This is a genomic window from Paenibacillus yanchengensis, assembly GCF_042684845.1.
Taxonomy (GTDB): Bacteria; Bacillota; Bacilli; order Paenibacillales; family Paenibacillaceae; genus Pristimantibacillus; species Pristimantibacillus yanchengensis.
Genome location: NZ_JBHUMH010000013.1, coordinates 115,343 through 173,013 on the forward strand (window position 1 = coordinate 115,343; position 57,671 = coordinate 173,013).

The 57,671-nt window shown below is 37.9% G+C and carries 35 protein-coding genes and 1 pseudogene (2 of these 36 running past the window's edge); 29 read left to right on the forward strand and 7 right to left on the reverse strand.

The genetic code is table 11. The annotated features are described in order from the left end of the window. The 4 genes from ACFSTH_RS05965 to ACFSTH_RS05980 form a co-directional block, all read left to right on the forward strand. Window positions 1-1,653: the 3' portion of a sensor histidine kinase gene (locus ACFSTH_RS05965; RefSeq protein ID WP_377770142.1), read on the forward strand. Its footprint begins 93 nt before the window's first position; the window shows 1,653 of its 1,746 coding nt (coding positions 94-1,746); its start codon lies off the left edge, out of view; the stop codon is at window positions 1,651-1,653. Then, complete coding sequence (locus tag ACFSTH_RS05970) at window positions 1,646-3,226, forward strand: response regulator transcription factor (RefSeq protein WP_377770141.1); 1,581 nt, start codon at window positions 1,646-1,648, stop codon at window positions 3,224-3,226. Before ACFSTH_RS05965 ends, ACFSTH_RS05970 begins: the two co-directional genes overlap by 8 nt. Before the next feature lie 179 nt (window positions 3,227-3,405). Continuing rightward, window positions 3,406-6,540: a polysaccharide lyase family 8 super-sandwich domain-containing protein gene (locus ACFSTH_RS05975; RefSeq protein WP_377770140.1), complete on the forward strand. Its 3,135-nt coding sequence runs from the start codon at window positions 3,406-3,408 to the stop codon at window positions 6,538-6,540. Beyond that, entirely contained in the window at window positions 6,537-11,333 is a 4,797-nt protein-coding gene (locus ACFSTH_RS05980; protein WP_377770139.1) for a polysaccharide lyase family 8 super-sandwich domain-containing protein, read from the forward strand. Before ACFSTH_RS05975 ends, ACFSTH_RS05980 begins: the two co-directional genes overlap by 4 nt. Before the next feature lie 56 nt (window positions 11,334-11,389). On the opposite strand, the gene ACFSTH_RS05985 is transcribed toward ACFSTH_RS05980, so the two are convergent. Then, entirely contained in the window at window positions 11,390-12,256 is an 867-nt protein-coding gene (locus ACFSTH_RS05985) for a helix-turn-helix transcriptional regulator (RefSeq protein ID WP_377770138.1), read from the reverse strand. Window positions 12,257-12,431: 175 nt separating this feature from the next. On the opposite strand from ACFSTH_RS05985, the gene ACFSTH_RS05990 reads away from it, so the two are divergent. Next, complete coding sequence (locus tag ACFSTH_RS05990) at window positions 12,432-14,117, forward strand: DUF4091 domain-containing protein (protein WP_377770137.1); 1,686 nt, start codon at window positions 12,432-12,434, stop codon at window positions 14,115-14,117. Between the two features lie 217 nt (window positions 14,118-14,334). Here ACFSTH_RS05990 and ACFSTH_RS05995 read toward each other — a convergent pair whose 3' ends face one another. The 5 genes from ACFSTH_RS05995 to ACFSTH_RS06015 form a co-directional block, all read right to left on the reverse strand. Beyond that, a complete protein-coding gene (locus tag ACFSTH_RS05995) occupies window positions 14,335-17,418 on the reverse strand; it encodes an S-layer homology domain-containing protein (RefSeq protein WP_377770136.1) in 3,084 nt (1,027 codons plus the stop codon). Between the two features lie 209 nt (window positions 17,419-17,627). Then, window positions 17,628-19,121, reverse strand: coding sequence for an S-layer homology domain-containing protein (locus ACFSTH_RS06000; protein ID WP_377770135.1), 1,494 nt, complete (start codon window positions 19,119-19,121; stop codon window positions 17,628-17,630). Between the two features lie 127 nt (window positions 19,122-19,248). Further along, window positions 19,249-19,941 carry a response regulator transcription factor gene (locus tag ACFSTH_RS06005; protein WP_377770265.1) on the reverse strand — a complete coding sequence of 231 codons (693 nt, stop codon included), beginning with the start codon at window positions 19,939-19,941 and terminating at the stop codon, window positions 19,249-19,251. 5 nt (window positions 19,942-19,946) lie between these two features. Next, window positions 19,947-21,422, reverse strand: coding sequence for a sensor histidine kinase (locus ACFSTH_RS06010; protein ID WP_377770134.1), 1,476 nt, complete (start codon window positions 21,420-21,422; stop codon window positions 19,947-19,949). Between the two features lie 48 nt (window positions 21,423-21,470). After that, window positions 21,471-22,124 carry an ankyrin repeat domain-containing protein gene (locus tag ACFSTH_RS06015; protein ID WP_377770133.1) on the reverse strand — a complete coding sequence of 218 codons (654 nt, stop codon included), beginning with the start codon at window positions 22,122-22,124 and terminating at the stop codon, window positions 21,471-21,473. A 169-nt stretch (window positions 22,125-22,293) separates the two neighbouring features. Between ACFSTH_RS06015 and ACFSTH_RS06020 the strand changes: the two genes are divergently transcribed. From ACFSTH_RS06020 to ACFSTH_RS06125, 21 genes and pseudogenes are all read left to right on the forward strand, one after another. After that, on the forward strand, window positions 22,294-22,812 hold the full coding sequence (locus ACFSTH_RS06020; RefSeq protein WP_377770132.1) for a hypothetical protein: 519 nt from the start codon (window positions 22,294-22,296) through the stop codon (window positions 22,810-22,812). A 162-nt stretch (window positions 22,813-22,974) separates the two neighbouring features. Beyond that, the gene (locus ACFSTH_RS06025) at window positions 22,975-24,816 is read left to right on the forward strand and encodes an ABC transporter ATP-binding protein (RefSeq protein ID WP_377770131.1); all 1,842 of its coding nucleotides are present in this window, start codon (window positions 22,975-22,977) and stop codon (window positions 24,814-24,816) included. After that, window positions 24,804-26,609: an ABC transporter ATP-binding protein gene (locus tag ACFSTH_RS06030; RefSeq protein ID WP_377770130.1), complete on the forward strand. Its 1,806-nt coding sequence runs from the start codon at window positions 24,804-24,806 to the stop codon at window positions 26,607-26,609. Before ACFSTH_RS06025 ends, ACFSTH_RS06030 begins: the two co-directional genes overlap by 13 nt. 289 nt (window positions 26,610-26,898) lie before the next feature. Next, the gene (locus ACFSTH_RS06035; RefSeq protein WP_377770129.1) at window positions 26,899-28,242 is read left to right on the forward strand and encodes an MFS transporter; all 1,344 of its coding nucleotides are present in this window, start codon (window positions 26,899-26,901) and stop codon (window positions 28,240-28,242) included. Window positions 28,243-28,257: 15 nt separating this feature from the next. After that, window positions 28,258-28,419, forward strand: coding sequence for a hypothetical protein (locus ACFSTH_RS06040; RefSeq protein ID WP_377770128.1), 162 nt, complete (start codon window positions 28,258-28,260; stop codon window positions 28,417-28,419). 260 nt (window positions 28,420-28,679) lie between these two features. Next, entirely contained in the window at window positions 28,680-29,693 is a 1,014-nt protein-coding gene (locus tag ACFSTH_RS06045) for a glycoside hydrolase family 130 protein (RefSeq protein ID WP_377770127.1), read from the forward strand. 63 nt (window positions 29,694-29,756) lie between these two features. Further along, the gene (locus ACFSTH_RS06050; protein WP_377770126.1) at window positions 29,757-31,076 is read left to right on the forward strand and encodes an extracellular solute-binding protein; all 1,320 of its coding nucleotides are present in this window, start codon (window positions 29,757-29,759) and stop codon (window positions 31,074-31,076) included. A 147-nt stretch (window positions 31,077-31,223) separates the two neighbouring features. Next, window positions 31,224-32,096: a carbohydrate ABC transporter permease gene (locus ACFSTH_RS06055; protein ID WP_377770125.1), complete on the forward strand. Its 873-nt coding sequence runs from the start codon at window positions 31,224-31,226 to the stop codon at window positions 32,094-32,096. 12 nt (window positions 32,097-32,108) lie between these two features. Further along, the gene (locus tag ACFSTH_RS06060) at window positions 32,109-32,942 is read left to right on the forward strand and encodes a carbohydrate ABC transporter permease (protein WP_377770264.1); all 834 of its coding nucleotides are present in this window, start codon (window positions 32,109-32,111) and stop codon (window positions 32,940-32,942) included. Window positions 32,943-32,978: 36 nt separating this feature from the next. Continuing rightward, complete coding sequence (locus ACFSTH_RS06065; RefSeq protein ID WP_377770124.1) at window positions 32,979-34,763, forward strand: cache domain-containing sensor histidine kinase; 1,785 nt, start codon at window positions 32,979-32,981, stop codon at window positions 34,761-34,763. Beyond that, on the forward strand, window positions 34,756-36,345 hold the full coding sequence (locus ACFSTH_RS06070; protein ID WP_377770123.1) for a response regulator transcription factor: 1,590 nt from the start codon (window positions 34,756-34,758) through the stop codon (window positions 36,343-36,345). Before ACFSTH_RS06065 ends, ACFSTH_RS06070 begins: the two co-directional genes overlap by 8 nt. Window positions 36,346-36,373: 28 nt before the next feature. Continuing rightward, window positions 36,374-37,297, forward strand: coding sequence for a helix-turn-helix domain-containing protein (locus tag ACFSTH_RS06075; RefSeq protein WP_377770122.1), 924 nt, complete (start codon window positions 36,374-36,376; stop codon window positions 37,295-37,297). Window positions 37,298-37,386: 89 nt separating this feature from the next. Continuing rightward, a complete protein-coding gene (locus ACFSTH_RS06080; RefSeq protein WP_377770121.1) occupies window positions 37,387-38,451 on the forward strand; it encodes a Gfo/Idh/MocA family protein in 1,065 nt (354 codons plus the stop codon). After that, window positions 38,448-39,305 carry a Gfo/Idh/MocA family oxidoreductase gene (locus tag ACFSTH_RS06085; protein ID WP_377770120.1) on the forward strand — a complete coding sequence of 286 codons (858 nt, stop codon included), beginning with the start codon at window positions 38,448-38,450 and terminating at the stop codon, window positions 39,303-39,305. Before ACFSTH_RS06080 ends, ACFSTH_RS06085 begins: the two co-directional genes overlap by 4 nt. Window positions 39,306-40,132: 827 nt before the next feature. Beyond that, window positions 40,133-44,578, forward strand: a complete 4,446-nt coding sequence (locus ACFSTH_RS06090) for a discoidin domain-containing protein (RefSeq protein ID WP_377770119.1) — start codon at window positions 40,133-40,135, stop codon at window positions 44,576-44,578. Between the two features lie 49 nt (window positions 44,579-44,627). Next, window positions 44,628-50,441, forward strand: a complete 5,814-nt coding sequence (locus ACFSTH_RS06095; protein ID WP_377770118.1) for an RHS repeat domain-containing protein — start codon at window positions 44,628-44,630, stop codon at window positions 50,439-50,441. A gap of 14 nt (window positions 50,442-50,455) precedes the next feature. After that, window positions 50,456-50,773, forward strand: coding sequence for a hypothetical protein (locus tag ACFSTH_RS06100; protein WP_377770117.1), 318 nt, complete (start codon window positions 50,456-50,458; stop codon window positions 50,771-50,773). Window positions 50,774-50,930: 157 nt separating this feature from the next. Next, complete coding sequence (locus ACFSTH_RS06105) at window positions 50,931-51,599, forward strand: helix-turn-helix domain-containing protein (protein ID WP_377770116.1); 669 nt, start codon at window positions 50,931-50,933, stop codon at window positions 51,597-51,599. A gap of 690 nt (window positions 51,600-52,289) precedes the next feature. Next, window positions 52,290-52,607 carry a hypothetical protein gene (locus tag ACFSTH_RS06110; RefSeq protein ID WP_377770115.1) on the forward strand — a complete coding sequence of 106 codons (318 nt, stop codon included), beginning with the start codon at window positions 52,290-52,292 and terminating at the stop codon, window positions 52,605-52,607. A 260-nt stretch (window positions 52,608-52,867) separates the two neighbouring features. Next, window positions 52,868-53,549, forward strand: a pseudogene (locus ACFSTH_RS21080) (transposase); the annotation flags it as partial. A gap of 242 nt (window positions 53,550-53,791) precedes the next feature. Further along, complete coding sequence (locus ACFSTH_RS06125) at window positions 53,792-54,559, forward strand: hypothetical protein (RefSeq protein WP_377770114.1); 768 nt, start codon at window positions 53,792-53,794, stop codon at window positions 54,557-54,559. Window positions 54,560-54,638: 79 nt separating this feature from the next. Here the strand turns inward: ACFSTH_RS06125 and ACFSTH_RS06130 are convergent, their stop codons facing one another. Then, window positions 54,639-54,920: a hypothetical protein gene (locus ACFSTH_RS06130; RefSeq protein WP_377770113.1), complete on the reverse strand. Its 282-nt coding sequence runs from the start codon at window positions 54,918-54,920 to the stop codon at window positions 54,639-54,641. A 304-nt stretch (window positions 54,921-55,224) separates the two neighbouring features. Here ACFSTH_RS06130 and ACFSTH_RS06135 point away from each other — a divergent pair, with 304 nt between their 5' ends. The 3 genes from ACFSTH_RS06135 to ACFSTH_RS06145 all read left to right on the forward strand — a co-directional run. Continuing rightward, window positions 55,225-55,650: a hypothetical protein gene (locus ACFSTH_RS06135; protein ID WP_377770112.1), complete on the forward strand. Its 426-nt coding sequence runs from the start codon at window positions 55,225-55,227 to the stop codon at window positions 55,648-55,650. A 688-nt stretch (window positions 55,651-56,338) separates the two neighbouring features. After that, entirely contained in the window at window positions 56,339-57,304 is a 966-nt protein-coding gene (locus ACFSTH_RS06140) for an RHS repeat-associated core domain-containing protein (protein WP_377770111.1), read from the forward strand. A gap of 9 nt (window positions 57,305-57,313) precedes the next feature. Continuing rightward, window positions 57,314-57,671: the 5' portion of a PepSY domain-containing protein gene (locus tag ACFSTH_RS06145; RefSeq protein WP_377770110.1), read on the forward strand. 242 nt of this gene lie beyond the right edge of the window; only the first 358 of its 600 coding nucleotides appear in the window; its start codon is at window positions 57,314-57,316; its stop codon lies beyond the right edge, outside the window.

Below are 57,671 nucleotides of genomic sequence, written 5' to 3' on the forward strand. Positions count from 1 at the left end.
TTTTTAAGTAATGAGATGGTGGAGAAGGTGAAACTAAGCAATGACAATGTTATAAATGTAATCAATGAAGAAATAGAACGAACGATAGATGATATTTCTTTTGCCTCTCATTTTCTGGTGAATGATATGAGTTTTAAACAACAGCTGGAACAATTTTCGAATGTAGAACGTTTGACTAGTTTTGAAACGTACCAAACATTTCGTGAAATTGAGGAAGGGCTATCTTTAATATCGTCCAAAACATTAAATAACAATATTCATATGTATTTGATTAATAATAAAAATTTTATCGTGTCAGCTAGCCCGTCTGCCCGATTGGAAGCGATTCAACAAAATAGCACGCAGCTATTGTCTGAAGTGAACAAAGGGCTTGCTGAAAACTTGCAGTGGCTAGGCATGGCGAATGATCCAAATACGGAAAGTAGTTACTACATTGCTAGAGCGATTTTTGATACGACAAATAAAGAAATAGTGTCCACTTTGCTTATTGGAATTTCCGAGTCTTATTTTGTAGGGTTATTCAAGTCGATAGAATTTGGTAACGTAGCATTGTTTGATGCCGAAGGAGAAGCGATTTTTAATAATAAGCAACTACATGTTGAGAAAGCGCTTGTAGATTCTAGCTTACGTTTGGAAAGTAAAATAGAAAAAACGAACTGGACGTTAGTTTATGAAACGACGCGCGAGACGTTAACAGGTCAAATATCGCGAACGTTCATTACTGGTATTATTAGCGTATCTGTTTTGTTCCTTGTTTTTTTACTATCATCGATGATTGTAGCCAAACGATTATATCGTCCAATATTTAAGTTGCAACGAGTTGTCCGTCAAGTAGGGGAGGGCAATTTGGATAGCCGAATAGAAGTAAAAGGTAATGATGATTTGGCAGCACTTAGTCGTTCTATCAATACGATGTTAGATCAAATTCAGCAATTAATTATAGATATTGAATTTGAGCAAGAACAGAAAAAGATTATGGAACTAGAAGCATTATTTATGCAAATACGTCCTCATTTTTTAATTAATACGTTAAATTCGATTAAGTGTAGTTTGATTTTGCAACAAGATCGCCTGCATAGTCAAGTAATCGATTCTTTAATGAGTTTATTGCGCTATTATTTGAAATTTCATGAAGAGACTACGTTACAAGAAGAGTGCAAATTGCTATCGAACTACTTGGAAGTAATGAAAATCCGCAGCGAACAGACAGTGGAACTGCATATTGATTTGCAACCAGAAGTGAAGCAGCTTATTATACCGAAGCTCATATTGCAGCCGGTTGTAGAAAACGCGATTGTACATGGATTACTTGATATAGATAATGCAAAGATTACAGTTACAGCTACGATTCACCAAGGTTTAGTTCAAATTATGATCGAAGATAACGGAGTTGGGATGGATGAGGAGAAGTTAGAACAGTTAAATGATTATTTAACGGAACAAAAGCCTCATGATCTAGCTAGTGAGCCTAATGTATTTTCACAAGATGGTGGAGTGGGATTAATTAATGTCATTAACCGATTGCGGTTGACGTTTGGTTCTAGTGCAGTAATGAAACTATATGCTGGTGGACAAGGGGGAGTGCTCGTAATTATTCAGTTTTTGGTACCGGAGCAGCAGCCATTATTACTTCAGGAGGATCGCCATGTATAAAGTGATGCTTATTGACGATGATGTCCCGATGTTAAAAGTATTGCAGCAGATGATCAATTGGGAAGCGATGCAATTACAGATTGTAGCGGCAACTTATTCTAGTGTAAAAGCGGTACATCTGTTTGCAGAAACTACCCCAGATATTGTGATCACTGACATTGGATTACCGCAAAAAAATGGTATAGAACTCGCAGAATTATTTTCACAACAGAAGCCCGATATACGTTTAATCTTTTTAACTTGTCATGAAGATTTTAATTATGCGCAACAAGCTGTTCGTTTGAATGCCGATGATTACTTAATAAAAGATGGATTAACAGAGGAACAATTGAAGCTTAGTTTACAAAAATCGGTTCAACTCTTAAAAACAACGGAATTACGAATGGATCATCACGTATCTAATTATAATAGTGAACTGTATCGTTCTGCATTGTTACAGCGAATTATTGACGGAGTTAACGTCAAGAGTATACTGGATTATGCTACGCAAATCGGAGTGAAGTGGACGTACCCTCATTTTTTAGTAGGGTTTATCCATTTGCATCCGACAGCTTATTTGGAACGTTATCAACAAAAGGATCTTGAGCTTATTATGTATGGTATTTACAATATTGCGGAAGAAATTGCTATACAACATGAAGCGATTACAGTGTTTATGGAACAAGATAGCATCGTCGTTATTTATAATTATCGGAGCAATTTAGTCGTCAATCATGAGCAGCATATGAAACAATTTCTAGAAGAGGTTCGTGAGCAATGTTTTATTTACTTCAAAATGAATGTGCACACGATTTCGATTGTCGATCAACTTGCACTCGATCAACTTTCGTTGGTTTACAAAAAGGTAATGAATCAGTCGGCACTCTTTTATGCTGAACCTAATCCAACAATCGCTCACGTAGTTTCCTTAGTACAATCCAATTATGTAAATGCACCAAACGGCATGATTAGTCATTATAAGAGTAGGCTAGAACAAGCGGTATTGGCAAAAGATACTGCTGCTATTCAAACAGTCATCGGTGAAATGATCAACATAGTGACAGATCACCATATTTATCCGAAGGAAGTAGTACAGCTTATAGCTGACTTGTTACGTAGCATAGAATTAACTTTTTTAGGTGAAACAGAGGAAGATTTATATTATTTTCTCACTCATGCTAAAAATATTGAAGATATAAAAGAGTTATTGGGCTATCAATTATTACAAGTTATGAAACAAAAGCAAAAAACGAGACAGCAAATGGTGAAAGAGCCTAAATTGCAAGTCATCCAACAGTATATTGATCAAAATATCGGAGAAAATATGACATCTATTGATATTGCTCGTTTTTTATATTTGAACCCTAGTTATTTTTCTCGTTACTTCAAACGGCTGACGGGGCTAAATTTCACGGACTATGTCCATCAGTATAAAATGAAACTAGCAGCAGATATGCTGGTTGTATCTAGTCAAACATTAGAGGCGATTTCCTTACATTTCGGTTATTCTGATCGAACTTATTTTTCCAAAGTATTTAAAAAGTATATGGGTATGACACCAAGTGAGTATAAAGTGAAAAATAATTGGAAGTGATCCGGATAAATATACAGTTTTACAAAAAGTTGTCTCTGCTAGTAGCGGAAGCAACTTTTTTTGTGATGAAGTCAAAAATTTGCTTCGATATGTCAAAATATCACCTGTCAGCTGTTCAAATTTATTTCCATAATGAAAAGAGAGTGTCCCTACAGGGAACAAACAAAGGAGGAAATAAGATGAAAGCGCTGTATAAAAGGGTGGCATTAGTTTTAACCGTTTGTTTGTTACTGCAAGCGATAGGCATTATGAAGCCATCACCTGAAGTAGTGGCAGCAGCACAAGTAATATTTAACGGTGACTTTGAAGAAGTAGCGTCTAAAACAAATGCAGCATGGGCTAGTGACCAGCAACCAGTACGGTGGGGAATATGGCATGCTAGCGGAAAAAGTAACGTTGCGTTAGATAGCAGTCATGTTAAGTCTGGTCAGTACGCTGTTCGAGTAAGTCATCAACCAGGGCAGCGAACCGGATTATCTACAGATATTCCGATAACTGCTGGAAAAACGTATCTGTTGCAAGGTTGGATCAAAACAGAAGATGTTCTTTCAAATGGTGGAGCATTTGTGAGATCACAGTTTTACAAAAGTATAAGTGGTGTTGATGGTAGTACCGCAAATGTGAAAACAGGTGATGGACCAAAAACGGAGGTTTGGAAAGGGACGAACGACTGGTCCATGTTGCAAATGATGGTACAGGCTCCTGATGAAACGAAATATTTGCGAATTGAGCCGTTTTTTGAAACAGGAAGTGGGACAGTTTGGTTTGACCATTTTACGTTAACAGAGCAGGTGGGAGCGTCTTATAAGTCGCTACGGGATTTATGGCTGCAAAAGTTGTTGGGCAATGTAAGTGAATTAGAAATGGATGCTGATGTCGTTGTTAACCGTGAGCAGTTAGTACAATTAGTAGTGAACGAAGATGGGACAGGGTATTTGGACCAGATTCAGGCTAACCTTCAAGCAATAGAATTATGGCCAGGAGTCATTAGTCAATCGAATACGGTATCTCAAACGATGTCGGTCGCTTTTAAGCGAATTAGAGATATGGCGTTAGTATATGCAACAGAAGGAACGGCATATTACCAACATGAACCGTTGAAAGATGCCATTATTCAAGGATTATATTGGTTGTATACTTACCAATATAACGAACAGAAAAAAAGTGTGTTTAATTGGTATGATTGGGAAATTGGTGTACCACAATCGTTGTTAGATACTTTAGTACTCTTATATGATGAGTTATCAGCTGAAGAGCGTGCACGATATATATCCGTAATTGATTATTTTGTACCGGACCCTTTCAAGCGTGTGCAAAATGCCAACGTTGTGGAAACAGGAGCGAATTTATTAGATAAAGCTTTAATTGTCGTACTACGAGGTGTGATAGGGGAAAGTAGTATGAAAGTGGAGCAAGGAAAGCAAGCTTTAGTAGGTGAGTTTGCTTATGTGGAGAGTGGCGATGGTATTTATCGTGATGGTTCCTTAATTCAACATTTTAATATTGCCTATACAGGTGCGTACGGCGGAGTGTTGTTAGGACGTATCGCCGATTTATTATACTTATTGCAACCGTCTCCTTGGCAAATATCTGACCCCAGTGTTGCTAATGTATACCATTGGGTAGAAAATTCATTTGCACCAATGTTTTATAAAGGAGCTGTGATGGATAATGTCCGAGGTCGAGCTATTGCTAGAGCAAATGATTCCGATCATTTAACTGGTCGTGCCATCATTCGGACAATTGCTCGCTTAGCTGAAGTTGCACCAATAGAAGAAGCTAATAAGATGAAGAGCTATGTAAAGAGCTGGGTATTAGCAGATACTACTTTTGAAAATTATTATAGTAATATGCCGTTGTATGATATGTCGGTTATTAAAAATATTATCGCTGACGATTCTATCTCATCAATGCCCCAGTTAATGAAACAGCAAAACTTGGCTGCTATGGATCGAGTCGTTCATCACCGCCTGAATTATGGGTTTGCTATTAGTATGTTTTCGGATCGTATTTCTGCTTTTGAATATGGGAATGGCGAGAATTTGAAAGGATGGTATACCGGCATTGGTATGACTAATATTTACAATAATGATTTGACACAATATAGCGATCATTACTGGCCAACCGTTGATATGCAACGATTAGCTGGAACAACAACCGATAGTTATTTGCCCGAGCCGAAAGATTGGGGAGCATATATGAACGACTACGATTTTGTAGGCGGAGTGACATTTAACGAGCAGTATGGCTCAGAAGCTATGCAGTTTGGATTGACGAAAAGTACAACTAGCAAACTAGCTGGCAAGAAGTCTTGGTTTATGTTTGACGATGAAATTGTGGCAGTTGGTAGTGATATTCATAGTACAGATAAACGAAAAGTCGAAACGATAATAGAAAATCGCAAACTGCATAATGATGGTACGAATAAGCTGCTAGTTAATGGAGAGGAAATATTGCCTAATTATGGCGATGAGTCGTTTGAGCAAGTGAAATGGGCACATTTGGCAGGTAATGTTGCAGGCAGCGATATTGGTTACTATTTTCCACAATTACCATCGATAGAAGCAAAACGGGAATTACGCCAAGGTTCTTGGCAATCGATTAACAAAGCTGGTTCACCAGAAATAATCGAGCGTCCTTATTTATCTCTAGCATTCGATCATGGTATCGCTCCAGAAGCAGCACAATACGCTTATGTTTTATTACCTAACAAATCAGCGGAACAATTAAAGCAATATAGTGACAATCCTGATGTAAAAATCGTTAGTCAGTCGGCAGCGGTACATGCGGTAGAAGATCGCTCCACGGGAATTACGGCATTTAACTTTTTTGAACCAGCGCAATCATCTTTTGTAAAAACGAATCAAGCGGCGGCAGTATTAACTCACAAAGCGGGTAACCAATTAACGATAGCTGTTGCAGATCCTACGTGGAAGCAGGAGCAGATTGAGCTATCGCTTGGGGTGGAAGTATTGCAACTAGTAGAAAAAGATGAAGCGATTACGATAGTACAAACAGAGCCTTATTTGAAACTAGCGATTGATACGAAAGGAAGTATTGGAGCATCCAAGGAGATTACATTTACTTATAATGCTGATGCTGTGGTCGAGATAGATGATCGATTATTCGGAGATATAAATGAAGATGGTCGACTATCGATTGGTGACGTAGCTATGGCGGCAGCTAATTTAGGAGCTACGGCAACGAGTGAGCGTTGGGAATTATTACGAAGAGCTGATTTTGATCAGGACGGTACGATTACGATGGCAGATGTCCAGCAATTAGTAAAACAAATAAATGAGGTGTTGGGATGAGTAAAGGGATTAGAAAGTGGCATCGCTACATTAGTTTATTTCTTGTAGCTACATTATTAACGTCCAGTTTAGCTATTACACCACCACAAGTTTCGGCAGATGAACAACAGACAACTGCTTTTTCAACGATGAGAAGTAAATGGTTTGACTATATTACTGGTGGTAGTTCGTTAGACTTAACGGATCGTGATATTCAACAAGCAGTGACAGTTCAAGCAGAAAAGGTTAGTAATACAGACAAAAATGGTGTTTGGGATACGCTAAACCGAGAGGAGAGTCGAACGTTTCTTTGGGAAGATCTCCGCAGTATTAGTGATTCTAGCCATATTACAAAAACATATCATCGATTGAAAGATATGGCAATTGCTTACGCTACACCAGGAAGTGAATGGTATGCAGACGAAGCATTGCAAAGTGATATATTATCAGGTTTAGATTGGATGGATGAGCATCGCTATAATAAACAAACGAAAGTTTATAACAACTGGTGGGATTGGGAAATTGGTGCGCCATTAGCGGTACTCGATATTTTAACGTTAATGTACGATGACTTGTCGGTTACACAACTGGCGAATCATATGGCTACTATTGACCACTTTATTCCTCACCCTGCACAACGTTTTAATAGTACCGTGAAAGAAACAGGAGCTAATCTACTAGATAAGTCCTTAGCGGTATTAGTTGGAGCGATACTAGAGCAAAACGAAGCGAAAGTGGTGGAAGCTAGAGATGCTATTGCACCAGCGTTTTTGTATGTGACCAAAGGTGATGGATTTTATAAAGATGGTTCATTTATTCAACATAATAATATTGCTTACACCGGTAGTTACGGTAGTGTGTTATTAGGTAATATTTCTCGTATTGTTTTATTGCTAGAGCAATCTCCGTGGCCAATTGAAGATACTAATTTTGTTCACGTATGGGAATGGATCGAACAATCGTTTGAGCCGGTTATTGTCGATGGGCATATTATGGAAATGATTAGTGGTCGGGCAGTATCTCGCTTCAATAACAATACGAGAGGTGCGGTAGCTTCTATTCTTCGCTTGGCGCAATCTGCCCCTGCTGAAACAGCTACTTCCATCAAAAGTATGGTAAAGGAATGGGTAAGTAAAGATACGAGTCTGACTAATCCCTACAGTGGGCTTGCTGTTAGAGATATTGTTCAGCTGAAGCAGGTGATGCATGACGATACGATTAAGCCGCGCGGAGAGCTACAAGGTCATTATCACTTTGCGATGATGGATAAAGTGGTGCATCCTGGAGCGGGTTACACCTTTGCACTGAGTATGTCTTCGGCAATGGTAGCTAACTATGAATCGATTAATGGAGAGTTTACGAAAGGTTGGTATACGGGTGATGGGATGACGTACTTATACAATGCTGATTCCAATCACTATCGTAACGGCTATTGGCCGACGGTAGATCCGTATCGCATGCCTGGTACGACAGCAGATGGATTGCCACGTACAGCAGGAATAACAACAGGGAAAACATGGGTTGGCGGTACAGTATTAGAAGATAAATATGGTAGTGCAGGAATGGACTTAGCGCCTGTTGGTAGTACGTTAACCGGTAAAAAATCATGGTTTATGTTTGATAATGAAGTGGTAGCACTCGGTGCTGGTTTGACTACAAAGCAAGCAAGAAACGACGGGAGACAAGTCGAGACGATTGTTGAAAACCGAATGATTAATGATGCTGGTACAAACAAATTAACGATTAATGATCAAGAGCAGCCGCAACAATTGGATTGGTCTGAAGAAATTAAATCCGCCAGATGGGCTCATTTGGAAGGAACAAATGACGGTGCAGATATTGGTTACTACTTCCCAGAACCGGTAACATTGTCTGCTAGCCGAACTGTGAGAGAAGGAAGTTGGAAAAGTATAAATACGAGTGGTCCAACAGATCCGATCAAACGTAATTATGTCCATTTGTCTTTAGGGCATGGTGTGCAGCCAACGCAAGAAAAATATGTTTATACTTTATTACCATCTGCTAGTAAGCAACAAACGAAAGCTTATACGAAAAATCCTGATATTGTAGTATTGAGTAATACGGAACAAATCCAAGCAGTGGAAGAACGACAATTAGGTATAATTGGCATTAATTTTTGGGAATCAGGTACTTTTGAACAAATCCAAGTGAACAAACCGGCAGCTATAATGTATAAACTGGATGGCGATGAGCTTACATTATCGATAGCCGATCCGACCAAACAACAAGTAAAACTACAAGTTAATGTCGGAGTTGTTACCAAGGATACTGTGCAAGCAAATGATACTATTCAAACGAAGCGATTGGATAAGTACACTGTTGTAGAAGTAGACACTTCTGCTAAACAAGGCGAAACACATACGATTACTTTAAAAATCGATTCGTCACAACTAGGACAACTACCATTTGTAGCAGAGCCAGATGAAGGGGCAAAAGTGAAAATAGTAGTTTCGGAAGATACTTATGTTCGTGGTGGATCGGAAAAAGATAACAATTTTAATAGTAGTGGGTTTATGAATGTGTTTGGCGGTACAAACGATTCGGATCGTAAAGTATTTTTGAAGTTCGCTGGTATGATATTAGACAAAGAGATAGAGCGAGCGTATGTAAACGTATATGGACAAACAAACGACAAAACCGGTACTTCATCTGATATTGGTGTATATGTTGTAAGTAATCATTCCTGGCAGGAAAAAGCTTTAACGTACAACAGTATGCCGAAAATCGGGGAACAAATTGCTGTACAAACGATTACCAATCCTGCGCAGTGGTGGAAGTATGATATTACCGATTATATGAAAGGTTTTACGATAGAACAGCCAGTAAACATTAGTTTGGCACTACAGCAAGTGAGCAAACCTTTATATGCAGAAATATATAGCAGGGAAAAAGATCAAGGTGCTACGGCTGCTTACTTAGAAATTTATTACAAAGACGAACAAGCTCCTAAGACGGCGCTAAGTACGAAAGATGGAAATCCACTACAGGCGAAGTACACAAATGAAGTTGTCTTTGAGTTACAAGCGACGGATGAAACACAAGGATGGGGAGTATATAAAACAGAATATCGCTTAAATGGTGGTGCGTGGAAAGTTGTTTATAACCATGAAATTCGCGTACAAGGAGCGGGAGATTATCAGTTGGAATATCGTTCTACGGACAAAGCTGGCAATGTAGAATCCATTCAAACGGCTAGTTTTCAGATAATGGAAGCTAAAGCACAACTAACAACACCGCAAGCAGTCAACTCTTTAGAGACGCTATCCGTGCAATATGAAATAGTTGCAGCAGAACAACAAGCTTATGCAAATCAATTAACTTTGCAATATGATGATACATTATTCGAGTTTGTCGATGTCGTCACAGCGAGCGAACAAATAAAAGTAGCAGCGGAAAAACGGCAAACGGGGCAGGTAGCGTTAGTCATAGTAGGTGATGGTGCGCCGCTACCGATGAACAAAACGGCACTGACATTCCAGTTCAAAGTTAAAGCAGTAGATCAAGTAACAACTGGCGAAATAACGATCACAGATGCCATACTTGGGTTGGCAGATGGGCAAGAAATAGTGCTGAGTGGAGCTACACATGAACTACAAGTGAACAATAAACCGAGTGTGCCAGTGTATCCTGAGTATCCAGGACAATCGAAACTAATAAAGCAGCAACTAACGTCATTAATGCCATACTTTGGTGTAGATGAAAAACACGATGCATGGCAAGAAGCGATGAAGTACGATTGGAATAAAGATGGGAAAATAGACTTGCTTGATATGGCAGCTCTTGCTCTCTCGAAATCAACACAAAGTAATAATATGGAGCATAGTTCGGATGAGCCGTCATTCCACTTAACAACTAACAAGCGTGAGATAAAACTTGGTGAACTGGTCACTTTTACGGTGCAAGGAGAGCCACTATCCGATATTTATGCACAGCAACTACAGCTACACTATGATCCGAATGTTGTAGAATTACAACAGATTGAAGCACCGTACCCTGGTTTTTCAGCTATAGTTAATGATGAAGCTGGCATTGTAACGTGGGTGTTTTCACAGATTGGTGAAGTAGAGAAGAGAAATGTAGAGTCGCTCGCACAAGTGACGTTTAAAGCGAAAGGCGAAGGAAAAACAATCGTTGCTGTAGAAAAAATTGTTACAGTAACCGATACTCTCGCACAACGCAGCTTTACTCCTACTCAGTTGACACAATCTTTAAATATCGCTGATGAGCAAGAGAACAGCAAGCCGGATATAGCGATTCATGACATCACTGGTCATTGGGCAGAATCTGTTATCCGTGAAGCAGTTGAAGCGGGCTGGATTACTGGTTATCCGGATCAATCTTTCCGTCCAGATGCGACAGTAAGCCGAGCGGAGTTTGCTACATTATTAGCTAGAGCATTACAGTGGATAGACGAGGATAAGTCTAATAATATACTAAAATTTGTTGATAAAGAGACGATTCCTGCATGGGCGTTACCTTATATAACGAGCAGTGTGAACCTTGGCATTATTACTGGATATCCGGATCAAACATTTAGACCGGAACAATCGATTATTCGTGCAGAAATGATCGTAATGAGTACGAAAGCAGCTAGTATTACTAACAAATTAGAACCAGCTCTATCATTTGCAGATGCTGCACAAATTCCTACATGGTCGATGAACTGGATTGCTGCTGCGCAGCAAGCGGAACTAATAGAAGGAAGAAGTGGTAATAAGCTAGAACCTTTGGCAACATCGACAAGAGCAGAAGCAGTGAAATTAATTACATCTATATTAGCATATTTGCAATAATACAAAGGACTCCCCTCCACCAAGCCAGCAATAGGCATAAGGTGGAGGGGAGTTTTTTAATCTAAAAAAACGGTATAGAATGGATAATTGGTACGATGTTTGCGATAGTCACTTGGTGTAAAGCCTAAATAGACTTTAAAGGTTTTACTAAAGTAACTAGCACTATCGAAGCCACATTGTTTTCCAATGTCTTGTGCACTTAATTCCGTTGTACGCAACATTGATATAGCAAGTTCGATTTTTCGTCTTCGCAAATATTCGAGTGGAGAAACAAGCGAACTTCGTTGAAATAATCGGCATAGATAAGCTCCACTGACGTTACAATGCGCAGCGATATCGTCCAAAGTTAGCGACTTTGCCACATGATCTTTTATATAGCGGATAGCTTTACTTACAATGGGAACATGCTCGATTCCATTATTTACAGTAGTTTTTGGTACGGATAACGCTAATATAAATTGATATAACAGCACAGATAGTTCGGTGCTATCGGTCAGTTGGTCTTCAGATATGGTCCGATACATATCCCAAAAACTAGTAATGGCAAAGCTGTTTTGATCTATTGTTAAAATATTTCCTTGCTCAGCAATAATACGTTCTGCCATACGCAGCGCATCTTCGCCTTTGGCGTTAAGCCAAAGGAATTGCCACGGTTCTAGAGTAGTAGCATCATAGTAGTATCGATGGTCACTAGGTATTTTCACTAAAAAAGCTTGACCTTTCATCAGTCTGTGCATTTGTCCGTTAACTTCTATTCGACCTTCTCCACGTAACGTATATTGGAATACGATATGATCATGGTCGGTTCGAGCATTCCCATCATTACCATAGGTCGGTGAATCGGTTGTATGCCATCCGATAGAGTCTAATAGTAAATGAGGAACGACATCCGTATATCGAAAAGCAAAGGAACCTTGTTTCATAACGACACCCCTTAGCTATTATTAAACGTATTTGACTATGAACATAATGCTTTCTGAAAACAATGTCAAGATTGTTATAGTTTGTTTAGAATAATTGGATTGTTGCTTCAAAGGCTAGCTGATATGATAGAGCCATATTGAGGAAAGAAACGATAACCAAAAAGGAGCTATATCGATGACTAATAAAGCAGCTGGATTTGAAACACGTTGTTTAAGTTCATTAAGCAAAGTTTTTGCAGATGTAGAGTTGCATGATCTAGAGGTCAATAGTGGAACAGCTTTGTGGGGAGAAGTTTACTCTTTTCAAGTGGCGTATCGTTCAACCGAGTTAAGAAGAGGGCTGCAAGTTACGATAGAATCAACATTAACACCATATATAACGGTTCGTTCGGTAGGGTTATCTCCTTCTAACTTGCCAACGTTTAAACAAATCGACGACGATTATTTACGCACTACACCAGGATTATATCCGGATGTATTGTATCCAATCGAACAAGAACATGGGCTACTTGCGCAATTGGATCAATGGCGCAGCGTTTGGGTTACGATAAAGTTACCAGAAAAAAATGTGGTGAATGGATCTGAAAAAATAACGAATTATCCAATAAAAGTATTACTTCATGATCATGCAGGGAACGGATTAGATGAAGTGACCTTTACATTACAAGTGCTGCCAGCGGAGTTACCGGCACAGACATTGCAGCATACGGAGTGGTTTCATGGGGATTGTATTGCAACACAATATGATGTAGCTATTTTAAGTGAAGAACATTGGGCATTGATAGAAGCATATGTGAAAAATGCTGTGCAACATGGCGTTAATATGCTGCTTACTCCATTGTTTACGTTACCACTCGATACGGCAGTTGGCGGAGAACGACCAACGATGCAATTAATTGAAGTGGAGTTGCTTGGAGAACACCAATATCAATTTAATTTTGATCTATTGGAACGTTGGATCGCCATGAGCGAACGTGTTGGAGTAACTTATATTGAATTTTCACATTTATTTACTCAATGGGGGGGAGCGCATGCTCCGAAAATTGTAGCTAAAGTGAATGGTAAACAAGAGAAAATCTTTGGCTGGGAAACAGATGCATCTGGGGAAGATTATCGCACTTTTCTAGATCAGTTTTTGCCGGAACTTGTATCATTTATTAAGCAAAAGCAATTGGAACAGCGAGTATATTTTCACGTTTCGGATGAGCCAGGTATGCAACATTTGGACAGTTATAAACAAGCAAAAGATATTTTGAAACGACACTTAGCGAAATATCCATTTATTGATGCTCTATCGAACTATGAATTTTATCAATTAGGATTAGTCGATTTACCTGTGCCAGCGAATGATCATGTAGAAGCATTTATTGAAAATAAAGTAGAACCTTTATGGACGTATTACTGTTGCAGTCAAAATAATTTAGTGTCTAATCGATTTTTCAGTATGCCATCCTATCGTAATCGGATAATCGGTTTTCAATTGTATAAGTTTGACGTACAAGGGTTTTTGCATTGGGGCTTTAACTTCTGGAATAGCCAGTATTCTACCCGTCCGATTAACCCTTTCCAAGTAACAGATGCGGATAGTGGTTTCCCTTCTGGTGACCCGTTTGTCGTATATCCAGGAGCGGATGGTCCAATCGATTCGTTGCGTTGGGAAGTATTTTTTGAAGGATTACAAGATATGCGGGCATTGCAATTGCTCGATCAATTAGTTGGAAAAGAGCAGGTAATGGCATTGATAGAACAACAATTTCCGGAAGGAATAACGTTTAACAACTATCCTAAAAGTATAGAGTGGTTACTAGACACTCGGAAGCGGATTAATGAAGCGATAGTAGCTGCAATGGAAGTAAACTAAAGAATTATTAGAAAATAAATAAGTAAAACCTCTTATTATGTTATGCGATTAGCAACGTGATAAGGGGTATTTTGTTTTTTGCATGTGCCTATCATTACTACTTTGCAATGGATCGCATATCAATAGATTTGCTGAAGTTAGTTTTTAAAAACACCTTCAAGCTATTCTTATAGGACGAATAGTTTGAAGGTGTTTGTTTAATTATTTGATCAATTGTTTAAAGTTGTTCTAGCAATCGATGAATGAGTACAGCGGCTTCTGCTCGTGTAATCGCTCGAAGCGGCTTGAATGTGTGATCAGAGTAACCATGTAAAATATCTTGTTCTGCTAACGTTTGTATAGCGGGTAACGCCCAAGCTGAAATATCATCTACATCCGAGAATAGTATAGTAGAATCATTATCGGAAGTAAGTTGTAAAGCTCTAGCGATCATTATAGCTGCTTCTTGTCTTGTAATACTTTCTTCAGGAGCAAAGACATGTACTGATTTACCGTTTACTATATGAAGCTGGACGGCTATATCAATATATTGTTTTGCCCAATGCTGTTTAGCGACATCTTGGAATGATGTATCATCGGCCTTAGTTTGATCAAGTTGTAATGCTCTTATTAATAAAGCCGTCCATTCCGCACGTGTCATGGATTGATCTGGTTTAAAGGTGTTATCCTGATAGCCTTGTAACCATTTTTGGCTACTCAAAGCAGTTATTTCTTTCTGCGCCCAATGTAATATGGTGTCCGTAAATGGGCTCGTTTCTTCTACTATTTCTGTCTCGGAATCCTTATTAGGATCATCTGTTCCATCGCTATCTTGTTTGTTGTTCACTTTGATGGTAATTGTTTTTGATAGTTGTTGGAACGTAATTAGAATGTCTACTTCACCTGCGCTTACTGCTGTTATTTCTCCAGTAGCAGTAATAGAAGCTACAGAAGTGTCTGATGATTGATAGACTGCTGTCGCTGTCACATCCGTTTCTTTTCCATTGGTTAGCGTTGCTATTTGCAGTTGCTCCGTTTCTCCAACTATTAACGTTGCTGGTTCATGTTTGATGAGCAATTGTCCTACATCTGGTACATATGGAGGATATACTGGTTGTGGAGGCGGATCAGCAAGCACTTCTTCTATCGATACATTGTCGATAAACGCTTTTAATAGTGGACCGGTATCTTGCCAAAAATACATCGTAAAGCCGCTATTATTTTCACCTGTAGTAAACTCGATTGTTACTTTTTCATAGGATGTTGAGGTAACAGGTACTTGCGTTGAAGTAGTAGGAGTAGCCTCGAATCCTTTCACACCAAAGTATACTTGTTGTGCCGAATCGCTTATTTTCGTATAAGCACTTAGTCGATATGTTGTATTGGGAGCTGCTGCTATGGTCTGCTCAATTGCTCCACCTGTACTTGCAGCCAAAACAACTCCTGCATAATCTCCTTCATAAGCTTCGTCCGTTTTTTCAATACGACCATTCCATTGCGTTACCCATGGCTTAGCATTGGCGTGCAATGTAGTATTTTCAAAATCACCATTTATCACTTTTGCTTTTAATTTTGGTATTTCTGGTTCAAATGGAGTGACAGGAGTGTATTGCTTATCAGCAAACTCGTGTACACCGATATCTGGCATCCCATTATAAATAGGAAGGTTAAAGAAGTCACGAACTCCAGGATGATGGGTTATTCCAATGAATCGCCCTTTATTGATCAGTGGTGAATTAGCGCTAAGTTTGTACCCATCCAGCTCACTCCAATCGACTTGTTCGGGAATAATTCGGTCCATTGTGCTTAATATTGGTTGCGCCAAGCCAGGTGCTATTAATTTTGGGTCGCCTGTAATCATAAATGGATCGGGAAAAGTATCCACATTAGGGACGTTATTGCCATAGAATGCATTATTATGATACTTCCACGTTGGTTTAACCGTATAACCACCAGTACCATGGTTAATAAAGACATTGTTGTAGAGTGCTACGTCAATTCCAGCACCTTGCCCTACTAGCATGTTGGTGTTCATATTTTCTTTGACATAAAAGACATTGTTGTAGATGTGAATATTACTAATGTTTGGTCCTTGGCAGATAGTGAATATTTGGTATTTATCATTTTGACTAATGTTGTAGCGAAATATATTGTCTCGAACCCCGCCTCCGTTGCCATCAGCACATAAAAGAAGAGTACCACCATCATTATTGTACGTATAATTATATTGGTAAATAATCCCTTGTGTTCCATGATCAAAATCAAATGGTTGACCATCTCTCGTAGAGTATCCACCTGTTACTTCGTTGAATTGGTATAACGTATTATCTCCTGCCCATGTCCACATACCGACGTTATAACCTTTGGAAGTACGATTATAGCCATCCAGATAGTTGTATTCTACTAGTGCATGATCTGTCATATGAGGAACAATGCCATCCCCGCCAATGTTATAGAGCTTATTACCCCGAATGATGACATTAGTTAAAGGTGTCCAAGGAGTAAACTTACTATTTCCATAACCTATATCGTCACCTAGTAGCTCTCTGTTCATCCAATCATTCCAAGTCATAATACCGGAACGCGACACGTCTTTAATAATATTATTGGATATATTAACATCATCAAAAGTAGTTCGTTGGTGAATATTACTTGGATTTGGGACACCACTTGTATTTCGACCAGCGATCTTTACACTGACTTGAATTCCTGCACTACCATTGACATCTTTTTCATCTTGTCCATTAACGCTATGCACATAGAGATCATGAATATAAATACCACGGAGTGTTTTAATATTTGTAATATTGGTTGCACTACCTTTTTCGTAATCTTCCGCAGATACATGAACTCCTCTACGTGGCGAAGTGGCAGGAGCACTACCTAAGTTAGTTACTTCTAGATGACTGATTTCCCAGTATTGTTGGTTGTACAAATATACGGTGCTCTCTACGTTACCCTCTCCAGCTATGATTGGTTTATCTCCGGTTCCATACATGCCAATGGTAATAAACTTGTTTTCAGCACCTGAACCTTTCGGATAAAGTTGTCCGGACCAAGTTTCACCAGCTTTGAATAGTATTTGATCGCCTGGCAAGAAGGTAGTTGCATTTACTTTATCGAGTGTTTGCCAAGCATCGTCTTCTGTTGTACCGCTGTTACTATCCTCTCCATCTGTGTTATCAATATAATAGGTTGTACCAGTTGCATTCAAAGCGTCTATCGTTGGTAAATCAGTAGATGCTGCTATTGCCAAAGATGAGGGGAGCATAAGCAGTACAGCCAAAGAAATGAACAACCATTTCACATTTTTTTGTTTCACTGAAAAACCTCCACTTCGCTATAATAGTTTCTTGATAATAGTGTAAGCGTTTGTAAAAGTGAAGTGGAATGTATTATATTGACTAACAACTGAACGATATTGACTTTAGTTATAAAATAACAATCGCTATCCCTAATGATCTATTGATCGATTAGGAATAGCGTATGAAAAGGTAGTAAATGGTAAGATTGCTGTGATGGTGGGTTAAATTATTTTGCTGCTAAAGTTACTTTGTCAACTACAGCCCAGCTGCCAACAGGAGCGACTTCATAGCTCACACCGTCTACTAGTTTACCTTCTTGTTGTAGTTCAAATACCCCAGTCGCACCACTGCGAGTTTGTACTTTGTATTGAGCAGTAAGTGTAGTGCCATCAGAGCCTTTTAGCTGAATAGAACGGTAGGCAAATAGCTCGTCGCCCGGGTCAACACTTAATGTTACGTTAAGTGTAGTTTCATTTACTTTATCTACAGCGGCAATCGTTAATGGGGCAATAGTTTGTGCTGTAAATGTATTGTCTTCTAGGTCAAACCAATCAGCAGATACTGTATATTCGACACCAGCTTGTAATGTTGTACCAGCTGGAAGACGGAATTTCGGTTCTTGCTTACCGTCTGTAGATTGTGTATAGCCAACATAGTTAACGGTAATTGGATCGCCACCTGCTGGTGTAAGTGTTGCTTGTCTCGAAGCAAGAGAAGGGATTACTTGCATCTGCTTGCCATTCAGTTTGTTATTTTCATCCAATATCGCAGCATTAGCACCACGTCCACCAGAATAAGCGGAAATCATATAGCCATAATCAATCACGCCATCCGCACGGAAAGATTCTACTTCGAATGTGTCAGCTGTTACTTGACGAACATCGCTAAGTTGAAGTTTTTCATTACTCGCAACAACACTATGTTGTTGTTTTCCTTTGTAATTCGTCGTGTACGTTTTACCTGGTGTCATCGTTTGTACCGGTACGATATATGTTGCGATAGATCCTGTTTTTAGACGAGGTTGGTTTACCAACTTCAACTCATCGCTAAATGCAAAGTTTGCGTTTGCTGCATCTGTTGCTTCATCAGCAAGGGCTAGTGGTGCAGAGAACGTTACTTCTAGAGATACTTTATTAATCGATCTAATCGAGACGATTTGCGCATCGGCAGAACGAACGGATTTCTCTGCAAGTACGAGTAACTGTGCTGCTTGTCCACGATTTAAAGTAGAACCATCGATGCCAAGACCATCCATCCAGTATAAGACTGATTTTACGTCACGTTGTAATGCTTTTGCTACAAGTTGTGCAGTAGCTGTTTTGTCTGCCAATTCATTAGGCACAATATCATCTGCTTTTTCGATTAAACTAGCATTTACAGCTGTTTCAATGAATGGTGTGTACCATTTTGCTGGTTGTGTACTTGCGTTATTCGCTTGCTCTACATGTAATGTTAAAATAGCCATTTTTAAAAATTCAGCATTCGTAATATTTTGTTCCGCACGGATTGAACCATCTTGGTAACCGACAAGTACTTTTTTGTCGACCAATTGTTGAATCGCTTTATCTACTTGTTGGTTAAAATAAGCACTTGCTGCTTGGGATACCGTTGCGTATGGTACAGCTGTTGCTGCGTTTGCTGGTTGGATTGGCAATAATGTGCCTCCTCCAATCATAGCGGTTAATGCTACAACTGCTATTGTTTGTTTTACTTTTCTCATTATTCATCTTCCTTTTCTATTTAGATTGTTGTCTGCTTGATAAATCTAGTGTAATCTCTCGCTCTAAACGGGCTGAAAAGAAAGTATAAACAAACTATAAAGAGATAGATAACTTTTTGCAAAGTAGTTAAATCGTAAAGCGATATCCGGCTCCCCAAACCGTCTCAATAAACTGTGGGTTAGCTGGATCGGCTTCTATTTTTTCGCGAATTCGTGAAATGTGAACAGTTACGGTAGCAATATCGCCATTTGAATCAAAGCCCCAAATTTTTTCAAACAGCTGATCTTTACTAAATACGCGATTAGGATGTTTTGCCATAAATACAAGTACTTCAAACTCTTTTGCTGTAAGAAAAACTTCTTTGTCATGGACATATACGCGATGAGACGACTGGTTAATCGACAATTCACGAATGTGGAGTGTATCGGATGGAATACTTTTGGTCCCTAACTTAAACCGATCATATCTTGCCATATGTGCTTTTGCTCTTGCTACTAATTCATTAGGGCTAAATGGTTTTGTAACAAAGTCATCAGCTCCTAGCCCAAATCCACGAATTTTGTCCAATTCTTCTTTTTTTGCGGAAACAATCAAAATCGGTACTTCTAGTTCATCGCGAATCCTTCTACATATTTCAAAACCATCGACGTTTGGCAACTGCAAGTCTACGATAACTAAATCGTATTGCTCATGTAATGCTCGTTGTAATCCATCTTTCCCGTCAAAACTTAACGTAACATCAAATTCGTGCAAAGCAAAATAATCTTTTTGTAGTTCTGCAATGTAAGGATCATCTTCAATTATTAAAATTCGTTTCACAGCTATCACCGACGATCTTCAAATTTTTTAAGTGTAAATGAAATATTAGTTCCTTTGCCAAGCTCACTTGTGGCGAATATTTCGCCCCCATGTCCTTCTATAATTTGTTTCGCAATAGCAAGTCCGAGACCGCTACCGCTGGCGACCATCTGATTGCGCGAAGGCTCGACTCGATAAAACCGTTCAAATATATGGGGGAGCGCATGCTGTGGAATACCTGGCCCACTATCTTGCATATGCACTGTAGCTTGGTGTTCGGATTGTTCGATAGAAATCGTTACTTGCCGAGTTTCGCTCGTCATATATTTCAGACTATTGTCTAACAAATTAATAATGACCCGTTTTAATTTCTCTTGGTCAGCTAGTACATAAATAGGCGATATAGAGGTGTTACTCCATAAGAGCTGTACTTGTTTATTTTCAAACTCAATCGCTAGTTCATCTGCTACTCTTTGCAAAAATTGCAACAGGTCTGTTTGTTGAAAAGAATAAGGCTCTTTCTTCAAATCAAGTTTTGAAAAATAAAGCAGTTCATCTACTAGTCGTTCCATATCGGTTGCCCTAGTATGAATAGCATGAACGTATCTGTTTAACTTTTCTTCCGTATTGGTCACTCCATCGCGAATACCTTCTGCGTAACCTTTGATCGTTGTAATTGGTGTACGCAAATCATGAGAAATATTTGACAACAATTGTTTGCGATTTTCTTCATAATGCAATTGCATTTGAATTGAATCATATAGCTTTTGTCTCATTTGATCGAACGTCTCCACTAATTGCCCAACTTCATCATTAGAACTAGCTTGTAATTGAAACGATAAATTACCATCTTTAATCTGTTGTGCAGACTGTCGTAGTTGATCCAAAGGTTGGACAATTTTACGTGTAAAATAACGGTATAACAAAACGCCAGTCAAGAGCAAAATAATGACGAAAACAAAAATGAGAATAGGTAATAAAGTCCGGACAACTTCAGCAAAAGGGCTTCGCTCCCGAATAACAAAAATACTGCCACGATCACCAGTATCGGATGAGAAATGGAAATCAAATTTGGAATAAGAAAAAAAACGGCTACCAGCGTTCATCGTATTACGAATCGCATTGTTACCCATATCGTAAGGAGGAAGTAGAGCAGCAAAATCAATATTTTCAAGTGAAGGTGCTGTATACACAATGGAATCATTTTCACGAATGACTAAAGCTGCCTGTACCATTTTTAGTTGCGTATTATAATCTTCTAACAGCAATTGATTTTTCAACTGTTCCGGATCATGTTTCGCTAAATATTTGAGATCGAGAAATAAACTTTCTTCTTCCTCAGAAAGAGGATGCAACGAGTAATGTATCGTATAAAAATTAGTAATACTGCGTGCATCCCCGGTTACAGCGACAGAAAGTAAATAGGCTGCTGTTACAAACAATATAACGGATACAATGACAACCGATGTGAAGGAAAGTAGTAGCCTAAATCGAATAGACAACTGTTATCACCGCTTTTATATAAGTTTATATGATTCGTTACTATCGTTTTAGTGTGCACCAGCGTGTTCTAAAATATGAACGATCGCTCCATAATTGAGTCTTTTTGCATGTTGTAGTGGCGTGATACCTTCTCCATCAGCTAGATTAACATCTGCACCATAATCAACAAGTAATTGTATGATTTGTTGATGTCTTTCGCCGCCATCGCCTAGCAATACTGCTTCTAGCAAAGCGGTCCAACCTAAATTATTAATATGGTCGATATCCACATCAGACGTTTTTAAAAGTTCTTCCACAACTTCTACATGACCACGATCAGCGGCTGGAATAAGAGCAGTACCACCAAATCGATTCGTTATCGTTGTATCTGCACCAGCAGCGACTGCTACTTTGACAAAGTCAAGTAATCCTTCTGCTCCTGCATATAGGAGAGGATTATCTGAACGTTGATCACGAATATTAATATCGGCTCCTTTTTCAATTAGCAGCTCAAACAACTCCAATTGATTTGTATGAACAGCGATCATCGCTGCCGTACGTCCGCGTCCATCCACTGTATTAATATTAGCGCCATCTTCTAAAAGTTTCGTTATTTGTTCTACATTCCCTTGTTCTGCTGCTTGTAATAAAGTTGCATTTTTCATATCGTTACTTACCTCCTCGGATTGACAACCAGACATAATTAGTAGGCACAATGTCATTATAGTTGCTCGTATCAAAGCAAATCCATCCTTTCTATCGTTCATCTAATGTTGTATCGTTAAATCATATCAGAAAAGTATAAAAAGACCTCAAATATGTTATTAAATAAGTATAAACTATATGAAAATGTAGAATAGCAATTTTCACGCTGAGAAAGGTAGGAAAACAATGTTATACGACCCAACTATATTTGAAAATTTGAAAGTAGCCATTGAAAATCAACTATACGATCGGGATAATATCGATCAAACAATATATATTGCTGGACGCAAAGATATATTGGATATGGCGGTGATGGAGCGGGAGTTTCGTTTGAAGTTTCATCTGGTGGGTACACCAAACGTTAGTGCAGAGATTGTATTACATGCTTCGCTTACCGATTTGGCGGCAGAAATATTACAACAGACAGAAACTGTGCCAGGTTGCCAATTGTTCATACAGTACGATATGGAGATCAACGATGAGCAGCGGCAATGTCTGGCGATTGAACAAGCTTTGCAAGCAATATGGGGACAACAAGTATCAATTACGCAGAACATTTCGCATATATATGGTGAACGTAACTCTACTTATCGTAATAACATTCATGTTGCCTTTCAACGAAAAATTAGTGAGGAGCAGATGAATGATATTGGTAGCTTAGCAGATCACATGGTGGAGTCATTATTTATATTGCATAAGTGCTAAAATTTGTACAAGGAGGTAGAGGTGATTTGAGCTGGAAAGTGGCTTAACCCTATTTGAAGCCAAATTGCCCTATAGATAATGAGGTTGAAAAGTTTTACAGTGACATTGTATTATGATTGATTAGCTTTACATTATCGATTGCACTCGATTCGAGGAAAAGATATGAAAAACATATACAAGTCACTTCAAAATAAATATATTACCAATACGATAAAGCAAATAAAGCATGTGTATGTTGTATGGAAATGGGCAAATTCATTTTTACTCGGCAAATACCCATATCATACGCTTGTGATCGTCTTAATTTATATTATTCAAGGACTTTTGCCAACAGCAACTATTATCGTTCTTAACAAATTGATTGATAGTGTGTTGTTAACGAAAAGCTTTCAAGCGGCAGTTCCTTGGCTCGTAGTGTTGTTATTGTTGCATCTATGTTCCGATACTGTACTTAGCAAACTAGTGTCTCCACTCAATAATAGGTTACAGCAAAAATTGGAGTTTACGTTATCTATACTCAGGCATGAGAAATTAGAAAAACTCCCTTTTTCCTATTTTGAAAATAGTAAACTGTATGATGCTATCCATCGTTCAAGCTCACCGGGTAAGAAACTTCATTTGTTTTTTCACGATGCTCTAGCTCTTATACAAAGCTTGACGACTGTTTTTTCGATATCTCTCCTGTTTGCTCAAGTGTCGCCGTGGGTAACGATTTTATTGATTGCTGTTACTATTCCTTATTCCATCCAATCTTTAAAAGCTAACGATATTTGGGCGGAGTTATTGTTTGGTCAAACAGAGGAACAGAGGCGTGCCGCTTATTACGAATCACTATTAATGGGTAGAGCGGAACAAAAAGAGCTGCGGATTTATCAGCTACATGCACCATTAACAGCGACTTGGAGAAAGTGGTTGGATAAACTACGAAGTGAATCGTTACGTCAACAACTGTTGCTAGAACGCTCTTTTCTGCCACTCCAAGGGATAGATTTTTGCATACACATCGGGATAGCTATCTATTTGATCATAGCACTAACGAAACAGCAAATAACAATTGGGCTATTTGTTGCTCTCTTTCAAGGGGTGAGAAATTGGAACGATGCTTTGGCAATTATAAGTTCAGGTTTTAGACAAACGTTGGAAGCTTTAGTTCATGTACAATATGTGCAGCAATTTCTATCTATAGAAGTGGAGCAACAAAAAAATGGTAGCCTACCATTCCCAGAAAAGTTACAGCAGGTAGAGCTATCGAACGTTTCCTATCGTTATCCTAATAGTGAAACAGATACATTGCACAACATTTCGTTTACATGGCGACAAGGAGAATCGATAGCTATTGTTGGCGAAAATGGTGCAGGAAAAAGTACGTTAATGAAACTATTGTTACGATTGTATACGCCTACTTCCGGTCATATAACAGTCGATGGCATCGAATATCATTCGATTGCAGAAGCTAGTTTACGAAAAAATGTGTCTGCTGTGTTTCAAAATTATTATGCTTTTGAATTCACATTAGCGCAAAGTATTGGGCTTGGTGATGTTCATTCGTTAGCAGATGATAACTATTTGCATCCTGATCAAGAAAGGGTAGTACAAATTGCAAAACGGACAGGTGCTTATCCTATCATTACTTCTTTGCCCGATGGTGCCCAAACTCCGATTGGTCATGTGATAGACGGGGCGATTGGATTATCTGGTGGACAGTGGCAACGCATTGCACTTAGCAGAGCATTATATGGCGATCCCCAACTATTGTTATTAGATGAACCTACGTCTGCGCTAGATCCGAGAGCAGAAGCGCAGCTATACGATGATTTTGAACAGTTGATGACGGATAAGACCGTATTGTTTATTAGTCATCGCTTAGGTTCCGCTCGTTTGGCTGATCGGATTATTGTACTAAAAGATGGTCGAATCGTGGAAGAAGGACAACACCAAACGTTACTTATGGCTAATGGGGAATATGCTCGAATGTGGAAGGAGCAAGCGCAATGGTATCGATAGATCGCTCCTTTATCACTATATTTATTCGTTTTATTGTCGTTATATTTCAAGCTGATCCACGGCGCATGTTGTTATCGCTTGTTGTGAAGATGACGGATGCTATAATCGTTGCATTGCAAGTGCTTATTTTTACACAGATCGTCAATCAGGCTACAGCATTATATAGAGGTGACATAGAAGCAGGAGCGATTTGGTGGTGGCTGGCAGTATGGGCGCTCTTACATATCATAAGTATTTTGTTACGACCGATTTTTACAGTAATAGAAGAAAAGTTGCGTCAAAAAACACAGGAAATGATGGTAAGTCGCCTGCATCATAAAGCTCAGCAGTTACCATTGGAAATTTTTGAACGAGCCGAAATATACGACAAACTTAGTCGAGCACGAACCATCTCTGATCCCGGATTTTTGCTATTTCTTGATTTGTACGCTATCATTAGCGCAGCTATTACACTTATATCTTTTGCGATTATCATTGCAGGCTGGAATGTGTGGCTTACATTTACTATTATTATTGTGGCAATCCCAACACTTATAGTGCAACTGCTAAAAACGAAGCGATTATATACGGTAGAAATAGCTGCTTTGCCTGAAAAAAGACTTCTGCAATATATTGAAAAGATAATGAGTTCACGTGATAGTGCTCAGGAAGTACGTACTTTTCAATTATCCCATTGGTTATCGCTTTATTGGCGTAGTTTGTATTGGAAAATGGCAAATCATCGTTATAAACAGGAGAAGAAGTTAACACTTATCGAAGTATTGTTTACCCAGCTAGCATTAACCGGCTTAGTTTTTAGTATAGGCTGGGCGACTTATGCAGTCGCTAACGGTAGTTTATCTACAGGAGCTTATGCGGGTATGTTGGTTGCTTTGCAAGCCGTTTATACGAATATATCTACGATATTCGATAACACGAACCGACTATCACAAGCTTTTCTGCGTATTAATGACTATTTCGCCTATATGGATCTTCCGCAAGGAGATGAGCAAAAATATTTGGTAAGCAACCATGCAGCTAGCAGTAATAATGAGCGCAATGAAATAGTAGCAGAACAAGTATCTTTTCAATATCCATTTACCAATCGTTTTATTATTAATCAACTATCATTGACGATTCGTCCAGGTGAGAGAATAGCGATAGTCGGTGAAAATGGTTCGGGGAAAACGACATTAGCAAAATTACTAACGGGATTGTATCGTGCCACCTCTGGTACGATTATGTTTAACAAAATTGCTGTTGAACAATTAGAAAAGGATGTATGGCGAAAAAATATGTCCGCTGTATTTCAAGATTTCACGAAATATGCTGTGTCTCTCCAATACAATATTGGCTTCGGCAATGATGTTCAGAAAGATAATATGGAAAAAATCGCACAAGCTGCCAAATTAGGTGGAGCAGCATCTATAGCGAAGCAGCTTCCTGACGGGTTTGAAACAGAGCTGACAAAACAGTTCACAGGCGGAGTAGATTTGTCGGGTGGACAGTGGCAGAAGGTTGCTATTTCTCGATCATTTATGCGGGAAGCTTCTATTATATTGTTGGATGAACCAACGGCAGCGCTAGATCCTGTAGCAGAAGCAGATGCTTTTCAACGGTTTCTTACTATGATTGAAAAGACGACTGCTATACTAATTTCTCATCGGCTTGGCTTAGCACGTCATTGTGACCGAATTATTGTATTGCACAATGGCGAAATAATCGAACAAGGCACACATGATGAATTGCAGGGACAGCAAGGGGAATACGCTCGCTTATGGCAGTTGCAATCACAATGGTATATGGATGAGTAGTATATAAATCTAATTCCCACGAACAGTAGGATAAGTTTCAACCTAACATGGCTTAAGTTATATAACATTTGAACTTATCAAATATTAAAATTAATGGAAAAACAGTTGATTATCTTACAAAATAATCAACTTTTTTTTATTTTAGTATGACTTTAATACTATTTTTCTAACAAAATTACCATAATTAAAAACGTTTACATGAAATAATAAAAATATAGTTTTCGAAGGGGGTTATTTGTAGTCGCATGGAAAAGCTAAACAATTTTTAATATAGATAGGAGAAAACATCATGCATAGTCAAAAGATCAAATTTTCAGAAAGATTGGGCTATGGTTTTGGAGATTTGGCAAGTAATTTAATATGGACCGCAACGGGAATGTTTTTAACTTTCTTTTATACAGACATTGTCGGCATTTCTGCCGCAGCAGTCGGTACGTTATTGTTAATCGCTCGCGTTTTCGATGCTTTTGTCGATCTTGGTATCGGTGGATTGGTAGATAAAACAAAAAGTAAATATGGTAAAGCTCGTCCTTGGCTAAAATGGTTTGCTATTCCTTACGGAATAGCTGGCATACTGTTATTTACAGCTCCTAATTTTGGACCGACAGGTGCTCTAATTTATGCTTATATTACGTATTTATTGGTTAATGTTATATATTCTGCCATTAACGTTCCTTATAGCGCGTTGAATTCGTTAATAACGCAAGACCAATATCAGCGCTCCGTATTAAACATATTTCGGATGTTTTGTGCTTTAGTAGGAATGTTAGTTATTACAACGATGACGCTTCCGATTGTAGATGCTTTTGGTGGGGGAAAAGCTGGGTGGAGTTCTACATTTATTATGTTCGGTGTAGTATCGAGTGTTTTATTTCTAATTACATTTCGAACAACAAAAGAACGGGTTACTCCGTCAGTTGTTCAAAAAGATATTCCAATTAAACGCGGTTTTAAAGCATTGTTTCGTAACAAATATTGGATAATTGTTGTTGTGTTAATGTTAATTGGTGGTATTTCTGGAGCAATTAGTAATGCAGTCGGTATATATTATTATCAATATATAATGAATGACAGAAATTTAGTAGGTTTGCTTGGTCTTATTGGATTAGTTCCTATTATTATTGGTTTATTGTTTGTAGCGCCAATCATTAAAAAATATGGTAAACGCAATTCAATGCTTGTAGGATTGGTAATTATACTTATTGGTTGTTTCATCTTGTTAATAAATCCAACGAGTTTGTCAGTTATTATTACTTCTATATTAATAAAGTCAATCGGAAGTGTGCCAATCGCAGCAGCTGGTTTTGCTTTATTAGCAGATACGATCGAATATGGAGAATGGAAAACGGGTATTCGTACAGAAGGATTAGTATACAGTGCCGGCAGTTTCGGTACTAAAGCTGGTAATGGAATTGGTGCAGCTACCGTAGGTTGGTTATTAGCAATGGGTGGTTATGTTGGTGGTCAAGAAGTGATTAGTGCTACAGCTAGCAACACCATTGAGTTTATGTATATTTATATACCGATTATATTTACGGTAATTCAATTGTTAATATTAATTCCTTATAAACTGGACAAAGAATATCCAGAAGTTATAGCGGATTTGACAAAAGCAAAGGAAAGCATATCATAAAGGGGGAAATAACTTATGGAAGCTATCAAAGTCATTATGCCAACGAATGGTTTTCATGTTTTATTAGCAAAACAAATTAGTAAAAAAGGTACGGTGTTAACCATTACTTTTGATGGAGCAGATGAAGTAGAAGCAGCTATGCAATTACAGGCAGTCTTTTTAGAAAGTAGCGAGTAATCGGTTGTTAATTAGTGGAATAAATGAAAATAAAGTCTATGGTGTGCTTTATCGTACAGAGCCATAGGCTTTTTTTTTATTGTGCCATATATGGCATATAGGTAGTCTATCAGAGTTCGCTATGGGACGAATATTAAGTTAATCAGTAAAAATCGGATGTAATCGCAATTTTGTTGGATATTATCTTTCGGTAAGTACCTATATAATGGCGGTATCGGCCGATATAATAGCGATTACATGATATGAGGGAGGGCAATTCGATGCAAATTTCTAGGCATCCCCAGAATCCAATTGTTGTCCCAGGATTGTTCGAGTGGCGCAAAGCTACCGTATTTAATCCTGCTGTCATTATTCACGATGACAAATTTTATATGATTGAGCGTACCGCTGGTTCACTAACACCTTGTAAAAACTATCTTGGTCTACTCATCAGTGATGATGGTGTGAACTTTACACATGTGAAAGATGAACCGATTGTAACGCCAGACCAATTAGGTTTTCCATATGGAAGTATTCAAGATCCACGTGTTGTGAAAATTGATGATACGTTCTATATGAATTATGCTCTACGTCCTTGTGCGATGAATTATTATCCGACAGGAACGGGATTACCAGAACGTTCGATTCCTACTTATCCAGATGGTTGGGGAGATGATCCGGTACATTGGCTTACTCGTTCCGGTATTTTAACTTCAAAGGATTTAATCAATTGGGAATACTTATCTGATACGACACCATTAGAAATAAATGATCGTGATAACATATTGTTTCCTGAAAAAATAAATGGTCGTTATGTATTACTACGTCGTCCAGAAGAGTATGTTGGTGCGGAGTATGGAACAGAAAAGGCAGCTATGTGGATTACTTATTCGGATGATTTAATTCATTGGGATGAGCCTAAATTGCTGGCAACAGCTGGTCCATTAGCTTGGGAACAGAAAAAAATTGGTGGTTCTACACCTCCGGTTAAAACAGATAAAGGTTGGCTAGTCCTTTACCACGGTGTGGATGACGATAGTATCTATCGGGTCGGCGCTCTTTTGCTTGATTTGGACAATCCTGAAAAAATTATTGCTAGAACGAATAATTTTATTATGGAGCCGGAGCCGTACTATGAAAAATTCGGTTATCAAGTACCGAACGTTATTTTTCCGACAGGTAACGTAGTGAAAGACGGCATACTTTACATCTATTATGGTGTAACAGATACGGCGATTGCACTTGCAACCGTACCTTTAGATGATTTGGTCTCTTATATACTTGCTGGTAATTAAACCAGTAAGTATATAAGAGACGGATGTAAGCGTTGTAAAATATGGAATTGGAGGCTAGACATCGTGAAGACTAAAAAATGGTTGAAAATGAGTACTGCATTAACATTAGCAGCAATTATGCTTGTAGTTACAGCTTGTGGTGGCGGAAGTAAAGGTAATACTAATGAACAAACTGGTGGTACAGAAGGTAACAATAATGAAACAGTGACCTTATCGATGATGCATCCTTGGACATCACCGAACGTGGATAATGATGTATATAAAGCTCGTATTGCAGCTTTTGAAGAGAAATTTCCAAACATAAAAATTAAACAAGATGGTGTAGCAGCTGCACAGTATAAAACAAAGTTGTTTACATTAGCTACAGCTAATAACTTATCAGACGTTAACGTAGTATGGCCAGGAGCTGACTTAGAGCCATTAGTTAAAGGTAATCTGTTAATGCCGCTTAATGACGTTATGTCTACTTGGGAAGGGCTAGTACGTGAAGATGCTTTAGTGGGATTTGCTGCTAATGGTAATCAATATGCGATTCCTTCCAAACGTAACTTTGTAGATATTGTTTATTATAACAAAGAGCATTTAGCAACGGCAGGATATGAGAAATTTCCAGAAACGTATGAAGAGTTTATTGACCTTGTTAAAAAGCTAAAAGAAAAAGATATTACTCCAATAGCGTTAGGTAATAAAGAGAAATGGCCATTGCAGTCGTCATATATGTCGACTATTACGCAACGATTTGCAGGAACGGATTTCTTGGAGCGTGTAGTAGCTGGTGAAGCTAAATTTACAGATCCTGAGTTCGTACAAGCTATTTCGGTTATTGATGAATTAACGAAGTTAGAAGCATTTAATGTGGATGCTAATAATATGGATTCTGTACAAGCACAGGATTATTTAATTCAAGGAAAAGCAGCGATTCATATTTCATCTGCTACGGTTGATGGTCGTATTCGAATGAGTAATGAAGCAGGAGACAAGTTCGGTATCGCATTATTCCCAAGTGTGCCTAATGGTAAAGGGGAAGCTAATGTTAGTGCAGGTGTAGCGCAATATGGTATCGGTATTAAAGCTGATTTAGATGAAAAGAAAAAAGCAGCAGCACTAGAATTCATTAAGTTTTTTGCTCATGAAGATATGTATATGGAGCTAGCTAAAGCGGGAATTCTTGTTCCAGTTAATATCGAGCTAGGCGACGATGTTAATCCATATTTGAAAGAAATGTATGAACTAACAAATCAAGCATCTGCACCAGTTTTTGATGCGATTATTCCAACGAATGTAGCCAAAGAATTCGAAAATGGCTTGCAGGCTCTTACCGTTGGTAGAGGAACACCAGAGCAAGTGGCTGCTGATATTCAAGCATTACTTGACAAGAAATAATAAAAAGTTAAACAAAGTTTAAAAAGCTTCATTAAAAAAAGCCAGTATACAAGGGAACTATTTTCAATAGTTATACTGGCTTATGTACCATTTGAAATTAGAATTTTATTTATAATCAGGCGTTAGTGCTTGGAAAGAAGGTGCCTAATGCATACGTTGAAAAGAACAAAATTAGCTATCCTTTTAGGATTATTGCCGTCACTAATTATTTACATCGGTATAGCTCTCGTACCCATCGGATTATCTTTGTACTATTCAGTACTGGATTGGGATGGGATTACAGATCAAACGTTTATCGGATTAGCTAATTTTAAAGAAATTTTTCAAGACGATATATTTTGGTTATCGCTTAAAAATAACATCATTATTATGCTGACAGGGTTATTAGGTCAACTACCGTTAGGATTACTATTGGCGTTATTACTAAATCGTGGTTTAAAAGGAAGCGGCTTTTTTAGAACAGTTGGATTTTTGCCGGTTGTTGTTTCGTCGGTTATGGTCTCCTTAATTTGGGGCATGATTTATAATACGGAGCATGGCTTTCTTAATAGTTTTTTAGGACTAGTTGGTTTGGAAAGTATGCAACAAAATTGGCTTGGTAATCCTAATTTATCGATGTTTTCGATTAGTGTTGCTTATATTTGGCAAAATTTTGGCTTATATATGATTATCTTTTTAGCTGCATTGCAAAATGTTTCGTCTGAAGTGAATGAAGCTGCTGAGTTAGATGGGGCAACAGGGCTTAAAAAAGTGTGGCTCATAACGATTCCGATTATTAGGCCGACGATATTTGTTACTATTATTTATAGTATTAGTAACTCTTTCCGTGTATTTGACCTTATTCAAATATTAACTGGCGGTGGTCCAGCACATCAAACGGAAGTTATGACCATTTATATGTACAACAGTGCTTTCGTTAATCGTGAATTTGGATATGGTAGTGCAGTTTCTATTTTAATTCTGCTCTTTAGTTTAATTGTCGTCATGATTACGAACGTCGTCGGCAGAGAAAAGAAATAGGAAGGAGTGAATATCGTGCGTAAAAAATCACCAATCTATTATGTGGTGGCCTATACTTTTTTAGGTTTATTAACTGTATTTAATATTGTACCAATTTTTTATATGATTGTTGGATCATTTAAAACGGAAAGTGAATATGCGCTTAGTCCTTTTGCTATGCCAGAGAAATTTCAATTCTCTAACTATACAAAAGCTTGGGAAGTAGCTAATATGGATGTCTACTTTCTCAATAGTATTTTGATCACTATTATTTCGTTAATTGTAACGGTGTTGTTAGGAGCGCTTGCTGCTTTTTTCTTGGCTCGCTTTGAATTTAAGCTGCGTGGACCTATCTATGCATTGTTTTTATTAGGAATGTTAGTACCTATTCATGCGACGTTAATTCCTATATTTATGATCATGAAAAGCTTGAATTTTTTGGATACGTACATGTCACTTATTTTACCTTACACCGCCTTCCATTTGTCGCTCACTGTTTTTATTTTGGAAGGATTTATGCGTGGATTCCCTCGGGATTTGGAAGAATCAGCAGTTGTTGATGGTGCAGGAATTTATCGGATTTTTTGGTCGATTATATTACCGATTACTAAACCAGCGCTTGCGACTGTTATTATCTTGAATTTTATTTATAATTGGAATGAGTACTTGTTTGCGTTAGTATTAATTAGTTCGGAATCTATTAAAACATTACCGCTTGGTATTGCCAACTTTGTTGGAATAGAAACAGCTAGTTTAACGTTGCAAATGGCAGCCTTAACGATTGCTTTAGTACCAATTATTATTTTCTACTTGATATTACAGAAACAATTGGTGAATGGGATGGTTGCTGGTGCTGTAAAAGGTTAACGATACGAAGCGTAGCGTAGAAAGGATAATAAAAGAATGCTGGGTAAACTACCTCTAATTCGAAATTTTGGGTTAAAACAAATCGCCTTACTTCTTTTTATGTTACTCATTATTTTACCGACATTAGGTGTAGGGATTATTGTTCAGTATAAGTTTGCAGAAATATTACAAAAGAATGTTGTGCAATCTACGTTACAAAGTGTCGATAGCGTGGCTAATCAATTAGAGGAACAGATTTCTATGGTAGAGGACATTGCCGATTATTTGGTATATAATCCTCATTTAAATGCTTATTTACAAATTGATGCCAAAGAATATAGTGAACGAGTAGATAGTTTGGAACAATCGGTGGAGGGTTTATTAATCTTTCATCTTTTTTCCAAACCCTATATTCGTTCTATAACGATCGATGGAATGAATGGGCGTTATTTTGCCATGGGCGAGCCGGTAGCGGGCGATGAAAGTAAATGGCGAACAGAAGCGCTGAAGCAACGTGGTAAAATTGTATGGAGTGAAGGCTATCAAGTGGCTAGCGGATGGAGTGGCAGCATCGATGTTGTCTCGCTATTTCGTATTCTTAATTTGTATAAAGATGTGACTACTCCGCTAGGTACGTTAACGATCCATCTAGATGCTCAAAGTATTATTAGTTTATTAGAAACAACACTTTTGCAGCAGCAAGGGTATGTCTATGTATTGAATCAACGTGGTGAATCAGTGTTACAATCAAATAACGCGCTTGAATCTAACTTGCAAGCTAGCACAATGCTAGAACGCTTCGTAGCAAGTGGCGAGCGATTAGGTAGTTATGAACAAGATGGAACGAAATATTACACTTTTTATCGTCAAGTAGAAAATACGAACTGGCATATCGTAACCGCTATTCCTCATACTGTTGTAGATCAGCAGTTAAGTGGTTTACGCTGGATGATGATAGCTATTATAGCAGCGATTTTACTATTATGTATTATTGCCTACGCTGGTTTTCAATATATGATTATTAGCCCGATTTTACGTTTAAAAAACGAAACGACGCGGGTGACGCTGGGTGACTTTACCGCTCGTGTTCCAGTACAACATCGCAATGAAATATCTGACTTGAATAGGAAATTTAATGAAATGGTAGATACGATACGGGCGCTTATTGATCAAAAATATAAAATGGAAATTCGTCAGCGGGATGCTGAATTGAAGCTGCTCCAAAGTCAGATGGACCCTCATTTTTTGTATAATACGCTAGATACGATTCGTTGGACTGCTCGTTTGGAGAAGGCAGATCGTTCGAGTCATTTAATAGAAATGTTATCTAAGTTTTTGCGATCTAGTTTAAATAATGGACAGTATGAAACAACGCTAATCAAAGAGCTAGAGTTTGTACAATCCTATTTGTACTTGCATCAAGTACGGCTTGGTGATCGTTTAAACTACAGTTTGTATATCGAGTACCCATTAGAGAATATAGTCATCCCGAAAACGATGATACAGCCGTTAGTCGAAAACTTTTTGATTCACGGATATAATAGAAAAAAATCGAACAATACTATTGCAGTAAAAGTATATGCTGTAGGGGAAGATTACATTTGGATTGATGTTCGAGACAATGGCAAAGGAATTCCACCAGAGCAGCTACAACAACTACAGGTAACTTTGCAAAACGGTAATCAAAGCGATCAAAGCTTTGGAGCGATTAACAATATTGCTGAACGTTTAACTATCTTTTTTGGAGTGGAAGCAAAGATCGAAATAGCATCGATAGAAGATGAAGCAACACAAGTTCTGATCAAAATTCCATATATAGTCGGAGGTGAACAAAATGAATGAACAGATAACTAAGCTGATTATTGTTGACGATGAGCCAATTATTTGTGAAGGATTACAAAAAACGATAGATTGGTCATCTCTGAATGTGGAAGTAATGGGAGTAGCTTATGATGGAGAGCAAGCATTGCAGTTAATTACGAAGATCAACCCTCAAATTGTTATTACAGATATTCGAATGGAGGGCATGGACGGACTACAATTAGCAGAACAGATCAAGCAGCAATACCCTCATATTTCTGTCATTATTATTAGCGGTTATGAAGATTTTGAATATGCTAGACAGGCGATGCGCTTGCAAGTAAAGGACTATTTATTAAAACCAGTCGATATTACAGAATTAATGGAAGTTGTACAAAAGACGATATCTCGCATGAAAGAACATCATACCGAGGACCATACGTCGGAAGATGATATGCTGTGGTTTTTGCACACTATTTTAGGTAAACCAACGATTACATCACCATCTTTGTTATTGCAACAAGAGACAGATGACATAGCATATGTCGTTATTGTTAGTGAATTAGCATACTTTAGTGAAAATTATATAAATATAGTAACGACGGAGCGCGAACAATTACAAGCCGAATGGCAGCAGTTAGTAGAGTGTTCATTGCAAACGTTATCTGCTTATTCCGTTATCGTATTTTCGCATGTTAATAGGTTATTTGCGTTAGTTCGTATCGATCAGGATGCGGTTCATCACATAGACTGGACAGCTTTATTAATAGACAAAGCAAACAAAGGTAAGAGAATAGATGGTCAGCATGTTCGTTATGCTATCTCTGATCCTTTCAAGCAGTTAGAAGAGGTTGCGGAAATAAGTATGCAGGTAAAACAAATGCTACCTTATTATCATTTGACATCAGAACAAGTAATAACAGTAAATAGGTATAATCAGCTTGTTCAGCAAAAGAAGCAATCGCAACTAACCGATTTTAATGCTTATTTTTCCAAAACATTAGCGGGCATATTATTTCGGCAAGAAGAGGCGGAGAGTATCGCCTATGTGGCACAATTTTTCGAGTATGTACGTCGTGAAAAGTTCATGCCAGCGGAAGTATTACGATTAATGATGGAGCAAATGACGTTATTACGGCAACGTTTGCGACAAAGTGGACTGGAATTAAATATGTTAGGAGATAAGAAGCAGCAAATTGATATTAGTATATATAATACCTATGAAGCTTTAGAACGGTTATTTATGGAGCAAGTTGAACTTCTGGCAGAAAAAGTAGAAGAACAAATTACGAATAAATGGTTTTGGGCAATTGAAAAAGCAACACAGTATATGGCTGAACATTATAATGAAGATATCCGAGCATCGGATGTAGCGGCATGGCTTAATATTACGGCTAGTCATTTTAGCAGCATTTTCAAAAAGAATACAGGCAAAAGCTTTAAAGAGTACATGAACAATATACGGATGGAGCAAGCATGTCGATTACTAGAGACGACGAATGATAAAGTATTTGAAATTGCCGATCAAGTCGGCTATAGCGAGTACAAATATTTTGTCTCTATATTTAAGCAGCAAACTGGTCTAACCCCAAAAGAGTATCGTGCGATGAAAGCGGGGAAGTAACAATTCGAAACAGTGGGAGGTAACTGCATTGAATGAAAGCGTTATAAATGAAGATGTGATGGCTTTAGCTAAATTTCATTTTGATCATTTATACTTTCAAAGTCCGAAACGAATTGGTCCGTTGCTGCTTTACCAAATTGGTGATTTGAGCTGTTCTGAAGGCTATGTTTTGAAAAGTCATCAACAGATTTGTTATGAAATTAGTTTTATTGTGGAAGGAAAAGGAGTGTTCTCTCGCAATGGTGTAAACTATGATGTGCAAGCGGGAGATATGATGCTACACCGCCCTAACGAATGGCATGATGGTCGAGCAGATCTGGATGATCCGTTTCGCTACTATTATATGGGGTTTCAATTGGAGACGGAGGATGAGGAAGTCATTGGACAGTTGGATCCATTCGCATCGATGATGGAGCAACTTGATGATGTAGAGCATCCTATTATAACGAAGCAGCATCATATCGCTCCATTATTTATTGGTTTGTTTGCAGAACTGTTAAAACCGCGTCAATTTACAACGCTGATGATGGAGACATATATTCGCCAAATTATTTTAATGACTTACCGTGCTTTCTTTGATCAATCTGCCGTAGTTTATCACCCACCATCGCTTCCGAAGCAGCAAGTTCAAATTGCGTATGAAATGATGCATTACATTGATTCGCAGCTAACTGAAATTACTTCCTTGCAACAAATTACGACTACCCTGAATTACAATTATACGTATTTATCGCATGTTTTTTCACAAGTAACCGGACAGACCTTACAGTCCTATTACAATCGCAAACGTTTTGAACGAGCCTGTGAATGGTTACGAGAAGGAAAGCTATCGGTGACAGAAATAGCAGAGCGATTACATTATCAAAGTATTCATTCCTTTAGTAAAGCGTTTCGCAAACAGGGAGAGTTATCTCCTACAGCCTATCAACAACTGACACAACATCTAAACTAATAACCAATAATCAAGTGAAATTGAAGCAAAGACGGCATCGATCCCCCTTGATATAATGAAGCCAATCAGAAATAAGGGAGGCGCTTCAATTGACAAAGACAGTACAAGTGGCAGTTATCGGCTGTGGGCAAATTGCCAAAACACAACATTTACCTGCTTATAAAAACAATAGTCGCTCACAATTAAAATATGTTTATGATATTATTCCGGAGCGGGCGCAAGCGGCTGCTGAACAATTTGCTGTTGCTCATGTTGCTAGCAGTTTGGAAGAAGTGTTGCAGGATGGCGAGGTAGAAGCGATTTCTATCTGTACACCGAACGCATCGCATGCAGCGATTGCTATCGCAGCACTTGAAGCAGGTAAACACGTATTGTGTGAGAAACCAGCAGGCATGACCTATGATGAAGTAATAGCGATGAAACAAGCAGCAGATAAGTATGATCGTATATTAAATATTGGAGTGGTCAATCGTTTTAATACGGCAGTTAATAAAATAAAACAACTCCTAGATGCTGGAGAGCTAGGAAACTTATATCATATCTATTGTTCCTTTCGGGCACATCGTTCTATTCCTGGTCTAGGTGGTCCATTTACAAGTAAAGCACATTCCGGTGGCGGTGTCCTCATTGATTGGGGGGTACACTTTATCGATTTGATTTTGTACATTTTGGGACGTGACCTACAAGTGAATGCAGTTAGTGGCGCGACGTATGGTGAGCTAGGAAAAGATCTCGCTAATTATACTTACAAAAGTATGTGGGCAGGTCCCCCTCGTTTGGACGGTACGTTTGATGTAGAAGATTTTGTAACAGCACTTCTGCGGACGAATGGTCCGACGATCAACTTAAATGGCGCATGGGCACAAAATATTGGAGAACAAGCGATGTTTGTCGAGTTTTTGGGAAGTAAAGCCGGTATCAAATTGATGTATGGTGGCGAGTTTACCATTTATTCTAGTCAGCATGGGATGCTGTATGAAACAGCCAGCTCGTTTGCGCAAGCGGATATGTTTGCTGAAGAAATAGATGCATTTTTACAGTCGCTTTCCTCGGGTAGTAAAAATCGGGCTAACGTGGATGAAACGCTACTGACTGCTCAGGTTATCGATGCTATTTATCACTCGTCTGCGACTGGTAAAGAGGTGTACTTATGAAAAAAATCGGTTTTATCGACTACTATTTAGACGAATGGCATGCCAATAATTATCCTAAATGGATCAAGGAACGAGCAGCCGCCCTCGGTTTATCATGGACTGTTGCTTATGCGTGGGCGGATGTGGACAAAAATGATGGACTAACGACAGCAGAGTGGTGTGAGCAGCAGCAAGTGATGCAAGTGGCTACGATAGAACAGCTTGTCCAATTAAGTGATGCGATTATCGTGTTATCGCCAGATCATCCCGAACATCATGAACGATTGAGTCAATTGGCATTGCAATCAGGTAAACCCGTTTACATGGACAAAACCTTTGCACCGGATGTGGCTACGGCATTAGCGATGTTTTCCTTAGCTGAACGTCACCAAACGCCGCTCTTTTCCAGCTCAGCGCTACGTTTTGCTGATGAGATTCAAGCGGCTGCAAGGGATTTTACGCCGCAATCGATCGGTTATGCTTCCATGATGAGTCCGGGAAAATATAGCAACTATGCGGTTCACCCGTTTGAGATGGTCGTCACATTAATGGGCACTGATATAAAACGAATAAAGTGTCACGCCAATGAGTGGGGACGCCAATTTATTGTTGCTTTTCATGATGGAAGACAAGCTACGGTAGAGCAAACCGCTTCGGCTACCTTCCAAGCGACGATGGCGACCAAAACAGGCGAAGGTCAGCACATTGCTCAATGTTCTCATATGTTTGAAAACTTAATCGACGCCATCCTACAATTTTTTGAAACACCAATCGTTCCTGTTCCAAAGGAAGAGACGGTGGTTATTATGGCGCTGATCGAAGCTGGTAGCAAAGCATTAAAGCAGCCAGATCAATGGATAGAAGTAATGGTTTAAATAGATGTAACCTAAAAACCCTAGCATAGGATATATGCTAGGGTTTTTGGTTGTTGTTTTAAGAAGCGACATAAGTTTGATAATTTATGTAAAAGAAGACAATCTTATTTAGAGGTAAAAAATGTGATATTAATTAAAAAATACATATAGATAAAACGATGTCGAAAAGGAAAACATTGTTTCGAAAATATTCATCCATATAATACAAACATATTTGGACTTGACCCGCAATTGCGGATGTTTGTTTGTTTTTTCGTATAAAATCCTTACGATCAACCTATTATCGGGGTCACTTTGTATGGTTTTTCGTACAAACTTGTTTTCACGAATCGTTTATTTGAATGTTTGTATGTTTTTTCATATAAAATCTGGGAGGTCGGATACTCAACTAATGAGTAGTCTTCATTTCCAAATAATTTATTAAGGAATAGAAGGAAAATTTGATTTTTATTCAAGAAATTAAAAAGTCATCCAGATTGAAATCTTTAAAAAATACTAAATTCAAAAGAAATTACTAATGTATTAAACTTTATTTTAAAGTTGATTCTATCAAGTAGTAAATTTACCAAAAGATATAAAGATATTAATAAAAAATTGAAATGAACGGTGTTAACATGGAAACGTTACTGAGTAAATTGTCATAATTTGTTGAATTATTAGATGATATATCTAAATTTGGGTATGTACATTTTATAGGAGGGAAGCTGCTAAAAAGATACCTTTATTATGATTGAAAGAGGGATGGATAGTCTAGTACGTTTTAATGAGGAAAAATGTGCATCAAAGTTAAAACTATAAACCAAATGGTATGGAGGTTTGCACAGAAAATGAATTCGCTTACAAATAAACCCATAGTTAAAAAGGCAATGCTATTTACGATCATGTTATCGTTAATTACATCTATGTTTGTGGGACTGCCGAATAGCGAAGTAGCTGCTTATACGAAAACGGTAAAGCTGGAACCGAGCACTATGGACAGAACATGGGATGGTTGGGGAACAGCATTAGCCTGGTTTGGTCATGCGACAGGTGGTTGGAAAACAGAACAAAGAGATAAACTAGTAGATGCTTTATATAGTGAAGAAGGACTAAACTATAATATCGCTCGTTATAATATCGGTGGTGGGGATGATCCTACGCATGACCATATGCGTAAAGGCGGGGATATTCCTGGCTTTTCCACTGGTTTTGGTGAAGACGGAAAAATGGAATTCGATTTTACTGCAGATGCTAATCAGCGCTGGTGGCTGCAAGAGGCAAAAAAGCGTTGGGAGCAGAGAGATGAGACTTTTATAACAGAAGCATTCTCTAACTCTCCCCCGTACTTTATGACAATTAGTGGATGTACAGCAGGTCATTGGGATGGAGGAACAAGTAATTTAGATCCGAGTCGTTATCCAGATTTTGCTGAATATTTAGCTACCGTAGTAGAGCACTACAAAGAAGAGCATGGTATTACATTCGATACATTGTCTGTAGTAAATGAGCCGACTGCTGACTATTGGTCAGCTAACAACGGACGAGAAGGTTCGTACTGGGAACCTTGGCAACAATCTTGGGTTATCTATGAGGCTTACCAAGCTTTAGTAGCTAAAGGATTAGCAGGCGAGGGAGTAGCCGATGAAGACGAAGTGAAGATAGCTGCCATGGATGAATCCATTATTGATACATTTTTAACGAATTGGGCTGAGTATGGGCAAGATACAAAAGATATCGTCTCTCAGTTTAATGTTCATGCTTATGGAGGGGATAAACGACAAGAAGTAAGAGATCTAGCTAGACAAGAAAATAAAAAATTATGGATGTCCCAAGCAGATGTGGGACCAAGTGATGTTCCACATAATCACGAAGATATGGAACCAGGTCTTTCCCTTGCGTGGCAAATTATGACGGACGTCAGATGGTTTGAGCCAGAAGCTTGGGTGTTGTGGCAAGCAGTCGAAGAAGAACATAACATGCGTGAAGATAAAGAAAATATGAACTGGGGCTTAATTCATGCCGACTTTGATACAGAAGAATGGTGGTATACGAAAAAATACTACGCTATGGGGCAGTTCAGTAAATTCATTCCGCAAGGATCAAAGTTTTTTCAAAATGACGATTGGGATGAGCAATATACATTAACTGCGTACAATGAGAAAGATAATGAAACAGTAATTGTCTATAGAAATCCAGATGACGAAGCAGTTCAAGTAACGTTTGATCTGTCTGAGTTCGCTACTCCAGGAAAAGCAGTTAAAACTTACGTAACATCAGAGGATAAAAACTTAGCGGAAGGACAAACAGCAGTTATTGGTAATAAACTGTTTGCAGAAGTAGAAGGTAAATCGATTACGACATTTATTATCGAAGGTGCTGCATACAAAGAGGGCGAGACTTCTACTATTGCTGGAATGTTAGAAGCTTTACAAGCAGATCTAGCCAGTTATGAAGGCGCTGGAAGGGAAGATGTTGCATTTTTTACAGCACAAATTACTACTGCATTAGAAGCAGATGATGAAGTACAGCAAGCTACGCTAGAAAATGTTTCGAAGGCATTTTTTGAGCTAAAGGCTGGTAAAATACCTCAATCTACGATGAATGTGTTGGCAAGTAGTGAAGAAATTGCTGGTAGCAATGAAGGAGCAGCGAATGCTATTGATGGTGATATGAGTTCCATCTGGCATACTAACTGGGGAGATAGTAGTTTACCTGCAACGATGGAGTTTGATTTCGACTGGAACCGTGACGGTATCTATAAGCTAGAGTATGTACCTAGACAAGATGATTCATCCAATGGTGTAGCAACTGCTTATGAAGTTCATGTGGCAGATAGTACAGAGGATTATAAACTTGTTGCAAAAGGAGAATGGGCAGCTAATAAAGATGTAAAGATAGTCGCTTTTAATGCTGTAAATGCAACTAAATTAAAACTGGTAATCACTGGTTCGCAAGATGGTAGCTATGCTTCCGCTGCCGAAATAAATGTGTATAGAAGCCCATCATTTACAGTGAATACAAGTGAATTGCAAGTTGCTATAGAAGAAGCTAATGAAATAATAGCGCAAGCAGAGAGTGAAACGGATTATGTTAATTTGAGAGAAGTTGTTTCATTGGCAGAAGTGTTACTACAATCTACGACTGCAACACAAGAAGCAATTGATCAAATGGTAGTAGATATACGACTAGTATTAAGTACAGTTAATGAATTAAAAGTGGAAATTGCCTATGCACCGCAGGCGCATTACTCCACACCTATTGAGAATATGATCGATGGTGATATATGGACGATGTATGAAAGTAATTGGGAATCGTCTGGTGAGGGCTTTGAAGAGGGGGATTATATTGTTCTGGACCTAGGCAAAGCGCATGAAAATGTGGAACAAATAGTATATTCACCGCGACTCAATGGTGAATATTATGAAGTGGAAAATGGTCGTATGAAACAATATAAAATTTTCACTAGTGATCAAGACTTGAACTCCATTAAGTTGAATGGTTCAGCCGAGCAACTTGCTAAGCATTTTAAATTAGCCGGATTTGGGGACATGGATGTAACCAATGGATCTACTCAAACGATTACATTTGAGCCACAAAGGGCTAGATATGTAGCTATTCAAGTGTTAAAAACAGGTGGTGACGGATCAACGCTATCGATAGGTGAACTTGTTGTTAGGAAGAAGATAGAGCTAAATGAATTTACAGTTATTTTTGATAGTACGGGTGGAAGTAATGTAGCACAAATAAAAGATGTAGAAAAGGGTTCTACTATTGAAGCGCCAACAGCACCAACGAAAAAAGGTTATACGTTCTTAGGTTGGTATACAGCAGCTGTAGACGGAGAAAAGTGGGATTTTGCAGTAAATAAAGTGAATAGAACACTGAGGCTATATGCACAGTGGAATAAAGTAGAAAACTTGTTGAAAAATGCAGGTTTTGAGCATAACACAAGTAACAATGAGCTTGCTGATCATTGGAATGCCAATATAAACGATGTTCAAGCTAGAGCAGAAAATAAAATTGTAACTACTCCAATCTATCGAGGAAAGAAAGCACAACAAATATCAGTATCTAATTTAGCAAAAAATAAAAGTAGTAAGATAGAGCAATCTATTCATGTTAATCCTAATGAAGAGTTTGTGATGGAAGCAAAGATAAATATACCCGAACTACATCAAGCTAAAGCAATGTTCCATGTTATGTTTCTTAATAAAGAGGGCGAGTACTTAAATGAATTTCAAAGCGAATTAATAACAACGACTAATGGATTTGAAACTTTGCAGATACATGAAACGATACCTCCTGAAGCTAGAGAGGCCATTATAAATGTTTCGGTATATGCACTCGCAAACGAAGCATCTGGAACTATAATCGTTGATGATGTGTCCTTTCAATATGGTAATACAGTAGCAGAGGGATTGGAGACGCCTACTGACTTGGAAGTTATCAAAACTAGGAGTAAAAGTGTATTAGTGAGTTGGACTGATGATCAGAATAGTAGTGATGTCGTATCACATTATGAGATTGTTGTGAACGATATTGTTCACGGAACAACGACAGATACAATCTACAAAATTACAAATTTAAAACCTGCCCAACAATATGAGGTTGAAATTATAGCGGTAGGTACTAGTGAAGAGCGTTCTGATTCTTTACGAGATATTGTGTTTACTTACGGCGCAAATGTAATCAAAAATCACAGTTTTGAAAATAACTTAACTGGTTTAGCAGAGGAATGGATAAATAATGCAACAAGTGTGGCTAATACACAGTTTTTATCTGAGCAATTAATTGTGAAAAATGGTGCGCAGGCGCAAAGAATAGAAGCTGATAATCTCTCCACGCAAAATAGTATTTCCATTGAACAAACAATTAACGCAATGGATGCTAAGCCATATACTTGGGGTGGCAATATTTTTATTGAACAGCTGGAGAACGCAGAAGTGAATATAGTACTTTCGTATTATAGTGAAAATGATATAAAGCTAGGAGAAGATAAAGTTACTTTTACAGCAGCGACTAATAAATTTGAATCATTTGAAAAAGATGGAATAGTACCTGCTGGAACTAAAAAAGCAATTGTAAAGATAGCTATGTTAGGAAACGCTGATACTTTATCAGGGAGAGGAAATATTATTATGGATTCTCTAATTTTTAAGCACAAAAACCGAGCAAATTATACGTATAATGCTTTGAATCAATTGAAACAGGTTTCCTATGTAGATGGTACCACAATAACCTATACGTACGATGATAATGGAAACAAAATAAATACAGTGCTATCCGATCAATAAAACTCTTTAAAACTTACAGTATTCATTAACCTTATAGGAGAGAGAAAAATTGTCTAAAAAAGTGATTAAACGCTTTACACTTATATTACTAGCATTTGTATTATTAACGGGATTATTAGAAGGTATAGTGTTAGAACCTGTGGTAGCAGACAGTGAAACGAATGAAGAGAATCAGCAATCATTACATGATGTTATTCAACAACGATTCAATGTTTCTGAGCAATTCATTTTATCAGAAATTGAAGCAGGTTACTCAAGCAATCAAATCTATGCTTCACTTTGGAGAGCACAAACTTATAACAAAACCTATGAAATATCTAAAGCCGAACTTTTTCCTAAAGAAGTGAATAACTCGGCAATAACCGAAGGGAAAGTTGAAAACGAAAATTTGCTATTAGATCTAGTGCTTACTGATCCTTCCATTAAACTAGAAGGCGAAGAGTTGACAGCAGAAGAAATGAAAAAAATAAAATCACTAGAAGGTAGTCGGAAAAAAAAAGCAAGAACATTTTCTAGCCAGCCTGGTACTAATGAAGAAGCTCCAATTTATACGAAGACTAGCTTTAATCATGCGCCTTATTCTATTAACTCAGATAACGAATCTATCTCTACCCTTTCAGGGAACTTACAGATGCAAGCAAATGACGCTATGTTACCAGGAAGAAATGGCTTGGCTTTTGAATTGATTAGACAGTATAATACGTCAGACGCATCCATGAATGATATAGGTGTACAATCAAATCTTTATACTACAGACATATATAATCATTATATTGAATTTAATACAGTTCGTAAAAAAACTTATTATGATGTAATATACGAAGAAAATAAATATGTAGAAGAAACAAATCCTAGTAATACAATTTGGTTAGAAGGAAATCCTGATACATTACACTCTATACACGATACACAACAAGCAGCTCAAAATAAGGCAAACCAAGGTGTCTACTATACGATTCCATCTTTATCAAAAATTGCAACAGATTCTCGTAGTAGTAGCATTAACTCTTTTTCGGAGAGAGTATGGTATGCGCAAGATGAGTATATTGGTTATCTTAGTAAACAAGGTTCTTCTTCTGTTATATCGGGTTCGTATACACCAGCACATCCCAAAGTCGAAAAAACTACATGTCCGAATTCGTTAGAAGGTAAATATGCAGCAAATGGACAATGGCAAGCTACTGGTGGTTATAGTAATACTTGTCCTGAGTCTATTCCGTATAATAGTGGAGGTTACTCGGGAACCTTGACTCGTATAGACGCACCTGCAACAAAATCATGTCCTTCACCAGGAAAACCAGGATGGAAATGTACAAAGTCATGGATAGCCAATTACTCTGGAACAGTGACGAAACCTGCGACTGATACAAGAGTATATCGTCAAAATTATAGTGGAGAAGTGACTAAACAAGGCGGAAAAAGTATGGTTCGATATGATAGCTGGCAACAATATGGAAACAGAAGTTGGAGATATAAGTATGTGATTTCAAATGTGAGAGTCGTTGAGCGGAAAGTTAGCGAATCTGGTGGAACGCGTACATCCCCTATTTTTTCTAATTCAAGTGATGCAGAAAATATGTTGAATTATATAAGTAATTCACCAGGTACTCCTGTTGAAGTTACTTCGGACGGATATCACTACTACATAGCTAATCCGCCAAGTGCAAAATTGAGAAGTTTTAAAGCTGATATTGGATACTATACGAGTAATAGTAATATTACCAAAAAACATATAAAAGAAAAAATGTATCCGTTAGGTAAAGGGTGGTCGTGGAAATTACCATTTATTGAGAAAGATAATGGTGATATTTATGTTAACCTAGAAGATGGTGGGAAATACCAGGTGAAAAATGGAACTTTGGAAAACTACCCTTGGTTAGGCTATACATTCCAAAACGATACATCAACTACAGTGAACGGGGAACAATCAAGTTATATGTTAAGTACTGTAGACCAAACATATAAGCAATATTTTACAAATGATGGACGATTAATTCAGACAAAGGATAATTATAATAATACGATTGATTTTAACTATACACAAAACTCCTATTATAACGAGAAATTGCTTAGTACAATCAAAGATAGTATTGGCAATACAATCACGATTACTTATGCGCAAGATAAAGTTGTAGTCACTAATGGAGAGAAAACAACCGTTTATGAAAAAAAATTAGTTAGTGGGCATGAACTATTAGAAGCGGTAGTAGATCCAGAGGGAAGAAGAACCACGTATGACTACAAATTAAGTCCTGCTAAGTTTAACTTTATGAGCTATAGTGAAGGCAGAGCTGCGTCTAATCCTTATGCTTTACTTACCAAAGTACAACATCCAACGGGAGCAGTAACTGAATATACGTATGAAGTTGCTCCAGTCAAACGTTTTTTTGGAGAATCATCTTATAAAGAAGAATATAGATTATCGGCTAGAGCTGATTGGCTCAATTATGATAATGATTCTAAGCGGATGAGTAATAATCAAATGTTCCAGTATAATGGTGATTATATGCAATCACACGGGCAAAGTCAGACATTTAATACAGTCATATTTGATGGAAGAAGCAGCCAAACTTATTATTATAAGAAAGATGTACCACAATCCACAAAACCAGCACAATATTATATACAATCAGAGAAAACAAGTGCTGAAAATACAGAGAAGACAATGACCTACACGTACGAAAAGAAAGTCGGTTCAAATACGTTTGCTGTTGCGACTCCAACGAAAGTAGTTATAAGTGATAATGTGACTAACGATAGTTTAACCAAGCAAATGGAATATGATGATTACGGGAACGTAGTTAAAAGCACCGATGTTACAGGTAAAACGGTCGAAAATGTATATGATCCTACTAAAAAGTGGCTAACTAGTATGCGAGAGCAAGTAGATCAATCCAAATATCTTCATACTACATTTAGTCGGAATGCTAAAGGTGACATTACGCAGACCGTTACTAGGAACAACAATGGTAGTGGTGCAATATTAAGAAAAACTGTAGTAGAAGAAATAGATGCTTATGGAAATGTAAAGAAGGTTACGGAGAGTAATGGTACAAAGTCACAAACGTATCGTTTTGTATATGATAGTGTGAATCATGCCTTTCCTCAATCTCAGACGGTAGCTGTTACGAATGTGGATGGCGTTGTAGAAAATATTACAACAAGTTTTACTTATGATAAGAAAACAGGAGAAATATTAACCTATACCGATGGCAAGGGATTAATAACTAAAGTCGAATATGATAAATTAGGCAGAGTTACTAAAAATACATTTGCAGATCATACTACACTGACAGTGGAACGTGATGATGTTCAAAATACAGTCATTGTAACAGACGAGCTTAATAGGAAGTTTAAAACAACTTGGAATGGACTTGGCTTGAAAACAGAAGAAAGTATGATGACTGCTAATGGTTATGTGAGACAAGCACTTTATCAATATGATGAATTTGGTAGAATGATATTATCTGAAAATGCACTTGGACATCAACAAAGTCAACAGTTCGACGTCTGGTCACGTCCGACTTTATCCACAATGGCTAATGGTGCAACGACAACGGTTACCTATGATGATGCCAATAGAGAAGTAACGACAACGGATGCAATAGGTAACGCAACGATGGAGAAATTCGACCAATTTGGTCGAGTAGTAAGCCTTTATGAATTAGATCATAACAATAATAGAAGCACGGTTTCGCAAATGCAGTATAACAGGATCAATGGTTTGTTGGAAAAACAAGTGGATGCCAACGAGCAAGCAACGATCTACGCTTATGATTTATTCGGGCAGCTGACATCTGTTAAAAATGCATTAGGAGAAACGACAACTTATCATTACGATCAATTAGGACAACACATTAAAACGACTTACCCTGATGGTAAGCAAACAAGCAAAGTTTATGATCAAGTTGGTAGATTAATAAAAAATGTGGATGCATTAGGTGCAGCAGAGAAATTTTATTACGATAAAAATGGAAATAGAATCAAGTTAATCGATAAGCGCAAACAGCAATTTACGTACGCCTATGACAACAGAAATAGATTGCTATCCAAGCAAGGACCTTCTGAAAAGATAGCCTATCGTTATTTTAACGATGGTTCTCGTGCTTCGATGACAGATACGACAGGAACAACTAGTTATCAATATGATCCGCATACTGGTGATCTCACTACGATGACGTTTGCTGATGGAAAAACGATGACTTATACGTATAATAAGCTAGGTCAACGAATAAAATTAAAGACACCATTTGACGATGAAATCGGCTATTCCTATACGTCTGTCAATCAGTTACAGCAATTGACGTGGAATAATAGAGTGGAAGTGGATTATAAGTACTATTTAAATGGACAAGCGCAGAAAGAAGAACAAGGTAATGGCGTGAATGTAGCAAGAACCTATGATCAGTTTAAATTAGCTACGTTACAATACGAAAATGAAGCAACCACATTAGGTCAACATTATCAATATGATTATGATCTAATTGGTAATATCACGAATCGTCAAGCAACGAAGCAAAGCATCGTCATGGAAGATAACACCTTTACTTATGATGCACTTAGCCGTATAGCGACTTCTACCTTGTTCGACGAAAGTTATACGTATGATAAACGTGGTAATCGTCAGACGTTAGCGACGGAAGCAACGCCACTGGATAGCTTAAATAGTAACTATGCCTATGATGAATGGGATCGTTTAACGAAAGTAACGACGGAAGAAGGAAAGGAAGTCACTTATCGTTATAATGGTGACAACTTATTGGTGGAACGAAGTGATGAAGATACGACGATCCGCTATTACTATGACGGTCAACAGATCATATCCGAAGCATGGGTGGATCCAGATGGAACGGTACGTGAAAAAATAAGTTACTTGCTTGGGAATAACCTTGCGATGTTAGAGACAGCGGCAGGGGAAAAAGGTTATTATATGGTAAACGGTCATGGTGACGTGACTGGTATTACGGATACTGCAGGCGAGCTAATCAATGAGTATACGTACGATATCTGGGGCAAACCACTGGAGCATTCCGAAACGATCGAGCAATCTTTCCGCTATTCTGGAGAATACTGGGATGAAGAGGCGAATCTACAATATTTACGTGCACGTTGGTATGATCCAAGTATTGGACGGTTTATCAATGAGGATACGTATGAAGGGGAATTGACGAATCCGCTTAGCTTGAATCTTTATACTTATGTAGAGAATAATCCATTGATCTATACTGACCCGACAGGACATTGGTCTACTGAGGTTACTGCAAACTGGACAATAAATGAAATGAAATGGAAGTATGCGGAAGCAAAAGCATCAGGTGGGGATTACAAGAAATGGGAAAGAGAAGCTAACGAATTAAGGGCGAAAATGAGAAAAGCAGGCATTGCTGAATCAGATATTATGCAGGGAACTGACGCAACAATTCCAAAAGAGCTTGTTATGGATATTGCGTGGGCAAGTACCTTTAGTTGGATTGAAAACGACCCTACAGGTTTCGGGTTCCTAGCGTGGTCTGCTGATAAAATGTTCTACCTATCTGGTGGTGGTACAGGTGTAGCAGCATTATCAATTAAAGAGGTTGGAACTGGATTTATTAAACATTCAGTTTATAACGAAGTAAGGAAAAAGCTAGGAAAAAAAGGAGCTAATCAGTTCATCGAAGCAATGTATAAAGGTGTAGTTGGACCTAAAGGAGAAGAAGGGATCGTAAAATTAAGTGGAGCCGGCAAAAAATTTAGTAATGGTAAGACGTATCGATATGAATTAAAGGTTCTAGGAGAATTTGGAGACTGGAGAATTTTTGGGAATTACGATGAAAAAGCCGGTAAGTATATGTTTGAATATTTTAGAAAAGGGCTCCATTGAGGAGGGGAATATTAATGGATGTAAAGAAACTAAAAGAAATGGTTATCGATAAAGGGTTAGAAGAAAAAAGCATTTTAGGATTTTGGAATAGTTTGAATAGATACAGTGCTGAAAAAAGGGAGGATTTCGAAAATGTTTTCCCGAATTATGACAAAGAACTAGTTAGTGTTTATGTAAATACTGTATCCCTAACTATGACTAGCTGGCCAGATGAAGATTACATTCATATTGTCCTTCGTTTAGAAATAAGATATGGAAGCCAATTTGCAGCAGATTATAGGATGGTATTTAATTTGGATGGGACAATAGAAGACGATTATCTTACCTTCTAATGCATATTATTTAATTTTGCCACATGCGAGTGTAACAACTCCATGTGGTTTCTTTTTTGCTTAAAAATATTTACTCACTCCCTATTGACGTATCGAAACGTCAAAGTTATATTTACATTAAGACGTAATGATACGTCATTTTATTGGAGGGCTATTTATGATCGGCTTAGAATACATCGTAAAGCTGTACAACGGAACGTACAAGAAATTAGCTGAGAAGCTGGAGATTACACCATCAACGGTTACGGACTGGCTGAGTAAGCGTAGACCCATACCTAGAGCCAAGCTAGAAGCCCTGTCTAAGCTATTTAATCTGGAAGCAGAATACTTTCAAAAAGAGTTAACGAAAATAGAGGAGATCGAGCTGAGGCTGGATTATCTGAATCGAAGTTCTAAACGAGATTCGTTTGAAACACCTGACTATTTTACCGATACGGATGGAAATGAGCATGAATACACTAGGTCAATTGATCCTTATCAGGAAGAGAAACGAATGATGTACGATGAATTGAAAATAGAGAAGATTATTCTTACGCTTCAAGGAGACTTATATCATGAACTTTATAATCCCGATCAGGGTAATAAAGCATATGAGATTCTGGGAAGGGTTTCAAACGTGTTAAATGAATCTGTTCCCAATGATCTGGATGCTGAGCAGCAACTACAATGGGATAGAAAGCATGATAAGCGTATCGAAGCATTGCGTTCTATGATGTATTTCATGGATATTACAGGATTTGCAGTATGGGATGAAGAGGAAGAAAGCTTTCATAACGAATTGTTTAAGCTCCTGAAAAAGCAAGATTTACTGTGGATGAAAGAGTAAGGCGAGAACATTTGAAGGGTGGTGATTACGATGTAGGCATGTTTTCTTTTCTTATAACATAGCTAATTTGATCCAGAATATTAATCCATCCAGAAAATAGAAAGAAGGAATTGAATGTTTGATACGGTTGTGATAAAAGCGAGACCGATTTACTTTGAATCAGAAGCATTGTTAAGCATGGAGAACTGTAAGTCAGTTACATTTCTAAACAAGGAAACTGGTATACTCCAAACGAGGTATGAAATATATGATGAGCAGTTGTCATATCAAGTATCTGGATGGCAGTCAGACGTTGTCCATTCAAGTTTCTATACCAAAGCTGTTGTATGGAAACAATGTAACTCTTATTACTGAACATGACATTCCGAGCTTCTTTGAGAATGTTCAGCAACGCATTCAACAACTCTTTTCGATTAGCATTCCCCATTCGGAATGGTCGATAAGTCGTGCAGATATATGATGGAACTTTCAAGCAGGCAAAGATGTTGGTGAGTATGTACGAATGCTAAGCAAGCAGAAGTTAGCATTTAAGAACACAAGAAGCTACAACCAAAATCAGACGGTTGAGTTTTCTAACAAGAGCAGCAGAATAATGTTCTATGACAAGCACAAAAAGAGAAAGCATCTCCTGAGATTGTCGAGCAGTCCAAGGGAATCCTGCGGCTTGAAATTAAGCCAAGTAATTGCGAGATGGAAAAGTTCTCACCAACTAAAAATGCCGTTGAGTTGCTCAATAAGCCATTCTTTGATTACATGACGGCAAAAGTGCTAAATGAAATCGAATATCCGTCAACAGTAAGCACGATGAACTTATCTTGGCTAATGGAAAATAAAGAGAACATATCCAAGATAGAAACGCTTCTTGGTTTTCAAGTGTTGCAAAATATGTTCGAAGAATCAAATCTAAGACAGCTATTTACTTCAACTTATGCCAATTGCAAAACCTTGGCAAAAAAAATGACAATTCCCACAGGGAACTGCCTAGAACCACTGGCAGTAAACCAGTAAATACACATCCTAACAGACGGACACGTTATTTTGCCGATAACGATAAAAAGTCCAATATGCTGGATGAGATAAAAATAACTTAGTCCTTATTCTACTTGAAAACAAAGAAAAAGCAAATCCCCGATGGCGAGAAACTAATGGAAAGACGATAGCTAACCATTGGGGGTGGTTTAAATCAATAGCCTACTTTTCGGTTTTCTAAATAGGCACAGCACATCCAGCGACTGAAACAAATTTAAATTAGAAAGCGATACGATAATTGGGAGTCCTATCCTTCTCCACAGAAGCTAAAAGACGTATTAGAGGATGAACTTGCTATTTTTCTACGTAGCCATAGTAACAATGGGCTTTCTCATAAAAAGGCTAGCCAAATCTTATGTTTGATTACTGCTGACGGTGATACGTATAAAGATTTTCAGGATTCACGAGATTCTGTTGTGAAGAGTAAGGTGAAAACGATTGCCTTTCTAAAGATGGAAATAGCCAGCATCAAAGTAGAAATCGAGAACTTGATGAAACAGCTTGGTTTTCAGCTTGAATCCAAGACAGGCATTGAATTAGTAACAGCGGCAACTCGTTGCAGAAATAGGAGATATTCACCGATTTTCATCAGCAGACAAGCTTGCTCGATTCGCAGGCATCGCATCTGTGACCGTAGGTTCTGGGAATAAATCAAGAAACTACAAGAGTCAGCAAGGTAATCGAGAATTGCATGACATTTTCAAAAGCCTTGCTATCAGATAAATAGCTGTTACTCGTACTAAGAAAGAACCAAGGAATTCACATTTTCATGCATATTATGAGCAAAGACTAGAAGAAGGTAAAACAAAACAGCAAGCGATTGTTTGCATCATGCGGAAATTGATAAATAACATTTATGCAATCATGAAAAACAAATCCGTTTACGTGATGCCGACCTTACCGCTAAAGCAAGCAGGATGATATAATTGGTGGTAATTGGATTGACATTCCAGTTGCCATCTTCTTTATTCTGTGTTCCGTTTTATTAACTAGGATACGTACGAGGGAGAATTAAATAATCCGCTTACCTTAAATCTTTATACGTATGTACATAATAATCCTCTTAAATATGTGGATCCAACGGGTCATAAAAAAAGTGGTGATAAGTACTTACCTGATTATTATCATGATCAACTTCAAGTATTTACCACAGCATGGGAGAAATGAATGCAGCTAAACAAGCAGGTTATTTGTTTGGTAGAAAGGTTGATTTAGGTGCGGGATGGAGTTTTAGGGAAGATAGTGGAAGTCCGGGGAATGGCACCAAAGATCATACACGTCAATGGTTCGAAGGGAAAACATTGGTCTCAAATGAAGACGGCACAATTCATGACAAGAAGATGCATAGCTCTGGAGATCTACCTGATTGGGTGAGAGACGGTTTAAAGAAAAAGGGTGATTCGGATTGGGACGAAAACAAAAAGAAACAAGATCGATCGTATAAACAATTTAAATCCGGTAATGATCCCTACAACCCTATTAATTCCGAAGACCTAGTTGAAAAGAGACGAGCTAAAGAGTTATGGAAGTTGAATGCTAAGATGTACTGGACGGAATTTTTAAAGTTAAGAAAAAGATTACCGGATGGAGTATTTGATATATTTGAAAAAAATGATTTTCATGATTTTGAAATCAAGGAGTGTTTAATTCAACAGACTGTAGCTAATGCAAAGCCAGCGCAATTTCAACTTAACATTACTGATGGTTACGAAGAGTGGGTAATTAAATACAGTAAAATTAATAAGCTCTGTTTTAAATATGATAGCGATACATGTTCGGAGGATTATGGAATAAATATCGACTGTTGGGGTTACCATGAGTTGTTAGAGATTGATGAGAACAATATTTCTCACGAAATATTATTTTCGTCTGGTACAACATTGTTAGTATGTTTTGAGGATAAGGGATTGTCCGTAGAGAAAGTGAGGTAAAAATGATGCTTATAGTTTGGTAATCGCTGAATTAATTTCAACGGAACTAGGTCTTAACTCAGAAATGGAGAATAACTGATTACATTACTATGGAATTAATATCATAATATAAAGCAAGATGGGGCTGTCCAATAAGTCCCCAAAATAAAAAGGTTGGTCGAGAAAACGTGAAGTTTTCCGGCCACCCTTTTTTCGTACCAACTTTTGCAAGAATGTAGCGAAGCGGATACTCGCCACCTTCAGTAGATTGTGGGCTAAAGCCACAATTCCAAACTCGACTTGAACTTTCTCCAACCCTCGTAAGGAGAATCGTAGGAACGGGTTGCCCTTTGCTTTCGTGCAGCTCGGTTTGAGCGGACAACCGCTATAGTCTTCGCATTCATAAATCTTAAAGCTCTGCTCGAAGCCAGATTGGTTCTTCTTTGTTTGGTATTGTTAAAATGCCACATATCGACCATTTGGGCAAATAAAACGATCATCTAGCTATCAAAATGATGAATTTGGTAAGATGATACGTATGAAAGGGAATCGGGAATCCATTATCATTAAACCTCTATACTTATGTGCATAATAATCCGCTAAGGTATATTGATCCAAGTGGTAATTACTGCGTTTCACAAGATGGGAAATGGGCTCATAGTGGAAGTTGTAAATCAGATTCGAGTGTGTATCTCGGTGATGATGACACTTACTATGGTAGTCCAAAAATTGAGAATGGAGTCATAACTGGATACGTTGGAAAGAATGGTCCATTTCAGAAAAAAGAATTTAATTTTTGGAAAGAGTTTGGCGAAGGGTCTATTATTGGCTCTGTTGATGGCATCTTGGGGAATTACGTTCACGATCAATTTATGAAAACAAAGCATGAAGTTATTAGAGTGCCAACTCTAGGAGTAGCAAGTAGTATTGATCGTTTTGTATATCCAAGTTACCTCGATAAAACAATTGCAAATCTGTCTAAAACTGCAGGAGTAGTATCTTTGGGGATTACTGGTTTTAATATTTTTCAAAAATATACAGGTGCTGATAGATATTGGGCAGCTGCTTTAACGGTAGCGCTGGCACAGGTGCAACCGTTGGTGGAACAGTAATAGTTACAATAGGTCTAACAGCAGTAACTGGTGGAGGATATCTTGTTGCAGTTGCTGCTGTTGGAGCAGGAGTAAATTATGCTGTTGAATACTTGAAAACGGAATTCCTTAAGTAAAGGAGACATAATGAGTATAATCTACGAAAACTTATCTTTACCATTATATTTGCTACTTACAGTACTGCTTCCTACTTTAAGCATTGTTATTTTTTTTAGAAGTACGAAGAAGAAAAAGTCGATTTCATTTATGTTAGGTATGGTATGTATTTGTATAATTGGATATTTGAGCGCCTATATTAGTATTGCTGAAGAGTATAACTGGAATGGAAATTTTAGTGATTGGGCACCTTTCATTCTTTATCTAGCAATAGCGTTAATGTTTGTTTTTATATCTATCGGCGCGTACCAATTAAATAAAGATAATAAACAGATGAAAAGAGTAATTATTATTTGTATATACGTTTTATTGATAATAATGATATTCTTTATATTATTTTACTTGATAAAAAGTTAGTAACCTAAGTGACCACATGCGAGCGTAATAAATCCATGTGGTTTCTTTTCTGATGCCACAAGAAAATATTGAGTTTGTTGTTATCATTACTGGACAATTCTACCGTCTGATATATTGTTTATCGAAAGAAGACAAGTGATTCTGTACATGCTCAAACAAGAATAAATACATTTTTATGTTGACGTATACGGTAAACGGTTATGGTGATGTGACTGGTATTATGGATGCTGAAGGCGAGCTAATCAATGAGCACACGTACGATATCTGGGGCAAACTACTGGAGCATTCCGAAACGATAGAGCAATCTTTCCGCTACTCGGGTGAATACTGGGATGAAGAGACGAATCTACAATATTTACGTGCACGTTGGTATGATCCAAGTATTGGACGGTTTATAAATGAGGATGTGTATGAAGGGGAACTGACGAATCCGCTAAGTCAGAACCTTTATACGTATGTGTATAATAATCCGTTGATTTATGTTGATCCGACTGGGAACTGGTGCGAGTCCGCAGGTGGTAAGCATGGTCATTGGGGAGGATGTAACGGTGGCAAAAAAGGAGTTGAGGTTTTTGGCGATTATAAGGGAGCGAAATATACTCCTGACGATGTTTACGCCAAAAGTAAATTAGTAAATCTTTCGTATGATGATTTTCCACTTTGGAAACAAATTGGCACTGCTTTAATGAATGATCCTTTAACTGCAGTGGAAAAGAACAAGAACACTATTAATAGAGTTGCATCGGAAAGGGGAGTCTCTCCTTCTCTTATCGGAGCAATTATCTTCAGGGAGCAAGTTTCAAGGAAGGATATGGATCTATTTGGTAGTTCAGTTGGTTTAGGAGCTATAACTCCTGAGACAGCAAGGGAAGCCTGGCGATCCATTGATATAAGTATGATCTTGCCAGAGAAAGACAATAAATTAAAATCGAAACTAAAGAATGATAATGCCTTTAATATTGAAACAATTTCTGTAATACTCTTATATGAAAATCAACGACTGGGACAGAGTGTGATAAACAAAACAACAGTGGCTCACTACAACTCTTCAATGAGTACAGCAGATGCTATTGCTAAGGGGAATCATTATGCTGACCAAGTATATAGCTATATGGAATATATAGCGATTCTTTTAAAATGAAGAAAGGAGATGAAAACCATCAAAAAAACACTAATCTGGTGTGCGGGAATAATTTTAGTCCTTTATCTTGTTTTCTTTTTTTGGATAAGACCTATCCTTGGGAGAGAGATTATTCTCAATCAAATCATACCAGAGAATGCGAACACGACTTCAGAGCTGATTCACATTGCTGATGTACATATCAGCAAATATTTGAAAGGTAATTCATTTCACATTGGTAGTGTGCTTATGGAACTCGACTTGAATCATGAAGGACAAGTACGGATTACTTATGTGAGTGAACGAGAGCAAGGAATACCAGATGTGTATACAGTACATTTCGACACAGTAACGAATAGACTAATCGACATCAATAAGCCATTCAGGG

Excerpts from the sequence above, each read along its gene's own strand:
- ACFSTH_RS05975 (WP_377770140.1), top strand. The coding sequence starts at position 3,406 with ATGAAAGCGCTGTATAAAAGGGTGGCATTAGTTTTAACCGTTTGTTTG.
- ACFSTH_RS06055 (WP_377770125.1), top strand. The coding sequence starts at position 31,224 with ATGCATACGTTGAAAAGAACAAAATTAGCTATCCTTTTAGGATTATTG.
- ACFSTH_RS06030 (WP_377770130.1), top strand. The coding sequence starts at position 24,804 with ATGGTATCGATAGATCGCTCCTTTATCACTATATTTATTCGTTTTATT.
- ACFSTH_RS05970 (WP_377770141.1), top strand. The coding sequence starts at position 1,646 with ATGTATAAAGTGATGCTTATTGACGATGATGTCCCGATGTTAAAAGTA.
- ACFSTH_RS06110 (WP_377770115.1), top strand. The coding sequence starts at position 52,290 with ATGGAAAAGTTCTCACCAACTAAAAATGCCGTTGAGTTGCTCAATAAG.
- ACFSTH_RS06025 (WP_377770131.1), top strand. The coding sequence starts at position 22,975 with ATGAAAAACATATACAAGTCACTTCAAAATAAATATATTACCAATACG.
- ACFSTH_RS05985 (WP_377770138.1), bottom strand. The coding sequence starts at position 12,256 with ATGAAACAAGGTTCCTTTGCTTTTCGATATACGGATGTCGTTCCTCAT.
- ACFSTH_RS06045 (WP_377770127.1), top strand. The coding sequence starts at position 28,680 with ATGCAAATTTCTAGGCATCCCCAGAATCCAATTGTTGTCCCAGGATTG.
- ACFSTH_RS06140 (WP_377770111.1), top strand. The coding sequence starts at position 56,339 with ATGTTGACGTATACGGTAAACGGTTATGGTGATGTGACTGGTATTATG.
- ACFSTH_RS06040 (WP_377770128.1), top strand. The coding sequence starts at position 28,258 with ATGGAAGCTATCAAAGTCATTATGCCAACGAATGGTTTTCATGTTTTA.
- ACFSTH_RS06065 (WP_377770124.1), top strand. The coding sequence starts at position 32,979 with ATGCTGGGTAAACTACCTCTAATTCGAAATTTTGGGTTAAAACAAATC.
- ACFSTH_RS06015 (WP_377770133.1), bottom strand. The coding sequence starts at position 22,124 with ATGACATTGTGCCTACTAATTATGTCTGGTTGTCAATCCGAGGAGGTA.
- ACFSTH_RS05980 (WP_377770139.1), top strand. The coding sequence starts at position 6,537 with ATGAGTAAAGGGATTAGAAAGTGGCATCGCTACATTAGTTTATTTCTT.
- ACFSTH_RS06100 (WP_377770117.1), top strand. The coding sequence starts at position 50,456 with ATGGATGTAAAGAAACTAAAAGAAATGGTTATCGATAAAGGGTTAGAA.
- ACFSTH_RS06000 (WP_377770135.1), bottom strand. The coding sequence starts at position 19,121 with ATGAGAAAAGTAAAACAAACAATAGCAGTTGTAGCATTAACCGCTATG.
- ACFSTH_RS06090 (WP_377770119.1), top strand. The coding sequence starts at position 40,133 with ATGAATTCGCTTACAAATAAACCCATAGTTAAAAAGGCAATGCTATTT.
- ACFSTH_RS06070 (WP_377770123.1), top strand. The coding sequence starts at position 34,756 with ATGAATGAACAGATAACTAAGCTGATTATTGTTGACGATGAGCCAATT.
- ACFSTH_RS06035 (WP_377770129.1), top strand. The coding sequence starts at position 26,899 with ATGCATAGTCAAAAGATCAAATTTTCAGAAAGATTGGGCTATGGTTTT.
- ACFSTH_RS06105 (WP_377770116.1), top strand. The coding sequence starts at position 50,931 with ATGATCGGCTTAGAATACATCGTAAAGCTGTACAACGGAACGTACAAG.
- ACFSTH_RS06085 (WP_377770120.1), top strand. The coding sequence starts at position 38,448 with ATGAAAAAAATCGGTTTTATCGACTACTATTTAGACGAATGGCATGCC.
- ACFSTH_RS06125 (WP_377770114.1), top strand. The coding sequence starts at position 53,792 with ATGAATGCAGCTAAACAAGCAGGTTATTTGTTTGGTAGAAAGGTTGAT.
- ACFSTH_RS06020 (WP_377770132.1), top strand. The coding sequence starts at position 22,294 with ATGTTATACGACCCAACTATATTTGAAAATTTGAAAGTAGCCATTGAA.
- ACFSTH_RS05990 (WP_377770137.1), top strand. The coding sequence starts at position 12,432 with ATGACTAATAAAGCAGCTGGATTTGAAACACGTTGTTTAAGTTCATTA.